Genomic DNA, 55,098 nt, shown 5'->3' with positions numbered 1-55,098 from the left:
TGCCGCAGGCCCGTCGCGCGGAGGCGCCGACGAAGGCGCGCGGCGTCCGTACCGAGAGGGTCGGTGATCCGCAGCACAACACTGTGGCAGCCCGCTTTCGGACACCGCAGTGGGTTTCTCCGCGCATCGCACATCAGACATCCAAGCATGCGCTTCTCCTCCCCAAGGTCTCTACGCACGCTTCGTCCTGTCATCGGCGCGCCGCAGCAATGTGCGCGTTGCGCCGAGGCCGGAAAGGCCGCGCCTACAGCACGCGCAGCGTAAACCGTGCAGTGCCGCTACTGTTCCGCAACGGGAATTCTTTTTTTCGTGGCGGCTGGAGCCGATCCCGCGCAGGCGCCGCGGCACCGGGCCGGGCGATTCAGGTGCCGGCTTCGCCGCAGGATCGTGGAAACGAGAAAAAGGCGCGGTCGGCGGGTCTCGCGGGCGGGATGCCCTCGTTTTCGCTTGACCGCGGCGCGTCGGAATGGCGCTGTCCGGGTCATGCCGCTGCTCATCGATATCAAGGCCTTCCTCGTCACCGCGCGCAAGGGCGGGTTTTCCGCGGCGGCGCGGGAAATCGGCACCGCGCCGTCGGTCATCACCAAGCGCGTCAGCCGGCTGGAACACGAGGTCGGCAAGCCGCTTTTCGAACGCTCGACGCGCAAGCTGCTGCTGACGCCCGAGGGCGAGCGGCTGCGTCCGCAACTGCAGATCCTCGTGGCCGAGTTGGAGGAGACGATCTCGGAATTCCGGTCTCCGGGGCGGGACATGACCGGCAACCTGCGGATCAAGTCGCCGACGACGATCGGGACGATGTTCGTCGGCCGGGCCGTTTCGGATTTCCTCGAGAAACACCGCGACGTCACGGTCGAGATCCTGCTCATGGACCGGCTGATCAACCCTCTCGAGGAGGGGCTGGACATCGCGCTGGGCGCCCTGCCGCAATCCTTCGCCAGCGTCGAGGAATTCGCGCTGTGCCCCTATCCCCGCCTGCTGGTCGCCTCGCCCGCGTATCTCGAGGCGAAGGGCCGCCCCGAGACGCCCGCCGACATCCTGGCGCATGACTGCCTGGCTTTCGTGCCGGTCGGCCTGTCCTGGACGTTCTCGAGCAAGAGCGGACCCGTCGCCGTGGACATCCGCGCCCGGTTCACCGTGAACGACAGCCGATTGCTGGTCGACGCCGCCGTCGGCGGGCACGGCCTGACCGTGGTGCCCGAGTTCCTGGCGCGCGAGGAACTGGCCTCGGGCGCGCTGGAACCGCTGCTGCCGGATTTCCCGATCGAGCCCTACTGGTTCAAGGCCATGGTCCCGCAGCACAAGCTGAACCGGCCCGAGGTGCTGGCGATGGTCGAACACCTCAAGACGGCGTTCGACCCACCGCCGTGGGAGCGCTGAGACCTCACTCCATCGAGTTGGGCAGCCAGAGCGAGATCTCGGGGAAGCTGAGAAGCAGCACCATGATCACCGCCTCGCAGGCCAGGAACCAGCCGATGCCGCGGAAGATCGTCTCGAGCGGGATGGCGTCCCCGACCACGTTCTTGACCACGTAGGCGTTGAAGCCGACCGGCGGCGTCAGCAACCCGATCTCGATATACTTCACGACGATGACGCCCAGCCAGATCGGGTCGAGCCCGAGGGCGGCGAAGATCGGCTGCACGATGGGCAGCGTCAGCAGCAGCACGCCGAGCGGGTCGAGGAACATGCCCAGCAGGATGTAGATCAGCGAGATCGCCACCAGCATCAGCACCGGGTCCACGGCCCAGTCGCCCATGATGCTGACCAGAAGATCCGGGAAGCCGATCAGCGCCAGGAACCGCGTGTACATCACCGCGCCGACGGCCACGAACAGAAGCTGCGCCGTGGTCTTGACCGCCTCCATCACGCTTTCGCGCACCACCAGGACGGTCAGGCGTCGCTGGATGGCGGCGATGGCGAAGGCCAGGGCCGCGCCCACCGCGCCCGCCTCGGTCGGGGTGACGATGCCGCCGTAGAGCCCGCCGATGATGCCGACGATCAGGATGAGCAGGGGCCATACCGGGATGAGCGACGCCCAGCGCTGGCGCCACAGCTCGCCCCGGTCGGTGTCCGGGGACAGGCGCGGCGCGACGCTGGGGTCGAAATAGCACCGGCCGATGATCATGATCGTGTAGATCCCCGCCGTCAGCAGCCCCGGGATGACGCCCGCGATCAGCAGCTTGGTGATCGAGACCTCGGCGAAGACGCCGTAGATCACGAACAGGATCGACGGCGGGATCAGCGCCCCCAGCGTGCCCGCCGAGGCGACGACGCCAGTGGCGAGGCTGGGCGCGTAGCCCGCGCGCAGCATTTCCGGGATGGCGATCCGGCCCATGGTCGCGGCGGTCGCGACCGACGAGCCGGACGCGGCGGCAAAGCCCGCCGCCGACAGGTTCGTGGCGACCGCGAGCCCGCCCGGCAGACCCGACAGCCACAACCGGGCGGCGCGGAACAGCGCGCTGCTGATGCCCGTCGCATGCGCGACGGCCCCCATCAGGATGAACATGGGGATCGCGGACAGGTCCCATTTCGACGCCACCTCGAACGGGGTCGCCATCATCATCGAGAACGCGACCCGTTCGTTGCGCACCAGGGCGAAGCCGAGGAACGCGACGACGCCCAGCGCGACGCCGATGGGGATGCGGATGCCGATCAGCAGGAGAATGAGGCCCAGACTGCCGAACCCGAGGACTGCCTCGCTCAAAGCTTCGTCTCCCCTTCCTCGAGAGCGGCGCGGATATGCGCCGAGGAATCCCCGCCGTCGTCATACCCCCTGTCGCGCCAGGCGGCGCGGAAGTCGCGGACCAGGATCACCAGGACCACGACCGTCATAAGCCCGAAGCCCGCGACGACGACCCAGCGCGCGGGCCAGACCTCGATGAAGCCGGCGCCGGATTCCTTGGCGTCGCGGATGCGCGTCTTGGATTGCGCGATGTCGATCGCCTTCCAGGTGAACGCGGCCATGTAGGCGAAGGTCACGACCGCGACGCAGGCGTCGAGCCCGGTGCGCGCGCGCCGCGACATCCAGCTGGTGAACAGTTCGACCACGATGTGCGCGCGTTCCTTCGCGATCAGCGCCAGCGGCAGGAAGGCGAGGATCACCATGTTGTAGTTCGACACGATTTCGACCGTTCCGGTGACCGGGTGGTTGAACACGTTGCGCCCGATCACGTCGACGGTGACCATGATCATCATCAGGACCGTCGCGATCCCGGCAATCCACGCGAACAGGCCGATCAGCCCGTCGTATACTGCCTTTGCGGCTTTCATGGCTGCTCCTCCCCGGATGTCGGCGGGCGGAGAAGCCCCCGCGCCGCCGGTGTTTTGTCCCTCGCGTCAAAGAGCGTCGGGGTCGACCTTGGAATACACCTCGTCCCACAGCAGGCTGCGGAAGGCGTCCCTGTCGCGGCCCCGCTCGTCCAGCAGACCCTGCCAGCGCTCGTATGCGGCGATGTAGTAGTCCAGGACCTCCTCGGCGCCGCTGGCTCCGGCGGCGGCGGCATCCTCGAGGTTGCCGGCGCGCTGGTTCTGGTCGTGCGTCGCCATCACCTGGGCGAAATCCTCTCCGCCCTCGACGAAGGTCACGCCCTGCTCCTTGGCGGCCTCGATGATGCCGGCGTCATAGCTGACCTGTCCGTCATACGCGGCCCCCGCCACGAGGTCGGGCGCGTGCTCGATGTGCAGGGCCCGCATCTCGGGGGTCATCGACTCCCACGTGTCGCGGTTGACGAACATCAGGATCGGCGGCCCGCCCATGCCCATCGGGCTGTCCACGACGCTTTCGACCACGTCCTGGTAGCCGTAGGAGCGCAGCCAGCTGACCGCACCCAGCACGCAATCGAGCGTGCCGCGTTCCAGCGCGGTCGTGGCCTCGGCCGGGGACATCGAGACCGGGGTCGCGCCCGCGATCTCGGTGATGGTCACACCGCCGCCGGATGCGCGCACCTTCTTGCCCGCAAGATCGTCAACCGAGTCCACCATGTCGCGGCACATGAAGTTATAGGGCGTGGTGGAGTATCCGCCGAAGCCAACGGCGTTGTTGTCGCGGTATTCCTGCTGGCAGCCGGGGCAGCCCAGCATGACCGTCTCGTTCATCGCGCCCGTCGCGGCCAGCGCGTCGTCGCCGGGCAGCGAATGCGAGAAGACGAAGTTCGTGTTGGGCAGCATCCGCGGCTGGTAGGGCGCGACCGCGATGCCCGCGTCCATCAGACCCGACGACACGGCCTCGGGCGTGCCGGGTCCCGAGGCAAGCTGCGCACCGGGCACGAGGTTCCAGTCGATCTCTCCGCCGGATTCCTCGCGCAGCAGGTCGAAATAGGGTTCAAGCCCCTGCGTGTTCACCGAATGGTTCACCCCGAACCACGAACCGTGGATGAATTCCTCGGCGGTGGCGGGCGCGGCCAGCGCAAGCGCCGCCAGCCCCGCGAAGCCCAGTCTTGTCGTTCTCATCATCGTTTCCTCCCAACGTTTCTGTCTGCTGCGGCTCTTGCGGCCGCTTGGCGCCCCTATCGGCGCGGGTTCCGGGTCTTGCTGATTTCCACCAGCCCCGCATCCGCGTCCACGCGGATCCAGTCACCGTCCTCGATCGCCTCGAAAGGGTCGCGGTCGAAATCCGTCATCGCGGGCACGCGCGTCACGACCGCGCCCAGCGCCACCTTCGTCGTCATCACCGTGAAGAGCATGGCGGCGGGCGCGGTGCTCATCAGGCGCGCGGCGTGAAAGTAGTGCGACCAGCCGGAGCTGCCCTTGGCGCCGGGAAAGACCAGGACCTTGCCGGCAAAGCTGTGGCCGACCTTGTCGTGCAGCGTTTCTGTGATCGTCCCGGTCCGCGCGTCGATCCCGCCCCAGCCCGAAACCGTGTCGCGCGTGACGAAGGCCTCGCCCTCGGTCACGCCGCCGACGACCTTGCGGCCGCGCAGGACGATCGTGTCGCGGGTCTCGCTCATTCGGGCGATCCCCGGAAGCGGCCGGTGATCGCGGCGTCTATGCAGTCCTCGAGCGACCCGAACCACGTCTGGTACCCCGTGATCGCGGGCAGGTAATGCGCCTGCTTGCAACTGTCGGTCGCGATGACCTGCGTGCCCTGCGGCGTCATGCGGTTGATCGCGGGACAGCTGTCGGACATGACCAGCGCCCCTGCCCGCTCGATCGTCCCGGTGACGCCGCTTTCGTCGCAAAGATGCCGGATCTGGCGCGGCGTGTGCACCCACAGCGCGACCGAGCCGTGCACCCGCCGGCCTTCCAGCAGCTCGGCGATGCGCCACATCTGGTCGGACGAATTGTGCGGGCATCCCAGCATGACGAAGTTGACGTCGTCGCGGGTGTTCGCGCCGTTCAGCCGGTCCCATGCCCGCCGCCGTTCCGCGGCGCCGTAGCGGTGGACATGGCGCGGCGCCGTGCCGCCCAGCGCCTCGTCGGCGCTCGCGGCTTCGGGCGTGACGCCGGGGATGTGATACATCTCGACCCCGCCCGACGATGCCGCGGCGGCGCCGAAATGCTTTAGCCATTCGGGCCGGGGCAGAGCGTCGATGCCGCACAGGACCGGGATCTCCTCCTGCACCATCGAACCGACCGCATAGCCCAGCAGGCCCCAGTCCCGCATGGTGCGGACCGGGATCTCGACGTCGACGCGGTGCGTCGCGACGCGGTTTTCCGGAACGTGCAGCCCGAAATACGGAATGCGCCCGGTGATCGAGGCCGCGCCGGTGGATTCGCGCCCCTCCACGTTGGTTCGCGCGCCGATCACCGCGTTGGCATAGACCACGGCCGAACTTTCCATCCACGCCACGTGCTGCCCCTTCAGGGGGACATGGCCGACCTGGTAGGGGGTGCAGGTCGAACACCATTGCACGCCGCGGCTGCCGAAGAAGTGCTCGGACTTGCGCTGAAGTGCCGCCTGCGCGTCGGAAAAGCCCTGCGCCGCGTGGTTGCGCGTGTCGATCCCGTGGATCAGCTGGCAGGTCGGCACCACGGCGCGGGGCGTCTCGACCGTGATGTCCGAGTCGAGGTTGAAGCGCGAGAAGATCGTGTCGAAATCGTCCGCCTCGGGCAGGTCGGCCTGCACGAACGGCGTCGTGGACGACCAGGTGCCCGCCACGTGCGACACCTCGATCAGCCGGTCGGCGCCAAGGGCCTCTCCGTAGCGCAGCAGAAGGTCCATCGCGCGGGCCTTCGCGGGCCCCGCATCGCCGTCCAGCATGGCCTTTTCGGCATCGCTCAGGCGCATTCCAAATCCTCCCCGATTTCTTTTACCCAGTCGCAAAGCGCGCGAGAACAAGGAAAATTGCGCAGCTATCTTTCGCGTTTCGTGAAAGATGGCCGCGCAATCGGCCAGACATTGACGCACGAACGGGAAACGAGCCCCGGACCGTTGAGGCCCGGGCGTCGCTGGAACGGAACGGTCAGACAGCCGCCTCGCCGGGAACGCGCGCGACGACGGGCCGGGCCCTCAGGGGGCGACGCCGTCGGTCCGGTCGAGATTGTCGCGCACCCGGTCCTGAAGGGCGGCGATGTCGATCTGGTGGACCGACCCCGACCCCGCCAGATCCAGCGCGTTCGCCGCCGCCATCCCCTGCGCCATGCACGGCCCCATGACGCGCACCGACGACAGCGCCGCCGGATCGCCGTCGATGCAGCGCCCGACCGCGACCAGATTGTCGGCCTCGGGTGAGATCATCGACGAGAAAGGCACGTAGTGCACGTGGTCCTCGTCGAACGTTTCCCACACGAACCCTTCGGGCGCGTTGTGCAGCTCGATCGGCCAGGCGGTGCGCGCGATGGCGTCGGGGTATTTCACCTGCCCCGTCACCTCTTCGGTCGTGATGTGATGGGTGGCCCTGATCCAGCGAGTCTGCCGGATCCCCGGAAGCCCGTAGGACCGCACGGTGATGTCGCCGAAGATCTCGGGGAATTCGTCGCGCAGAAGCTGCACGCCCCTGTCCACCTGGTCCTTGCCGATCAGCCCGGTGCGCGAGGCCTCGATCGGGTCGAGCGGTGTTTCCACGTGGGTCATGTTCATCACGGCGACGTCCTTGCCGGGGAAGTAGAACATCAGCCCGTTGCGCCGGATCAGGCCGTAGGATTCGGCCTTTTCGGCGATCCGCGCGGCCAGGTCCTCGCGCGCGGGGGGCTCGGCGTCCAGCCGGATGCCCTCGACCACCGCCTGCTGCGAGCCATAGATCTTCTCGGCCGGCTCGCGGCATTCGAAACCGGCGAGCCATGTCAGCGCGGCGTCGCCCGAACAATCCGCGAAACTCTGCGCACGGATCGTGACGTCGCCGTAGCGCGTGGCCATGTGCACCGATCCGATGCGGCGCCCGTCCGTCTGGACGGACCGCAGGATCGCGCCGGTCACGGGAACGATCCCCGCTTCCTCGATCCGGGTCTCGACCCACCGGCTGAGCGCGATCTCGTTGTAATGCACCACCGTCGTCATCGGCCCGTGCCGGTAGTAGAGCGCGTCGCGCTTCTCGAGCCAGTCGAGCATGTCGTCGACGATCCCGAAGGTGAACCGGTGGCCATGCGTGCCGTTTCGGTAAAGCCCGCAGAACGTGCCGATGATCGAGTTCACCGCCTGTCCGCCCAGCGAGGGCATCCCGTCCACGATGGCAACCTTCAGGCCCAGGCGCGCGGCCTCGAGGGCGGTCGTGGTGCCCGAGATCCCGGCGCCGACGACGCAGAGGTCGACGTCGATCTCTCGGTGCAGCGTTTCGCCGGAATAGCGCAGAATCTCGGTTTCGGGGTTGATGGGGCGTCCGTTCGACATCTCAGGAATCCTTCTTGCGGGCGTCCGGGATCAGCGAGGCGCCGTGGCGCAGATCGCTGACGGTGCGTTCGTAGATCGAAAGCCAGCCGGAATCGCTCGTCGGCTCCGGCGGCACGAAAGCGGCGCGGCGCCAGTCCAGTTCCTGGGCGGGCACCTCGAGCTCGATGCTGCGCGCGGTGACGTCGATGGCGATCATGTCACCGTCCCGGACCAGCGCGATGGGGCCGCCATCGGCCCATTCGGGCTGAACCTCGCCCACGACGAGACCCTTGTTCACCAGCCCCGAAAGTTGGCCGTCCGTCACCACCGCGACATCGGCCCCGAGGCCGGCGCCTTCGACCGCGAAGACCAGCCGCGAGGCGCCGCCCATGCCCGGGCCGCCCCGCACGCCCTGGCGACGCAGGACCAGAACCTCGCCGCGGCGGATCCTGCCGGCCTTCAGCGCGGCCTCGGCATCGGCGGAGGATTCGAACACGCGGGCCGGACCGCGGAACGCCAGCTTGCGGTCGGGCGTGCGCAAACCGACCTTGACGATCCCGGTCCGCGGGGCCAGCGACCCGGTCAGCAGCACGATCGCCGCCTCCGTGCCGTGCGGATCGTCGAGCGGCCGGATCACGTCGTCATCCGCGACGCGCACATCCGAAAGGTTTTCCGCCAGCGTCTGCCCGGTGCAGGTGAGCGCCTCGGTTTCGAGCAGCGGCTCAAGGCGTTTCATCGTGCCGCGCGCGCCGCCTGCCGCTTCGAACGCCTCGATCGAATGGGGACCGATGGGGCGCACGGCGGTCAGCACCGGCACGCGGCGGGACTCGGTGTCGAATACCTCGTAGACGTCGAGGTTCACGCCCGCCTCGACCGCGATGGCCTGCAGGTGTTTGATGCAGTTGATCGACCCGGCCTGCGCCAGGTTCACCCTTGCCGCGTTCCGGAATGCCGCGGCGGTCAGGATCTCGCGCGGGCGCAGGTCCTCCCAGACCATGTCCACGATCCGGCTGCCCGCCGCCTCGACCTGCGCCCACATTGCGGCGGAGTTCGCGGCGACCGGGGCGGCACCGGCAAGTGCCATGCCCAGCGCCTCGGCCACCGAATGCATCGAATTCGCCGTGCCCATGCCCGAGCAAACGCCGGGTGACTGGATCGCATGCTCGGTCATGTCGCGCAACCGCTCGAAGCTGGTGGCGCCCTGCGCGTGGTAGCCCGCATGCAGGAACACCTCCTCGATGTCGACGTGCTCTCCGTCCAGTTCGCCCGAGGACTGGTAGCCGCAGATCACCATCAGCGTCGGGATGTCCAGCCGCGCGGCCGCCATCAGCTGCCCCGGCACCGTCTTGTCGCAGGAGGTGAGCATCAGCATCCCGTCCAGCTGCGCGCCCTCGACCTGCACCTCGATGTCGTTGGCGATCAGGTCGCGCGTCGGCAGGATGTAGGTGGCGCGCCGCCCGGCCGAGATGATGAAGTCCGATGGCGCCGCGGTGCGGATCTCGAACGGCAGGCCGCCAGCCGCGCGGATCGCGTCCTTCGCCCGGGCCGCGATGCCGTCGAGATGGGAAAAGCAGATCGCCATCTCGGACGAGGTGTTCACCACCGCGATCTTGGGCTTTACCATGTCCGCATCGCTCAGCCCCAGCGCCCGCCACTGCGCGCGGCGCACCGCCCAGCGGGATGTGCCCGGTTCGAAATTCGATCGCAGCGATGCGGCGTCGCGTCGGGCACGCGCCATGCCGTTCCCCCTTTCCGGATCTTCATTTCCCAGCGAGGGGTTTTGTCGCCTGTCGCGCTTTAAGGAACAATACGGATATTTTCGCCTTCAGCTTTCGCGTTTCACGAAAGGAGATCAGCGCGGGCCAAGGCGCCTTTCGCGCATCGTGATGAACAGCATCGCCAGCACCCCGCTCAGCGACGCCGCCCCCTGGATCAGCAGCAGCCGTTCGGCCCCGGCTCCGGGTACCATGACCGCCCCCGCGAAGGCCGACAGCGCCGCGCCCCCGCCGATCATCAACACGCCGGCAAGGCCGCTGGCGGTCGCCGCCAGCCGGGGCCGGACCGACAGGGCGCCGGACGTGGCGTTGGGCAGGGTGATGCCGTAGCCGACCCCCACCACGACGGTCAGCCCGAAGAAGCTGGCCGCGCTGCCCCAGCCGACCAGGAACAGCGACAGCGACGCCCCGAGGGCCAGCGTCGACGTCAGCGAGCCCCACAGGGCCATGCGCCGCACGCCCACCCGCGCCGACAGCCGCGCGGACAGGAAACTGCCGCCGACATAGCCCAGCGAGGTGGAGCCGAAGAGGATGCCCAAAGCGACCGGGCTCAGGTCGAAGACCTGCGCGCCGAGGAACGGCGCGCCGCCGAGATAGGCGAAGAACGTGCCCGCGGCACAGGCCGCCGCAAGGCTGTAAGCCCAGAAGCGGGGCGCGCTCAGCAATTCGGGATAGGCGCGGAACTGCTCGGCGAAGCTGGCGAAGGCATGGCGCCGGGTCTCGCCCACGTCGCGCCAGACCAGCCACATGGCAACGCCGCCCAGCACGCACATCAGCCAGAAGGAGGCGCGCCAGCCCAGCGTCTCCTCCAGCAGGCCGCCCAGGGCGGGGCTGACCATCGGCACCATCGCCATGCCCATGGTCACGGCGCCGAGCCGCGCGGCTGCCTCGTCGTCCGACGCGAGGTCGCGCACGATGGCGCGGGCGAGGATGACGCCGGAATAGACCGCCGCCTGCACCATCCGCGCGACCAGGAAGACCGCAACGGTCTGCGCCAGCGCGCAGGCGACGCTGGCCACGGCATAGATCGCGAAGGCCGCCAGCAGCAGCGGCTTTCGCCCGTAGCGGTCCGCGAGCGGCCCGAGGACGATCTGCATCGCCGCCGTGCTGGCGAGGTAGAGCGCCACCGAAAGCTGGACCACCTCGTACTCGGTTCCCAGGTCCTCGGCGATGCGCGGCAGCGAGGGCAGGAACATGTTCATCGACATCGCCGCGATGCCGGTGATCGCGATCAGCGTGCCCAGCGTCGGCGGCGTGGCCGGGTCGAGAAAGCGCGGCGCGGGAACGGTCATCTGCGCGGCCTTGCAAGCGGCAGGCCGCGCGGCGATGCTGGGCATCGGCCCCATCCGCAAGGACCACCATGCCCGACATCACCCTGCCCGACCTTCCGCTGACCGGCGGGTGCCAGTGCGGCGCCGTGCGCTACGCAATAGGCTCGGCACCGCTGACCTTCTACGTCTGCCACTGCACCGATTGCCAGCGCCAGTCCGGAAGCGCCTTCGGCGAGTCGCTGCAGGTCCGGGTGGCGGATCTCGACGCGCAGGGCGACACGGCCGCGTTCGAGCGCGTGGCCGGATCGGGCCGCCGCATGCGCTGCACGTTCTGCCCGGCCTGCGGCACGCGCCTCTGGCACGCCCGCGCGGAAGGCTCGGACTTCGCGTCGCTGAAGGCCGGCACGCTGGACGACACCGGCTGGTTGCGTCCCGCGGCGCACATCTTCACCGCCAGCCGACAGCCTTGGGTGGCGCTGACGCCGGCGCCGCTGGCCTACGAGGGCCGGCCCGACATGGAGGCGATGCGGCGGGCCTTCGCCGCGATGCTGGGCTGACCCGCGCGGGGGCCTAGGGCAAGTCAACGACAACGTAGTTCCCGTCGACCTCGACCGGCACCGTTTCGGCCACGTAGGGCCCTTTGACCAGATCGCCGCCTTCGACCGTGCTGGGGGCGAAGGCCCGCGTGCGGGTGGCCTTGGGGTCGCTCCAGGACTGGCCGGTCGCCAGGTCGAATTCCCATCCGTGCCACGGGCATTTGAGCATCTCGTCGCGACGGCACAGGCGGTAATGCCCCGGCCCGTCGCTTTCGACCGTGCCGGTCAGCCGCCCGCCCGACAGGGGCGCACCGCCATGCGGGCAACGGTCGATCAGCGCGTAGAAGCGCCCGTCGACCTGCGCCACGCATAGCGGCTTGCCGCCGGCCTCGATGCGCCGCACCTCGCGGTCGGTGAAGTCGTCTACCCTTGCCAGAACGTGCCGTGTCATGCGTATCCGTACAGCTTGCGCGCATTGCCGCCGAAGACCGCCTCGCGGCGCTCGGGGGAAAGCGGGAATTTGAAGATGTGGTTGGGGTCGTCGTAATCCCAGTGCGGGTAGTCCGACGAGTAGAGGATACGGTCCCAGCCGATCCAGTCGATGATGTCCTCGATGTGGCGGCCGTTCTTCGGCTCTTCCATCGGCTGGGTCGCCCACCAGAAATGCTCGCGCATGTACTCGGACGGCTTGCGCGTGAGATGCGGCACCTCGGCGTGGAAGGTGTCGAAATGCTTGTCCATCCGCCAGCCCAGCGCCGGCGCCCAGGAAAACCCGCCTTCGATGATCGCGACCTTCAGCTTGGGGAAAGCTTCGAAGACGCCCTCGATCACGAGGCTCGTCACCAGCGCCTCGGTCCCCGGCACGAAGGTATAGTGTTCCTGGAAATAGAAGCTGGGCCAGCCCGTCCCGGTCGACGGCTTTCCCGAGGAATAGCCCGCCGGGTGCAGGCAGAGCGGCAGGCCCGCCGCCTCGATCGCGCGGTAGATCGGCCAGTATTTCCGCGCGCCCAGCGTTTCGTTGGGCCTTGTGGACATGACCACCTGGCAGAAGCGGGCATCGCCCGCGCGGCGCTCGATCTCGGCCACGGCGGCTTCGGGGTTGTCCTGCGGAATCACCAGCCCGGCGCGCAGGCGCGGTTCCGGCTCGACCCATTCGGCGAGCTGCCAGTCGTTGACGGCGCGGCTCATCGCGGCCGAAAGGTCGGGATTGCGTTCCTCCATCCCGCCCCGGCCGAGGGCCACGAGGTGCCCGGTCTCGATGTCCAGCCGGTCGAGATGCTGTTCGCGCAGCATCGCGAGGCTGGAGCCGGCCGGCCCGTCCTCGGGCTTGGCATCGACGCGCATCCCGTTCGCGGTCATGCGCGGATAGGACAGCTGCCCGACCAGCGCCTGACGGATGAACGGTCCGAAGGTTTCCAGGTGATCGACCCAGCGCTTTTCCAGATAGGGATATAGCGCCTGGGGCGTGCGCTGCGCCGGGTGGATGTCGCAATCGACGATGCGCAGGCGGGTCTTGCCTTCTTTCTCGCGGAGCATCTGGTTCATGGCGTCACCTCCAGGAAGTCGACCCGTGCCGCGAGCGCCGGATCGCGGCCGAGGCGCGGATAGGCACGCAAGGCGTTGCCCGCGCGAATCGCCGGCAGCGCGGCATCGGGAAATCCGGCGGGCATCGGATCGTCACCGTCGAATTGCCGGTGCGGGTAATCGGTGGAAAACAGCAGCATGTCGGTGGACCCCACGTGCTTGACGACCTGCGCCACCTCGTCGGGCCCGGGCATGTCGACCGGCTGCAGCGACAGGAAAACGCGGCCGGCCGTGATCTGCGATGGCGGGCGGTCCAGCCACGGAACCTCCTGCCGCGTGCCGCGCCAGGTCTTGTCCATGCGCCAGAGCGTCGTCGGCAGCCAACCGAAGCCGGACTCCAGGAACACGACCTTCAGGTCGGGAAACCTTGCGAACACGCCTTCGCCCAGGAACGACACGAGAATGTTCTCGAACGCCTGGCTCTGGATCACGTAATCCTCGTACTGGTAGGACGGCCAGCCCGAGACGCTGGGCGGGTTGCGATAGAGCGCCCCCGCATGGATCGCGACGGCCAGCCCGTGCCGCTGCGCGGCTTCGTAGATCGGCCAGTAGCGCCGCGCGCCGTGGGGCAGATCCTGCATCGCCAGCATCAGCACCTGCACGAAGCGGTCGTCGCCGGCCAGCCGCTCGATCTCGGCCACGGCGGCTTCGGGATCCTCGCCCGAGATGTAGATCGATCCGCGCAGCCGCGTGTCGGCGTCCAGCCAGTCGCGCGCCACCAAGTCGTTGACCGCCGACAGCAGGGCCGCGCGCATGTCGGGATTGTGCAGCCCCGCCACGCCGTGGAGCATCGAACAGACGGCGACGGACACGCCGAAGCGGTCCAGCGCGCCCGGAACGTCCAGCCCCTCGAAGGCGGTATTGCGCGCATGCGGCGCGTTGGCCGGGTAGGAACTGAGCCGGAACGGCATAGACGGCAGTTCGCGGTCGACGACCTGCATCCGCCAGTAATCGTCGAGATAGGGCAACAGGTCGGACACCCCCGCCTGCGGCAGATGGAAATCCGCGTCGATCGTCAGCATGTCGGTCATGGTCTCATCCGTCGCAACTCTTCGCATTTTACGGGCCAATCGGCGAATGAGAATACAACGAATCGCGAAAAGACCTTAGCCGTCCGGAAAAGATGCCTCGTCGGCGCCCTGCACGGGTGACAAGCACCGGCGTACGATCGAACCCGGCGAGACACGGCGCCGAGGCCGGTGCGCGACTGGCGCTATCCGCATCCGCGGTGACAAGGACCGGCTTGTCTGGTCTCCCGGTGCACGGCAGGCGATTCGTGCGCAGCGCCTGGACAGGATAGGCCGCGTCGATGCCCTTCCCCGGACGTCGCCCGTGCCGTGTCCGCATAGGCGTCGAGCAGGACCGTCGCGAGCATCACGTCGTTGATGTCGCGGTGTTCGGTCCAAGTCGCCGCGCGGCGATTTTCCGGCTCGGACCAGAACGCGACGATCCCCCTGCCGACGCCGGCGTTTTTGCGCAGCGCGTCAAGATGCGGGCCCGCCGCGCGCCGCAGGTGCCGTGACGTCTCGGCGGCCTGCGAGAGCGGGCGAAGCGCCTGCAGCCCGATCGCCAGCCCGATTTCGCGGAACCCGAGACGCCGCGAGGGCACTGCCTCCAGCGTTCCGGAACGGAGGAAATGATCCAGACCCGCATCGACGCCGGCCAAGATGTCCAGGATCAGGCGCTCGGCCACCTCTGTCCGGTCGGGCAGCAGCGCAAGGCGCATAGCGTCCATCAGAAGGCCGCCAAGCCCGAGCGGGTCCGCGGTTCCCCAGGCCCGGCCCTCGGCGAGTTGCCGCAGGATATTGGCCTCACCGGCCAGCCTGGTCGCGGCTCCCGTCCGCCCAAGCCAGCGGGTCGTGACGTAGCCGTCGAGCGCGTCGTGCGGGCTGGTCGCCGCGACTTGCGGCCGCGAGAGATCGACACTCATCTTCCAGGCAAGCCCCATCGGCGCCCCCATCGGCGAGGTCTGCAGGAAGCGCGGAAACGTGCCTTCCGCAAGCTCTTCGGCATACCGCAGGCATTCCGGCTCATCCAGAACGCGCGCCGCCCGCGACAGCGCGTCCATCCACTTGGTCAGGTAGTGCCAGTACTGCCCGTCCCGATCCCACTCCAGGCGCGCGTCATAGGGCGCGTCGGGTTCCCGTTCGGGCAGAGGTTTGCCGATGCGCAGGCCGCCGCTCGTCGGATGCCGCGCGCCTTCCTGCTCGTCGAGTCCGCCGAGCCAGCCCTGTCGCGAGTCGTCGCTCCGGTGCCGGCCAAGCACCCCGTGCACCTCGGCGACAAGGTCGGTCGCCATGTCGCGCCAGCGCTCGTCCCGGGTCGTGAGCCAGAGGTCCAGCGCATTGATGACCGCGAAGGCATCGGTCCACAGGTAGCGCCGCGTCTCGGCGCCGCCGCGCAGCCCGGTCCGCTCGGCGAAACCGGACATGAGTTCAGCCGCCTGTGACGTCTCTCTCTGCATCGCCGCCTCCTCTCCTGCGCTTTCCCGCCTTTGCTGGACATGAAGGATCAGCGGGTATGCGGCAGATCCCCGCCCACTGCGCATCCAGCAACCAGCGGTCTCATGGCTGTTGCTGGCTCGTGTCGGATACGGGGCGCGGCTTGTCACCGCGCCGCGTCAGTTCACGGCGGGTGGCGGCGCCGCGGCCCAAGGCAATGCGATGGCGATCAGGCCCAGCCAGAACAGCAGCAGAAGGACCGCCACCAGCAGCCCGGCACCCGCGGCGGGATAGTACCGGTAGTATCCGCCGTAGCGATATGGCCAGCGTTCGCGCGTGTGCCCCCAGCCGGGCGCCGACGCGACCGCGAAGACCAGGAGCAGAATGATTATCCAGAACCAGAGGACCTCCATCTCTGGTCTCCTTTTTAAAGCGAACCGTTGCGGCCCGGGGCGGCAGAAAGCTGATCCTGACCGACGCGCCTTCGCGCATATCGGGGGCCGCGGGTTCCCGTCAGGTTCCCAGACTCAACAGCCGAGTTGCGCGCGTGTTCCAGCCGGGCAAGCCATGCACGCCCCCCCGCGCGACAGCGTTCTGCCCGCGATACGTCATCCGGGTCCGGCGCTCTGGAAAAGAAGGCCCGGCGCAACGCCCGTGGCATTCCGATTGGAGCGGACCGATCGGCGCGATATAGAACCGAATGACTTCCGACCATCGCGAGAAGGCGTAGGCGGCACGAATGGATGCCAATCCGAATCACGAGACCATACGAAACGCCGTCCTGACCCACGGGGTCGTCAGCGCCAATCCGGAGGATCTTCTGCACGGCACCGGGCTGAGGGTGTTGCGAGCGGTATTGCGCGAGGCGGCATTGCGGCTTTGGAGCGACGACGCGTTCGGCCTTGCCGGGAATGTCGCCTTCCGCGCCTTGCTCGCGCTTTTTCCCTTCCTCATATTCACCAGTTCGCTGACGGCCTTCATCGGCGATCGATCCATGGCCGACGATCTCATCGCCTTCCTGATCGCGATCGTCCCGGCGGCGCTGGTCGAGCCGATCGTGTCCGAAGTCGAGCAGGTGATGACCGTCCAGAGAGGCGGCGTGCTCAGCATCGGTATCCTGCTGACCATCTGGTTCGCCGTCGGCGGCGTCGACGGTGTCCGCGTCGGGCTCAACCGGGCCTACGGCATACGCGAGACCCGCTCGACGGTCGCGCTGTACGCGACCCAGTTCGTCATGGTCATCTTCGCGAGCATGGTCCTCGTCCTCGTGTCCTACCTGCTGGTTCTGGCCCCGAGGGCGGGCTCGTGGCTGCACATTCTGCTGCCGAACTTCGACCCGTCCTCCATCACGATCGGGCTGATGCGGTACCCCGTGACGGCAATCATCCTCGTTGCTGCCCTGTTCGCCGCGCACGTGTTTCTGCCGGCCCGACGGACACGCTTCTCGAGCATCTGGCCAGGCGTGGTCTTCACCGTGGCAACCTGGACGCTGCTCACCTGGATCTTCTCGTTCTATCTGTCGAACTTCGCCAATTACACAAGCTATTACGCGGGCTTGGCCGGCATCATAGCTGCCCTCTACTTCATGTATCTCGCCGCCCTCGTCCTGATCTTCGGCGGCGAACTCAACCGGGCAATTCGCATCCGCCGCCTTGCGCGCGCCTTGCGCCATTGAATGCGGCCGTTTCGCGGCGACCAGCACCATCCGGCCTGCAAGGTTGACGGGCATGCGGCAAACTCACGGGTGCCGGTCTGCTCAGCAGGCTGCGGCGTTCACCCGTTGGCAGCCCAGGTCGCGATCCGGGGCAAGAGCGCGTCGAGGATCGACTGAAACGCCGCAATGATGGCAGGCGGCGAGTCATTGGCCGCGACGGCCTCGTTGCGGAACACCTCGGTCCTGATCACGCTTTGATCCCTGTCGCGCAACAGGGTCAGGCTCATGTCGACTTTGGCGATCACGGCCTCGCCGGTGATCTCCACGTGAAACGCGTCGATGCGCGACAGCAGTGCCAGATCGGGCACCGGCCCCGCCTCGTTCGGGCCGACGTACCCCATCCGGCCCGTTCCCGCGATCGAGCGGACCAGCAGCGATTGCACCAGCGCGGGCAGTTCATCGGACCAGCGGGCATCGGGAAGATACGTGACCGCGGCGGCGCCGGGTTTCACCATGATCCGGTCGCTCGTGACCGAAGCGGGCGCATTGGGCACAGCCACCAGCAGCGTTCGGTCCGACCGCTGGCCCGCGCTCGAACCGCTGGCCGGCGACAGGTCGTAGGTGTCCAGCGGCGTCGCCGCCGCATTGATCGACGAAAGCGCACTGCAACCGCCGAGGCTGGCCGCGGCGCCCAGTATCGCCGCGCGGCGGCTGAGGGTCATGATCTGCATCCTGTCATCTCCGGTATTCGGGCACGCGTTCATCCAGAAGGAAGCGTGCAGGGTCTCGTTCGATGCGGCGCACCAGGTTTTCGAGGGACTGGACCAGCCCGCGCGCTTCGGCGCCGAGGCGCGTCAGTTCGTTCAGGCCGTTGCCGGTGAAGTTGCGGATGCCCGGCGCGGCGTCGGACACCGTGGCCTGAACCTGCGCGACGACGTCGTTTGCGCGCCCGATCAGCGCGCGCAGATCGCTCGTGATCTGCGGCAGGTCGGCTGACACCTGGTCCGCCGCGCCGCCGATCTGATCCGTCGCCGCGCGAATGTCGGACAGCACCGGGCCCAGATCGGTCGAGATCACCTCGTCGGCGCTGTCGAACGCCTTCTCCGCCGAGCCCAGCGCGCGGTTCGCCGCCGCCAGAGAGCCGTCGATGCCGGCAAGCGTCGTGCTTGCCCGCTGAAGCAGATCCGCGGCGGCGTCGACCGCCGTACGCGTGTCATCCGCCAGGGGCGTCAGGCCATCGGTGAATTCGGTCAGATCGCGCGCGGCAGTGTCCACTGCGGCGGCCGCCGATGACACGGCGCCACGAATTTCCTCGACCATGGCGGGCACGTCCTGATCCATGACCGTCCCGATCCTGTCGATCGCGCCTTGCGCGCCGGCCAGAACCTCGCGCGCATCTGCCACCATCAGGGTGCCGTTACCCGAAACGAGGGTGTCGACGCTGTCCGAGGCCTCGGACAGCGCGTTGAACGAGGTGCTGGCATCCGACAGCGTCTGCTCCAGCTCCCGCAGCCGCGCGTTCAGCAGCGCCGCCGTCTGGTCGAAGCCGTCCAGCGTGCTGACCGACCGTTCGGAGACATCGGCGATCGCCTCGTTCAGCGCATCGACCGTCCGCGAGATCTGCGCGGCGATCTGCGGCACCTGATCGCGCATGAGGGTCTCGGCCTCGGCAAAGGCGAGGCCGGCGCTGTCGATGGCCGTGCCCGTGGTATCGATGGCCGCCTTGGCCGAGTCGAACGCACCCGCGGCCGAGGCCAGCGTCTGGTCCGCGTTGCCCAGCGTGGTCTCGGCCGCCTCACCCAGCGTTTCGAGGCGCGCGCCGAACCCCGCGATCCGCTCGGTCGCGTCGGCCACGGTCCGGGTGATGTCCGAAAAGTCGGTCAGCGCCTGATCCAGCCCGGCGGATGCGTCGCTGAGGTTGTTCAGGATGTTCTGCACGTGGGCCTGGTTCTCCGGCCCCGCGAATTGCTGGAACTGTCTCAGCAGGTTCGTCGCCTCGGTGATCAGGTCGGGCGCATCCTCGACCAGCTGCTGCACGTTCGAGCGGCGCGAGGGGATGATGGGCGGCGCGCCGTCATCCGACGTCAGCGGCGGCGCATCCGCGCTCGTGTTGGTCAGCGAGATGTAGGCAACGCCCGTCACACCCGACAAGCTGAGCTGCGCCACGGTATCCTCGCGCACCGGCGTCGTCGCGTCGACCTCGATGCCCACATAGACCTTCGACGGATCGGGATCATGTATCCGCATGTCCGTCACCCGCCCCACGTTGATCCCGTTGAAGACCACATCCCCGGCCGAATCCAGCCCCGACACGTCGTCGAAAAGAATCCCGTAATAGGCATATTGCCGGTCCAGCTGGACGCTGGACAGCCACACGGCAAAGCCCAGGCCTCCGATTATGCCGAGCAACGTGAAGATGCCGATCAGAATGAAATTCGCACGGGTTTCCATCACTGCACCTTCTCGGCCCGCTCGGTTTCCGAGGCTGCCCGGGCGCGGGGGCCGTGGAAATACTCGTGGACCCAAGGATGATCCACTTTCATCAGCTCGGCCATGGTGCCGATCGCCAGCACCTTCTTCTCGGCCAGCACGGCGATACGGTCGCAAATCGCGTGCAGCGAATCCAGATCGTGCGTCACCAGAAAGACGGTCAGACCGAGCGCCGCCTGCAACTGGCGGATCAGCGTGTCGAATTCCGCCGCGGCGATCGGGTCCAGCCCTGCCGTCGGCTCGTCCAGAAACACGATTTCGGGGTCGAGCGCGATGGCCCGCGCGAAACCGGCCCGCTTGCGCATGCCGCCCGACAGCTCGGACGGAAACTTCGTCTGCGCGTCCTCGTCCAGCCCGACCATGCGCACCTTGATCCCGGCCAGCGTCTCGCGCAGGTCGTCCGGCAGGGCCAGCTGTTCGCGCATCGGGGCCTCGACGTTCTGCCGAACCGTCAGGGACGAAAACAACGCGCCGTCCTGGAACATCACGCCCCACCGGCGGCGCAGCTGCTTGTACTGATCGGGCGACGTGCCTTCGACGCTCTGGCCGAAGACCTCGATACTGCCGCCATCGGGCTTCAGCAGGCCGACGATCTGCCGAAGCAGCACGGACTTCCCCGTACCCGAGCCGCCGACGATGCCGATGATCTCGCCCCTGCGCACATCGAGGTCCAGCCCCTCGTGAACGAGGTGGCGGCCGAAGCCCTTGGTCAGGCCGCGCACCCTAATGATTGGCTCCGCGTCGTCCATCATATTCCAATCAGCGCAAACACCACCGAGAACACCGCATCCGCCACGATCACCATGAAGATCGACAGCACCACCGACGTCGATGTCAGCCGCCCCAGGGATTCCGCGTCCCCGCCCACCTTCAGACCCTCGTAGCAGCCTATGATGCCGATGATCATGGCAAAGAACGGCGCCTTGATCATTCCCACCAGAAAGTGCCAGACGTCCGTGTCGCTGATCAGCCGCGCCTGGAACACGGCGGGCGACACGCCCAGCTCGATCCAGGACATGAGGGCGCCGCCCACCAGCCCCGACAGGTCCGCGATCAATCCCAGGACCGGCAGCATCAGGACCAGCGCCAGCACCCGCGGGACCACCAGGATGTCGATCGGGTCGAGGCCGAGCGTGCGCATGGCATCGACCTCCTCGCGCATCTTCATCGATCCGATGGCGGCCGTATAGGCCGAGCCGGACCGCCCCGCCACGATGATGGCGGTCAGCAGGATTCCCAGCTCGCGCAGCACCGAGATCGCGATGAGATCGACGACGAACACCTCGGCTCCGAACTGGCGAAGCTGCACCGAGCCCTGGAAGGCCAGCACGACGCCGATCAGGAGCGACATCAGCGCGACGATGGGGATGGCGTTCCAGCCCACTTCCTGCATGTGATGCACGAGCGACGTCAGACGCAGGCGGCGCGGATGGATCACCATGCTGGACAGCGCCGCCATGACCTGCCCCAGAAAGCCGGTCAGTTCCACGGCTTTCCCTGCGCCGGCTGCCGTCTTGCGGCCCAGCGCCTCGACCCGGTCCAACAGCGAAACGTGCCTCGCGGCCGCCGCATCCTCCGGCGGCATGTTGCGGCGGACCACCTCGATCAGCTGCTGCTGCATGTCGTCGGCGCCCAGGATCGGCACCTCTTCCTTGCCATCGGTCATCCGCCTTTGCACATCGGCGACATACCACGCGCCGGCGGTATCCATATGGCTGACCTGCGCGATGTCGATTTCCTCCGCGCCCTGTCCGTCGTGTTTCAGCGTCGCGATCGTGTCGACCAGCAGACGCCCGGACAGTACCAGACGTCCGTCTTCCAGACTGACGGCGGCATCTGCCCCCTCGCCCCCGGACCGGCCCTCGGGCGTATCCCCACGTTGCTGAACCATGTCTCGCCTGTACCCTGCCTGGATCTGCTTGCCCACGTCACCGGGCAGCCGCGATGCCCACAATCCGGTCGCGAGCCTTTGCCCACACGCCGAGACCGCGCCCACCGGCGATGGACGCAATCACCACCCCGGCCATGCGTGCCTTCCGTTGTGTGCTTCTGCCTCGCATTGCCCGGCCGCCAAAGTGATTGATACAAATCAAGGCCGCGATCTTTTCCGTCGTACACCCTCACCCAAAGGCATGAAAGGTAACGAAATGAATATCGCGAACCGCGAAGCGGCCCTGCGGGAGCGTCGTGAAGAACTTGTCCGCCATCTGGCGGCGGTCGAGCACACGCTCGACGAACCCCTGCCCAAGGACTGGGAGGATCGCTCGTCGGAGCGACAGGGGGACGAAGTGCTGGAGGCGCTCGGCCAGACGGAACTCGCCGAGATCAGGCAGTTCGACGCGGCTCTGGGCCGGATAAGGGCCGGGACATACGGTATGTGCCAGTCATGCGGCGAAACCATCGCCCCGGCGCGGCTTGACGTGCTCCCGGCGACGCCATTTTGCGCGAATTGCGCACCCTGAACGTCGGTGTCGCACAATGGGGATGAGCGCCTTACCGCGTCAACGAGAACGTCGGCGCGAAGCGAGACAGACAGAAATCCGGTGCCCCTACGTCACGAAGCACCTTGGGCACCGTCGGCGGAAACAAAAGATCCCGTTCCTGCGAAAGAGGTGAAAACCCATTTTCGGCCAGGGCAAACTCTCACTCGCCTGCTAAAAGGCCGTTGCTCGAACGCCGATCGCGTCAAACGCAGTGCCACCTATGGCATGCGCTTGAATGATGCTTGCTCGCGATAAAGGAGTCGCCGCGTGAACGGTTGTGCTCTCCTGCGCAGTGGGCTGGTGCCGGGGGAACGACATGGGTCAGATCGATTTTTGGTATTCCATCGGCAGCACGTAGAGCTACCTGACGATCATGCGACTCAAGGAAGTCGAGCGTCTGGGCTGACGTTCCGCTGGCGCCCATTCAACGTGCGGCATGTGATGGTCGAACAGAACAACGTTCCCTTCAAGGACAAGCCGGTCAAGGCGGCCTACATGTGGCGCTCACGACCACGAAAGAGATCTCTCGTTCCAAAATTCCGATCGCGATCGGGAGCGACGAGCTTCCTCACAGATTCATGCCCACGGTCACCGCCTCGCGGCGCTCAACGATGATCGGCTCGACGCGCTCGTCACGGTGTGCGCCGGACCGAGTATCTCCGCCCCGCAGTTTTCCAGCAGCGTAGCCTCAAAAGGGCAGGCCGACATAGTTCAGCGCCATCGCCTGCCGCGCGGCGTCGAGTTCGCGCAGGTTTTCGAGTTCCATCTCCTGCATCTTCTGGTCGAAATCGTCCTGCTCAGGGAAACGGTGCAGGATCGACGTCATCCACCAAGAGAACCGGATAGCCCGCCACACGCGCGTCAGGGCGCGGTCTGAATAGCCATCGAGGCCGCCACTATCACCTCGCTTGTAATGCGCGATCAGCCCCTCGCTGAGGTAGTGCACGTCCGACATGGCCAGGTTCAGTCCCTTGGCGCCGGTGGGTGGCACGATATGGGCCGCGTCGCCGGCAAGGAACATCTTGCCGAACCGCATTGGCGCGCAGACATAGCTGCGCAGGGGCGCGAGGGACTTCTCGATGGAGGGTCCGGTCTCCGTGCTATCGGCCACGTCTTCCGGTAGGCGGCGCTTCAGCTCCGCCCAGAAGGCGTCGTCGGACCACTTGTCGGGGCTGTCGTCCAGCGGCACCTGGATATAGTAGCGCGACAGTTGCGGGTTACGCATCGAGGCGAGCGCGAAGCCGCGCGGGTGGTTGGCGTAGATCAATTCGTCCGCCGCCGGTGCGGTGCGCGACAGGATGCCCAGCCAGCCGAAGGGATACACCCTTTCCAGTTCATGCTTCTTGGCGGCGGGGATTGCCTTGCGCGAGACGCCGTGGAACCCGTCACACCCGGCGATGAAGTCGCAATCGATCCGGCGGGTCTCGCCGTCCTTCACGTAAGTGACGTACGGGTCACCGTCGATGTCGTGCGGCGTGACCTCGAGGGCCTCGTGGACCACAGTCGCCCCGAGCGCGTCCTGACCGGCGTAGAGATCCTGCGTCACCTCGGTCTGGCCGTAGACCATGACGCTCTGGCCGCACAGCTGATCGAAATCCACGCGAAACTTGCCGTGTTCCGTCGACAGGTAGCAGCCGGCATGGGGATGACCCTCGCGTTTCATCCTGTCTGCGATGCCGGCGCGATGCATCATTTCCACCGTGCCATGTTCGAGAACGCCGGCGCGGATGCGCGACAGCACATAGTCACGGCTGCGCCGTTCCAGCACCACGGTCGAAATGCCCGCCCGGTTCAGCAGTTGCGACAGCATGAGCCCAGCCGGACCGCCGCCGATGATCACGACACTCGTACGCATCTCTTCCTCTCTCGTTCATCGGGTGATCCAGCCGGCCGAGGCCCGTTTGAGCATTCCTCGGCCCACATTTGCCAGGGTACGCGCACGCGCGAAGCAGGTTCAGAGCTGCAGCAAGCGCCGCGCATTCTCCTTCAGCACCAAGGGACGGACCTCGTCCTTGATGGCGATCTTCTCGAAATCCGACAGCCAGCGGTCCGGCGTGATCGCGGGCCAGTCCGAACCGAACAGCATCTTATGCTTCAGCAGGCTGTTGGTGTACTTGACCAGGATTTCCGGAAAGTACTTCGGCGACCAGCCCGAAAGATCGATATACACGTTCGGCTTGTGGGTCGCGACCGCCAGCGCCTCTTCCTGCCAGGGAAAGGCGGGGTGGGCAGCGATGATCGGCATGTCCGGGAAGTCGGCCGCCACGTCGTCGAGGTACATCGGGTTCGAGTACTTCAGCCGCATGTTCATGCCGCCGCGCATCCCCGCGCCGACGCCGGTCTGGCCGGTATGGAAGAGCGTGATGGCACCTTCCTCGGCGATGGCCTCGTAGAGCGGGTAGGCAGAGCGGTCGTTGGGATAGAAGCCCTGCATCGTGGGATGGAACTTGAAGCCCCGGACGCCGAATTCGCGCACCAGCCGCCGCGCCTCGCGCGCGCCCTTGCGGCCCTTGGCGGGATCGATAGAGGCGAAGGGGATCAGGATGTCGGAATTCTCGGCCGCGATCCGCGCCACGTCCTCGTTTTCATAGCGGCGAAATCCAGTCTCGCGCTCTGAATCGACGGGGAAGATCACCGCACCAATCTTGCGTTCGCGGTAATAGGCGGCCGTTTCCTGCACAGTGGGCAGCATGCCCTGCGCGCCAGCGGGGTTCTTGAAGTACTTCGCCAGCCCGGCCTGAAATTCGTCGTAGCCGTCCACGCGAGGACTGCAGCAGGGTTCCTCGGCATGGGTATGGATGTCGATGGCGACAAGATCGTCGATGTTCATGGCGTTCCTTCCAGTCCGATGAATTTGCGAAGGAGACGGGTCAACTGGTCCGCCTCGGAGGGCGTCAGCCGGTCCGTCTCCTGATTGACGTAGCCCAGGAACGCGCGCTCGTTCTCGGACACGAAGCGCCTGCCGTCTTCGGTCAGGTGCAGATGCACGATCCGGCGGTTGTCCGGGGGGATGGTGCGCGCGACCAGTCCACGCCCTTCCAGGACGCGGATCAGCTTGGTCATCTGCGCGCGTTTGACCATGAGCCGCTCGGCCAAAGCACCCTGGCGGACGCCGGGGTTCAGATGAATGACATAGAGGATCGAGAACTCGCCCGGCTTCATCTCGTGGCGCGAGAGCGCCCTGTAGAACATCCCGAAGACCTCGACCTGGCTCAGCCGCAGCAGGAACCCCAGCGACCGCCCGATATTGCCCAGGTCGATGGCCTCGACCTCGTCCGACGCGGTCAGCTCTGCGGTTTCGGCCTGGCTCATTGCGGCCGCCCCACCTTTGCGGCGCGCTTGTCGAGGAAGGCGCGCAGGCGCTCTTCGGCCTCGGGCGAGGTCGCCGTCATGGCCGAGACGAAACTTTCCACGAAAAGCCCGTCGCCGCGAGACATGTCGGAGATGCGAGGCAGGGCGTTCAGGATGGCATAGTTCGACATCTCCGCATTGCCAGCCGCCTTCTTCGCCAGCTCGACGGCCTTCGCGCGCGCCTCGCCCGCGGGCACGACATACTGGCACAGGTTCCACGCCTCGGCCTGCGCTGCACCGACGGATCGGCCGGTCAGCATCATGTCGGTCATCCGCGCCACACCCATCAGGCGCGCGACACGCACCGAACCGCCGCCGCCCACGAAGATGCCGCGGGTGCCTTCGGGCAGGGCGAAGAACGCGCCTTCGTCGGCCACGCGCACATGGGTCGCGGCGGCAAGCTCGAGCCCGCCGCCGACCACCGCGCCGTGCAGAGCCGAGAAGACCGGGATCGGCCCTTGCTCCATGCGGTCGAAGATCGCGTGCCAGCGACGCGAATGGTGGACTCCCTCGATCGCGCTGCGCCCCGCGTGTTCGGCCAGATCTAGCCCCGCGCTGAAATGGTCGCCGGCCCCGCAGATCACGATTGCCCGGCTGCTTCGCTGCGCGGCCTCGACGGCGTTTGCCAGCGCGTCGATCAGCGCGTCGCTTAGTGCGTTGCGCTTCTCGGGACGGTTCAGGGTCAGGATCGCGACATCTCCGTCGGACTCGACACGCAGCACTTCGCCGATTTCGCCCATTCCTAGCCTCTTCTCATCTTCATCCTTGATTTTGTACGAGCAGAATGTTTCCTTGTAAACAGTTTATGAGATCGAAGGGGGGAGCCGGTGATAGACGGTGGACAGCGCTTGCGCGAGGTGAAGGTCTGGAATCCCGACCTCGACTGGGAGGAGCGCGAGGATGGCAGTTGGCTGATCTGGCGGCGCGACCCGCTAGGGCACTACCCCGACCGGCTGACCGACAAGATCGACCACTGGGCCAAGCGCGCCCCCGACCGGACGTGGATGGCCGAGCGCGACGGCGACGGTTGGCGGCGCGTCAGCTACGGCGAGATGCGGGACATCGTGCGCCGCATCGGCGCCTGGCTTCTGCGCAAGAACCTGTCGGCCGAGCGTCCTCTGGCGATCCTGTCGGAAAAGTCCATCGAGCACGCGCTGATCGCGCTGGCCGGCCAGTATGTCGGCATACCCACGGCGGCCGTTTCGCCGGCCTATTCGCTGATCGCCTCGGATTTCGGCAAGCTGACCTCGATCGTGGAGCAGATTACGCCGGGCGCCGTCTTCGTCGACGATGCAAACGCGTTCGCCCCGGCCATCGAGGCGGCGCTCGGCGACGACGTGGCCGTGATCGCCCTGACCGGCACCCTGCCCGGCCGCGACATCCATACGTGGGGCGAGCTTTGCGCGACCGAGCCCGGCCCGGACGTGGACCGCGCCCACCAGGCGGTCGGTCCCGACACGGTTGCAAAGTTCCTCTTCACCTCCGGCACCACGGGCAGTCCAAAGGCGGTGATCCAGACCAACCGGATGCTCTGCTCCAACCAAGCCATGATCCTCGACTGCTACGCCTACATGGCCGACACGCCGCCGGTCCTTGTCGACTGGGCGCCGTGGAGCCACACCGCCAGCGGGAACAAGGCGTTCAACGTCGTCCTGTGGAACGGCGGAACCTACTATATCGACGGCGGCAAGCCGTCGCCCAAGGCCATCGGCGAAACGGTGCGCAACCTGCGCGAGATCTCACCCACCTGGTATTTCAACGTGCCGGCGGGATTCGAGGCGCTGGTCCAGCAGATGGAACGCGACACCCAGCTGCGCGAGACATTCTTCCGCGACCTCGAATTGATCATGTATGCCGGTGCCGGCATGGCCACCCATACCTGGCGCCGGCTCGAGGAACTGGCCGTCGAAACGGTGGGGCACCGCATCCTCATGACCACCGGCCTCGGCTCGACGGAAACCGCGCCCTTCGCGCTCTACTGCACCGAACCACAAGAGGGGCCGGGCAATGTCGGCATTCCCGCCAGGGGTGTTACGCTGAAGCTCGTCCCCCACGGCGACAAGTTCGAGGCGCGACTGAAGGGGCCGAACGTGACGCCGGGCTACTGGCGTGCGCCCGACCTGACCAAAAAAGCCTTCGACGAAGACGGCTTCTACAAGCTGGGCGACGCGCTGCGCTTCGCCGAACACGGCAACCCGGCGGCGGGCTTCTTCTTCGACGGGCGCATCGCCGAGAACTTCAAGCTGCGCACCGGCACCTGGGTCGCCGTCGGCCCGTTGCGCGTGCAACTGGTCGACCAGATGGCGGGTCTCGTGACGGACGCGGTCATCGTGGGCGAGAATCAGGAGACGCTGGGCGCCCTGCTGGTGCCCAACCTCGATGCGTTGCAGGACATCGCGCCCGACGCCCCCCGGGACGCCCTGCCCCGCCATCCGAAGGTCGTCGCCGCCCTGCGTCAGCGGCTGGCCGAGCACGCCGCCCAAGCGACGGGATCGGCCACCCGCGTCACCCGCGCGCTGGTGCTGACCGAACCGCTCAGCCTGGAACGGGGCGAGGTCACCGACAAGGGCTCGGTCAATCAGCGCGCCGTGCTCGCCCACCGCGCGGACCTGGCGAGCGCAGTCTACGAGGACCGCGAGGATGTAATCACACCGGCCGAGGGAGTTCAGGCATGAAGATCGAAGGTTCAGGCGCTCTGGTCACCGGTGGCGGATCGGGTCTCGGGGCCGCGACGGCACGAATGCTGGCCGCGGCCGGCGCCCGGGTCGTGGTCTTCGACCGTGACGGCGACGCCGCCCGCGCCGTGGCGGACGAGATCGGCGGCGTGGCCTCGGTCGGGGACGTCGCGAGCGAGGCGGACGCGCAGGCGGCCGTCGATGCGGCCGAGAACCTGCGCATCTGCGTGAACTGCGCCGGGATCGGCCCCGCGGCCCGCATGGTCGGGCGCGACGGGCCGCAACCGCTCGAGGCATTCGAGACCGCGATCCGCGTCAACCTGATCGGCACGTTCAACGTCATGCGCCTGGCCGCGCACCGGATGCAGGCGAACGAGCCGGACGCGGACAACCAGCGCGGCACGATCGTCAACACCGCCTCGGTCGCCGCCTTCGACGGGCAGATCGGTCAGGCGGCCTATGCTGCCTCGAAGGGCGGGATCGTCGCCATGACCCTACCCGTGGCCCGCGAACTGGCCAAAACCGGCATCAGGGTCAACACCCTGGCTCCCGGCATCTTTCGCACCCCCCTGCTGGCCGGATTGCCCGACGACGCACAGCAGAGCCTCGGCGCGCAGGTTCCGAACCCCGCGCGCCTCGGCGATCCCGACGAATATGCCCGCGCGGTGCGCTTCTGCATCGAGACCGGATATCTGAACGCCGAGACAATCCGCCTCGACGGCGGCATCCGGATGCAGCCGCGCTGACAGCCGGCAACCGCGTCCCCGCGATCTCAACGAACGCGCTGATGACGAACGATACCGCAATATTCACGAGGCGATGGACGGACCAATTCCGACCATTGCTCCTGTGAACGCGTTGTTTCGACCGGGTCGCGGCTCCGTGCCGCCCGGTCGAAGCAGGCTGGCTCACAGGTTCGGCAGCCACAACACCAGCGCCGGAACCGCCAGAAGCAGCGCGACGTGCAGGACGTCCGCGACCACGAAGGGTGCCGTGCCCCGAAAGATCGTAGGCAATGGTATGTCCCGCGCCACGCCGGCGAGGACGTAGACATTCATGCCTACCGGCGGCGTAATGAGCGCGATCTCCGTCATGCGCACCACGAGCACGCCGAAAAGCACCGCGTCGTATCCCAATCCGGTCACGAGCGGGAAGAACAGCGGAACGGTCAGCGTCATCATTGCGGACGCGTCGAGGATCATGCCGAGAAAGAAGTAGAGCAACAGGATGATGAGGAGCACCGCGAGCGGCGGCAATGCGACCTGCGATACCCAGCCGACGAGGTTGAGCGGGATCGTCGTGACCGTGACGAATGCGTTGAAGACCAAGGCACCGAACAGGATCCCGAAGATCATGCCGGTGGTGCGCAGCGTATCGAAGACGGCCAGCTTGAGAGACTCCAGGCTGAGCCGCCTGCGCGCGCCCGCGATGACGAGCGCGCCGAAGGCTCCCATCGCACCGGCCTCGGTCGGCGTGAACCAGCCCCACAGGATGCCGCCCATCACGAACACGAACAGCACGATGACGTCGACCGTTCGCCTGAGCCCGGACAACCGCTCGCTCCAACTGTAGCGTGGCCCCGCGGGTCCCGCCGCGGGATCGAGCCGACAGCGTAGGCCGATCACGACCATGTAGAAGAGCGCAAGCAGGATGCCCGGAATGATCCCCGCCGCGAACATGTCGCCGATCGAGGTCTCGGTCAGAATGCCGTAGATGATGAACATGCCCGAGGGCGGGATGAGGCTTCCGATCGTTCCGCCCGCCGCGACCGATCCCGACGCGAGCGACAGCGAATAGCCGTGCTTGCGCATCTCGGGCAACGCCACGAGACCCATCGTCGCCGTCGTGGCGAGCGACGAGGCGTTGACTGAAGCGAAGCCGGCCGAGGCGCCGACGGTGGCCATGGCAAGCCCGCCGCGACGGTGCCCCAGCATCCGGGCCGCGAAGTCGTACAGATCCTGCCCGATGCCGCTTGCGAACAGCACGTGCGCCATGAAGAGGAACAGCGGCACCGTGCCGATGGCGTAGTTCGTGGCAAGGTCGAAGGCGATGACACCGACCTTGATGACCGCCGCGTGAAAGCTGATGAGAAGGCCGAAGCCGACGGCTCCCACCAGACCCATCGCAAAGCCGATCGGCATCCCGAAGGCGAGCATCAGGAACATGATCGCGATGCCCACGATTCCTGCGAGGACGGGGGTCATTCCCGCGCCTCCTTGCCGGTGATGAGCTGCAGCGCGCGGAACACGCAGATCGCGATCAGAAGGCAGATCGCGGCGACCATGATCCAGCGGAAAGGTGCGACCGAGATGTCCAGCAGCGGTGTCTTCTCGCCCTGCCGCCCGCGGCGCAGCGCCTCCTCGATCCCGGCCCAAGCGACGAAGCCCCAGAAGCCGGTGCCCAGCAACAGCGTAATCCCTGCCGACATTTGCGCCAGCCGGGGGCGGAACATCTGGATCAGAAGTTCAACCTTTGTATGCGCGCCGTCCCAGGCCGCGTAGGCCAGGCCGAAGGACACGGTGGGGATCAGCAGCAGCTCCGCCAGCACGTAGGTGCCGGGAAAGGCGATCCCGATCGCGCGAAACACGACCGTCACCACCGTCAACACCATGAGCGCCAGCAAGGAGGCGACCCCCAGCCCGGCGGCTAGGCGCACGAGCATCCCGAGCAGTCGTTCCACCAGTATCATCCGCGTTTCCTTCGCCGAGAGGGGGCGCGCGGCTGGCCGCGCGCCCGGCCGATGGTTCAGTCGCCGTGGGCGGCGCGGATCTTGGCGAGCACCTCGGATCCCGGCTTGCCCATGGCATCGAGCCCCTCGGCGACATCCTCGATGGCGGGTGCGAAGGCGGTTGAATACTCCTCGACGACCGCCGGATCGACAGCATTGAAGACGACACCCTCGGCCTCGCCATAGGTCTTGCCTTCCTCCTCGGCCGCCTGGGCAAGCTCCAAGGTGCGCAGGCTGAGCCACTCGGCGTTGTCGTCGAAGACCTGCCTGATGTCCTCGGGCAGGCTGGACCAGACATCGCCATTGACGGCGCGGGACGGATAGGCCCCGCGGGAATGCGGCAGTTCGGAATAGAAGCCGACCACCTCCGCGAAGCTCAGCGATTTCAGCGCCTCGTAGGGGGCGATGACGCCGTGCAGAACGCCCTTCTCCAGCGACGGGTAGGTTTCGGTCATCGGCATGGTCACACCCTCGGCGCCGAAGGCCGCCAGCGGACCGATGAAGTCCACGGCCGACCGGATGCGCAGGCCCTCCAGATCGTCCAGGCTCGTTACCGGCTTGTCGCGAAGCATGAGGTGCATCGGAGTGCCGACATTGAACCCCACCACGTGCACGCCGCTCAGTTCCTCTTCGAAGACCGGGTACTCTTCCCAGAGGTCCATGTAGACGTCGAGAACCTTCTCGGGGTCGGTGTAGCCGTAGAACATCCCCGGCACGAGACGGTTCATGTCGTAGCCCGAGCGCGCGTAGATCGGTGCTATATAGCCGATATCGGCAACGCCCGCGGCGAGCTCGTCCACGCCTTCGCGCGACGTGATGAGCGCACCGCCCCAATAGGGGGTGATGTCCACCCGGCCATCGGTCTGCTCTTCGATCCGGGCGATCCACTCGGCGTCGGCGGCGCCGTAGGGATGCGATTCGGTATAGGGCGAGGCGTAGGTCAGGTTGAAGTCCGCGGCCCAGGCGGGCGCGGCGAGAAAGACGGCGATGAGCGTGGTTGTCCGAAGCATGGTTTTTCCTCCCTTGGTGAACTGATCAGGTCTGCGCCGGGCTTGTGCGCCCGGTCTGTTGCGCCCCTTCGAGGGCGGAAATCTGGTCTGGATCGAGGCCGATCTCCGACAGAACGGCCGCGGTGTGGGTGCCGGGCGAGACCGCCGGATGGGGCGAGTTGAACGCGCCGAGCCGCACGGGCGGCCCCAGCTGCGTCAGCGCGCCGCCCGGAGCGTCCAGGGCGATGACCATCCCGCGTTCGACGAAATGAGGTTCAGCCAGCGCTTCGGCGAGCGTGTTGACCGGAGCGAACTGCGTGCCGGCTGCCTCGAGACGGGCCAGCCAATGCGCGCGGGGTTCCGTGGCAAAGATCGCCTGCAACCCCTCTCGGATTTCCGCCCGCCTGTCGGGGTCAAGCTGCCAGTCGGCGTAGTGCGGCTTGCCCATCGTTTCGCAGAAGTTCTGCCAATAGCGCGGCTCCATATCCGTCGTGACCAGCCACTCGCCGTCTGCGCAGCGCCACAGTCCCATGTCGGCCCGGCGCGCCCCCCTCGGCGGCGCGTCCTCGGGGTTCTCGTAACGGGCGACGAGATTGGCGAGCAACGTCATTGAGCAATCGGTCATGGCCACGTCGACATGCCGCCCCTGCCCCGTCGCCCGCGCCTCCATCACCGCGGCCAGCGTGGCAAAGGCGGCATGGGCGCCCGTCGCCACGTCCGCGGCGGCGAAACCAGGCAGGCCGGGGGCTTCGGGATCCTCGCCCGTGCGGCTGAGAACGCCTGCCAGCGCCAGTGCCACCGGATCGTGGCCCGGCTTGTCCCGCAGCGGGCCGGTCTGGCCGCACAAGGTCAGCGATGTGGTGACGAGCTTGGGATTGGCCTCTGACAGGGCATCGTGGCCCAGCCCGAGACTTGCCAGCACGCTGGGTCGGTAATCCTCCACCACCACATCGACGGTCGCGGCAAGCTGCCGTAGCGCATCCTGGGCACGCATGTCCCCAAGGTCGAGGCAGATGGATTTCTTGCCCCGCGCCAGCATGTCCCGCGCCCGCTGCCGCGCGCGCCCGGCATCGTCCATCCGATCCCAGCCGAAGACCCTCGCCTGCTTGGCCAGTTCACGCGGATGTTCGACCCGGATCACCTCGGCGCCCTGATCCGCCAGCAGCCATGTACAGTAGGGACCCGGCAACAGCCGCGAGAAGTCGAGCACCCTCAGGCCGGAAAGTGCACTCATGCCCCACCTCCCTTGTGCACCGCGAACAGGGGACCGGGAACACCGTCCTCGAACATACCGCGCGCCTGCATCTGCGGGCTTTGCGGCACCTCGGACAGGCGGATGATTGGCGAAAGCCCGAGACCATGCTCCAGCGACCAGCTGGCCAGCCGGACGCGGTCGAATTTCGCGAAGAAGTCCGCTACGATGTCCTGCCAGCGGTCGATCACGGCCTGATCCGTGTCGGCCACGAGGATCGCGTCCCAGTCTATCTGCGCCAGTTCTCCAGCCGCGCCATGCTCGGTCATCACGCGCACCAGCGCGCGCATCATGCCGGGGTTGTCGATCATCGACCAGGTGACGAAACCGTCCGCACAAGGCCAGATCTGCCGCACGCCAGAACTCCCGCGCACCAGCATGTTCCCCCGACGCCGCCCGACACGGCCGGTATGTTCGTACATCACCGCCTCGCGGTAATTGGCAAGCGCCGCGGCCTGCAGGGCAGACACCGCGATACGCTGCCCCTTCCCGCTCAGGCGCCGTGCGCGAAGTCCCATCAGCGCGGCCGTCGCCACCTGGATGCCGGTCAGCGCGTAGGCCTGCTCGCCCGGCAGGCGAAGCGGCGGGCGAGCAGGCGTGCCGGTGACATGCATGAGGCCCGATTGCGCCATGAGCGTCAGGTCGGTGACAGGGCGTCGGGGTTGCCCCTCGGGCCAGCCGGTGGCGACGACGTGGATCAGCCGCTCGTGCCGCGCCGCCAAGGCGTCGACGCCGGCGCGTGGATCGGTGCGGCGGTCGTCCAGCAGGATGTCGGCGCCGTCGAGCAGCGCCTCCAGTGGAGCATCGCTGCTGCCCATTCCCTTGTGCCAGGCCTTGCGTCGCGCGGCGGTCATGCCCGTGGCATCCGCCAGCACCACCTGCGCCCCCAACCGGGCGAGCATGGAGCCGCCGAAATCCACGAGCCGGTCGGCGAGCACCACCACCCGGATCCCATCGAGCATCATCATGCCAGAACCCCCTCGGCGGTCAGCGAGTCGATCTCGTCTTGCAAAAAACCGATCTCGGTGAAGACGTCCGCATTGTCGGCGCCAAGGCACGGCGCGGGGCCTACGGTGCCGGGTGTTTCGCTGAAGGTGTAGGGCGGCGCGGGCATCTTCGCGCGGCCGATCACGGGATGATCGACCTCGACGAAGTGTCCGGCGGCGTTCAGGGCCGGGTGCTCGGCCAGTCCCTTTCCGTCCAGCACCGCCGCCGCAGGCACTCCCGCCGCGACAAGCGCGGTTTCCAGCGCCTCGGCCTCCCAGGCGCGGGTCAGGGACGACACGTCGTCGTCACCCAGGACGCCGCGCAGCGCCGCTTCCTGAGCGTCCGTCTCGCAGGCGATCGCGATCCAGCGATCCTCGCCCGCGCAGGGGAACACACCATGTATCGCGAACGACGGGTCGTCGTTTGCGGGCTTCTCATCAGGCATCTGCGCGAACAGGTCGGCGGCCACATGGACCATCGCCTCAATCTGACTCACGTCGACCCAGACGCCCTGCCCTGTCCTGTCCCGCTGCTCGAGCGCGGACAGGATCGCCACCGTCAGCATCATCGGCGCGACCACGTCGCCATAGGCGAAGGGCGGCATATGCGGCTCGGTGCCCGGCCAGCCGGTCATGTCGCAATGGCCCGACCAGGCCGCGGCCGAGTTACCGTAGCCGCGGAAGCCGGCCATCGGCCCTGACCGCCCGGCGACCGAGACGCTGGCGAGGACGATTCCCGGCCGCAGTTCCTGAAGCACCTCCCAGCCCAGTCCGATGCGGTCCATGTACCCGGGGCCGAAATTCTCGACCACCACGTCGGACCAGGCCACAAGCCGTTTCGCCACCTCGACCCCGCGCGGGTCCGAGAGGTTGATGGTGACGGACTTCTTCGACGTGTTGGTCTGCGCGAAGAACACCGAGGCGTCGCGGTTGTGCCGGTCCCCGCCCGCGAAAGGCGGCGAGCGGCGCCCGAGGTCGAGCCGTCTGGCCGACTCGACCTTCACCACCGTCGCACCGTTGTCGGCAAGATCCTTCGTCGCGCGCGGCCCCGCGCCCACCCAGGAGAAATCCGCCACCTTCAACCCGTCGAGCGCGCCCATCCTCAAGCCTCCTTCCCATCGAGCACGGCGCGCACCTGCGCTTCCACCGGCTCGCGGCCCCACTCGCGCGGGTCCACCATGTCCGACCGGATCTGCACCACGCGCACCCCCGCCGCCTCGAGGGCCGCGCGCGCGAAATGGGACCCGTAGCCGGAGAACCTGTCATGCTCCGGCACCAGCATCACCGCGACGTCGATCCGCCAGCGCAGCGCCTCCTTCACCAGCCATTCGTTGACCCAGGGCGGCTGGTGGAGCTGCTCGTTCATCGACGAGACACGCGCCGCGAGTGCGCGCAGCGGGTCGCCATGATCGGCGCGGATATAGCCGTCGGCCGCGAACGGAAGATACATCGACCAGCAGAAGACGGCGCCGTGGCTTTCCTCGAACGCCGTGTAGAAGGACGTGTCGAACCAAAGCCCCGCCCCGATCCACATCATCCGCGTGCGCTCGCCCTCGCAGACCGCGTGGTCGACGCCGATGCGCTCTTCAACCTCGTCGCGGAAGGCCCGGACGTGATCCAGCGCCCAGTCCGAGCCGCGGTGCCACTGGGGGATCATCACGTTGGGCATCTGCTCGGCGATCCGCATCGGAAGACGGGGCGCGTCGGCCATGCGCTGAGCGATGTCGTCCAGCATCCGCTCCTGTTCATCGATCCGCGCCATGTAACCGGCAAAGCCGTCGCGGTCGAATTTGCGCCCGGTAAGCCGCTCCAGCGCCTCGATCAGCTCTTCCATCTCGGCCACCATGAGGTCGAGCCGGTCGGACCCGTAGAACGTCTCCCAGTCCTCGCGCGCCTGCACCCACCAATCGGGCTTCGGTTCGGCAACGGCCGGGGCAGAGAGCAAGTGCAGCTCCGCCCCGGTCAAGTCGGCCCATCGCTGGAAGATGCGCGGATGCTCGTCCGAGCTTGCCCGCGCGCACAGGATCGCGGGAGGCGGCAGCCCACCCCAGGGCTGGCGGTCGAAATCGCCCTCCATCTGCGCGATCAGCGGCAGGCTCGAATAGCGCGGCAGGTGGCCGTGAAAGCCGAGCGCTTCCATCCGGTCGAAGTAATGCGGGGCGAGTTGCTTGGCCGAGATCACGGCCGACCACCACTGGTTCGTGACCATCGGCACACCCATGTGGTGAAACAGCTCGTGCGGCGTGTCGGCGTTCACGAAGGCATATGGCGCCCCGCCCGAGATCTGGCCGCGCAGGCCCCGCAGCCAGTCCTTCTGATACGCCGAGGCAGCGGCAGCACAGTTCATGACAAAGCCTCGGCAACGCGGGCCCGGGCGCCGTCGATCCACGCCGCATCGGGGCGAAACGGCAGGAATCCCAGATCGATGAACCGGCCGCCCCGGGATTCGACCTGCATACGCAGCCCGGGCAGTTCCCATCCCAGCGCATCGTCGTTCCGGTTCACCGTCGCGATCACCAGGTCGGCGTCACCCGTGCCCTCGCGCAAGGCGCGGGTGAACCGTGCCGGTGGCGCAGCCCGCAGGCAAAGCGGATCCCCAGCGATCCGGCGCAGCATGTCCAGCGGTTCGCCCGTTCGCGGTTGCGGTACGATGCGGCCGTAATCCTGCAGGTCCGCGACGATGGTGCCGAACTCGGCACACAGCCTATGCAGGACCGGGATGTCGCAGGCCGTGCCGACAAGCGCGATCCGGCGGTCCGCACCTTCACGCGCAGGCGGCTCCAGGCGCGCCACATGATCCTCAGGCGTCATCCAGCGCCCGGCATTGCGCGCGACAAAGGCCGTCTCACCGCCCGGCGGCAGCGCTGCCAGCGCCACGGCTCTGCGCTCCTCGGCGGCAAGGGCAGCGGCAAGCCGGTCGAGGTCAAGGCGTGCGCCCAGAACCGCCGACAGCATCGCGATCAACCGGTCAAGCTCCGTCCGGTTGAACCGCATGGCGGGCGCACTGCCGGTGTGGAGCAGATTCCACAGATGCAGCTGCGGCCCGCGCGCCGGCACGAGCCCCTGCCGGCGCAATTCGAGGGCATACTGGTAGGCGGCGAGCCCGGCCACGTCGTCACGCGCAAAGATCAGAGCCGCGTACCGGTCAAAGGCGCCATCGGCGAACCGGTGCAGGAAGCGCGTGGCGAAGCTGTCCATGAAGTCTTCAGTGGCGCGAGTGACCTGGTCCACCATCGGCCCGTCTTCGGGATCGGTCAGCGGCGGCGCCTTCACGTCGATCCCCTGTCCGCCCATTGCGGCGATCAGCGGCAGCGGGACACCCTCACCGAACAGGCCAACCAGCGGGACAGAGGTGTCACGCGCGCCGTCTGCGCGTTCGGAAAACGCTCGCGCCAAGACTGGATCAACCTGCACCGCGCCCCTCCTCTTGGTGATGTCTGTTCACATTGGAAACCTTTTTCGCACCTGTCAACAGCCGCGTTTGACACCGGCACGCCCTCGGCGTAGCCAACGTCAGCCGCAAGGAGATCGCCATGGAAGACCGCGCCCGGACGGACGAGGAAGAGCCGGTTACGCTCGGGCACCTGTCACAGGACATCTCTTTCGTGACGCGAGCCTTGCGAGCGGTCATTCTCAGCCACAACGCCCCGTTCTTCGAAGCCCACCACGTCGCGGGCGGCGAGGTGGCCGTGCTGAGCCTGATCGGCCTCAACCCCGGCCTTACCCAGAAAAAACTCGCGAAAACCGTCATCCTGAAGAAGTCGGCGCTGACCAAGCTGGTGAATGAGCTCGAGAAATCTGGCCTGATCGAACGAAGGAAAGAGGGAGCGGACATGCGACTGACGGCGCTCTACCTCACACCCGCCGGGACCGAGAGGCTGGCCAGGATGCGCCCGGACATGGACGCCCTTCAACGGCGTCTCCTGGCGTCGCTCTCGCCGGGAGAGCGCGTGATGTTGTTCGAACTGCTCTGGCGCCTGATCGGAGACCTCGACGGCTCTAGCCACCAACGAGGTCAGCCGGACGCTTGACAGACCTCCGGAAATCAGTTCCCTTTGGAAACTGTTTTTCGAAGCCGGGGGCACACCATGCCGAAACCTCTTCAAGGCGTGCGGGTCGCGGATTTCAGCCATGTCATCGCAGGGCCGCTGGCGACGCAGTTTCTCAACCTGCTGGGCGCCGAAGTGATCAAGGTCGAACCTCCGGCCGGCGATCCCATGCGGTTCTACACGCGCGATCCCGGCCGTCGTGGGATGGCAGAGCCATTCGTCGGCGCGAATGCCGGCAAGAAATCGGTCGTTCTCGATCTCAAGACGGATGAGGGTCGCGCGGCCGCCCGCGCGTTGATCGCCAGCGCCGACATCTTCGTCGAGAATTACCGCCCCGGCGTGGCCGACCGACTTGGACTCGGGGCTTCGGACCTCACCCAGGCGCATCCGAGCCTGATCTACTGCTCGGTCTCGGGGTTCGGCCAGTCCGGGCCGATGCGGAATTATCCTGCGATCGATCAAGTGATCCAGAGTGTGTCGGGCCTGATGCTGCTCTCCGGCCACGAGGGCGAGCCGGCCGAGCGTGTGGGCTTTCCGATCGTGGATACCTACTCTGCCCTGCTGGCCGCCTTCGCGATCCTTGCCGCCTATACGCAACGCGAACGCGACCCTGCCCGGCGCGGGCAGGTGGTCGACGTCTCGATGCTGGATGCGGCCATGGTGATGATGGCCTCTGTCGCGGTCCCGATGATGCTTTCGGGACAAGCACCGGTGCGGGCCGGCAACCGCGGGTTCTCGGGCGCACCGACCGCCGACACGTTTCCCACCGCGGCGGGAGAGATCACCATCGGCGCGGTGCAGCAGGTGCAGGTGGAGCGACTCTTCCGCGTCCTGGGCTGCGCCGAACTGCTGGACGACCCGCGATTCGCCGCGCCCGATGCAAGACTGAAGAACGACGCGGCGCTGCGCTCTCTGCTGATCGACCGCTTCATCACGCAAGACGCCGACGCTTGGGAGACGGCGCTGGCCGCCGCGGGCGTTCCGGCGGGCAAGGTTCGCGACATCGGCTCAGCGTTGTCTCTCGACCAGCTCGAGGGGCGGGGGCTGTTTCTCGACCTGCCCGGCGGCGAACGCATCCTCAATGCGGGCTTTTGCTTCGAACGTGACGGTCCCGGAACCGAAAACGGAGCGCCTGCGCTCGGGGCCGACACCGATGAAATCCTTGGCAGCCTCGCGGCACGACGCATGGCAGACTGACCGGGCCGAGAAGGTCTGCCGCGCGTCCAACCCGATCGCGAACCCGCACAGAGCGGCCCGACCGACTTCGATCGGTACTGGTGCTCAGCGCAGGTTCGCGATGATCTGGTCCAGCGCCGAAACCAGGGCTTTGCGGGCCGTCTCGTCGAGCCCCTCCAGAGCGCGCGCTTCGCTTTGCGCTGCCAGGCGGCGCAGGTCTTCGGTCACTTCGTGACCTCGCTTCGTCAGGGTTACGGCCTTCGACCGCCGATCGCCTTCCGCCGCCTGCCGCGACAGCAGGCCATCCGCCTCCAACCGGTCCAGGATCGGGACGAGGCTGGATCGCTTCAGGCCGACCGCCTCTGCCAGCCGGCTTTGCGGCTGCCCGGGATTTCCCTCGATCAGCGCGAGGAGCCCCAGATAGCGCGGCGCGGCGCCGTAGCCCGTCACCTGCGCCTCGAAGCTACGGTAGGACAGGATCTGCGCGAGCCGCAATCGGTATCCCACGTCCTGCTCCAGCCCGGCGGGCAGGAGGGGACCTGTCGCGCCGGCCCCGGCGTCCTCTTCAGTCGATACGGCGGGCTCGGCGGCGGGACGGGTCATGAAGACTCCTCTTGACAGGGTGGCGGCAGTCGCAGAATGTTCGATGGCGAACAGTTTTTCAGTGAACATCTTATCAGCACAGTTTGTCCGAGGCAGCAGCGGCCGACAAGCCGCCTGACCGGAACCCCGGAGGAGAGATGTCCGACGCGCCCGCCATCTGGATTTCCGCAGAGCCGGCCGGAGGCCTGCTCGAGCTTTCGGTAGGCGAGATGCTGGATCGACAGGCCGCCACCTATCCCGAGCGGCGCGCCGTGATCGTCGAGCATACCGAGCTCGGGGAGGCCACCACCTGGACCTATGCGGCGCTCAAGGACGAGGCGGACCGCCTTGCACGGGGTCTGATCGGCTGGGGCGTCGGTCGCGGCGACCATGTCGCGGTGATGGCGCCGAACTGCGCTGAATGTATCTTGCTGGAATACGCGTTGGCCAAGCTGGGTGCCGTTCTGGTGACGGTGAATCCCGGCCTGCGTGAGGATGAGATTGGCTATATCCTTGGCCAGAGCCAAGTCTCGCACCTGCTGTTTGCAGCCGATCATCGGGGCTATGACCTTGCCGCCGCGCTGAACCGCCTGATGCCCGACCTCGCAACCGCAACCGACGGCCGGCGCGAGGGCATCGGGCTTGCGGACCTGCAGCGCGTGGCGCTCATCGGGCCCGGCCAGGCACCTTTCGCGCTGCCCTACGACCGGCTTGTCGACCTTGGTGCCGGGGTCGATGCGGACACGCTGGCCGAGCGGCAGAGCCAAGTCTCGTGCCAGGACGTGGCGCAGATACAATATACATCGGGCACGACCGGACGGCCCAAGGGTGCGATGCTTCGGCACAGGTCGATTCTCAACAATGCCAGGCAGATGGGATTGCGGGCCGGGCTTCGGGGCGACGACGTGCTGCTTTCCGCGATGCCGCTGTTCCACACCGCCGGCTGCGTCTGCAACGTTCTGGGAATGCTGAACGTCGGTGGCTGCTTCGTGACGATGGACGCCTTCGATCCGGCCCGGATGCTCGACCTGTGGGAGCGCCATGAAGCCACCGTCATCAACGCCGTGCCCACGATGTACGCCCGGATGCTGGATCACCCCGACTTCGCGCGCCGGCGCACGGACAGCCTGCGGCTCGCGAATACGGGCGGCACGTCGATCCCGCCCAGCCTGATGCGGCGGTTGAAGGAAGAGACCGGGGCGGAGCCGATGATCGTGATGGGCATGACCGAATGCAGTCCGGTCATCACCCAGACCGCGCCCGAGGACGACTTCGACACGCGCATCTCGACCGCCGGCACACCTTTGCCGGGAACTGAAATTCGGATTGCCGATCCCGAGACCGGCGCAAGCGTGCCTTTCGGGGCCGAGGGAGAATTGTGCGTTCGCGGCTATCTGCTGACAGCCGGCTACTTCGACATGCCCGAAAGGACGGCCGAGACGATCGACGCGGAGGGCTGGCTGCACTCGGGCGATCTGGCTGTTCTGGACGAAGCGGGGCACATCCGGATCGTCGGCCGCCTCAAGGACATGCTGATCCGGGGCGGCGAAAACGTCTATCCGGTCGAGATCGAGGATTGCCTGCTCGCGCATCCCGATGTCAGCCAGGCGCAGGTCGTCGGCGCGCCCGATCCAGACCTCGGCGAGGACATCTATGCCTTCGTCCTTCTGCGCGACGGTGCGACGGCGACACCCGATACTCTGCGCGATCATGTCCGCGCGCGGCTCGCCCGGCACAAGCTTCCGAAATGGGTCGAAGTGGTGGACAGCTTCCCGATGACATCGAACGGCAAGATCCGGAAGGTGGACCTGCGCGAGATCGCGGCCGCCAGGGTGAAGGAAGGCGCGGCATGACCCTGCCCCTGCTATACGAAAAACACGGCGAAATCGCCGTCATCACCTTCAACCGCCCCGAGGCCCGCAACGCGATCAGCCCGGAGGTCGCCTGCCGGCTGGCCGACGCCTTCGCGGATTTCGCGACCGACGACGACCTGCGCGTCGCCATCCTGACCGGGACGGGGGACCGGGCCTTCTGCTCCGGCGGAGACCTGGCGCTGACGCTGCCGCTGATGACAGGCGCCCGCACGCCCGAGACGACGTGGGACCGCCGCCTGCTGGCCGAGCCCGAGGTCATGGCCCGCTCGGCGCTGCGGGACTTCGAGCTGAACAAGCCGCTGATCGCGGCGATCAACGGCGCCTGCATGGCCGGCGGGATGGAGACGATGCTCGCCACCGACATTCGCCTCGCCGCCGAACATGCGACCTTCGCCCTGCCCGAAGCCAAGCGCGCCGTCATTCCTTTCGCCGGAAGCCTCGTCCGCCTGCCCCGCCAGATCCACCATTGCATGGCGATGGAGATGCTGCTGACGGGCGACGCCCTGGATGCCGAGGCCGCGCGCGAGGCCGGGCTTGTCAATCGCGTCGTTCCGGCAGCCGAATTGATGGACCACGCCTGGGATCTCGCCCGCCGCATCGCCGCCAACGGGCCGGTCGCGGTGCAGCAGATCAAGCGCACTGTTCTCGCCTCGTCCGGACGGACGCTGACGGAAGGGTATGCGCTAGAGGATGCCGCCAAGGCGACCGTCATGGCGACGGACGACGCGCGCGAGGGACCGCGCGCCTTCATGGAGAAGCGCACCGCGCGCTTCGTCGGCCGTTGAGCGGCGCGCTGGAAGGACAGGTCGCAGTCGTCACCGGGGCCGGCCGGGGCATCGGCCGCGCCGCCGCGCGGGCCTTGGCGGCGTCGGGTGCGGCGGTGGTGGTAAACGACCTTGATGCCGACGTGGCCGAAGCCGTGACCGCCGAGATCCGCGACACGGGCGGCCGGGCCGAAACCGTCGTTGCGCCGATCGGTCCCACCGAGGGCGCGGACGCCTGCGTGAACCGCGCCGTCGAGCGCTTCGGCAGGCTGGACATCATGGTCGCCAACGCGGGCGTGCTCCGCGACAGCGTGCTGTGGAAGACCGAGGACGACGCATTCGACCTGGTCGTGCAGACTCACCTGCGGGGGGCCTTCACCTGCGGCCGCGCCGCGGCGCGGCACTTTCGCGGCGCAGGACAGGGCGGCCGGATCCTGCTGGTGGGCAGTCCCGCCGGGCAGCGCGGCAATTTCGGCCAGACCGCCTATGCCGCCGCAAAGGCAGGCGTCGCCGCGATGGCGCGCACATGGTCGATGGAACTGGCGCGGGCGGAGGTGACGGTGAACGCCGTCATTCCCACGGCCCTGACCCGGATGGTCGCGACCATTCCCGGACTCGAGGACGCCGTCGCCGCCGTCGAGCGGGGCGAGGACGTGCCCGCGAAGTTGCGCGAGGCGGGGCTGGGCACACCGGAGGACGTCGCACCGCTGTTCGTCTTCCTCGCCTCCCCGGCCGCCGCCGGGATCACCGGCCAGTGCATCGGGATCGGCGGCGACCGCCTGTCGCTCTGGAGCCATCCGGACGAGGCGGCGACCGTCCACTCCTCCGGCGGCTGGAGCGCCGACTCAATCGCCGCGCGCTGGGAGGATTTCGCCGGCGATCATCTGCAGACAGTCGGAGTGAAGCTGACGCTTTGACCCCGAACCACCAAAGCCGGCAGAGGACCGGCGACCATAGGGAGGACCACGATGACCAAAACGACCATCCGTCTTGCGGCCGCAAGCGTGCTGGCGCTGAGCGCCGCAGGCGCCAGCGCCGACGTCAACCTGCGGCTTTCGTCCTGGGTGCCGGCACAGCATGCCCTGCAGACGACCGGCTTCGAACCATGGCTGGCCTCGATTGAGGAGGCATCGGGCGGGTCGATCACCTCGACGATCTTCCCGGCGCAGCAGCTGGGCTCCGCGCTCGATCACTACGACATGGCCCGCGACGGCATCGCCGACATCACCTACGTGAATCCTGGCTACCAGCCCGGCCGCTTCCCGATCATCGCACTGGGCGAGCAGCCGTTCCACGTGGCCGACGCCGCCGAGGGCTCTGCCGCGTTCGACCGCTGGTACCGCGAATACGCCGCGCAGGAGATGCCCGACATCCACTTCTGCATGGCCTTCCTGCATGATCCAGGCACGTTGCACACGGTCGAGCAGGTCCTGCTTCCCTCGGACCTGGAAGGCATGACGATCCGCCCCGGCAATGCCACCATGGGGCGCATGCTGAACCTCCTCGGCGCCGCGTCGGTGCAGGTTCCAGCGCCCGAGGCGCGCGAGGTGATCGCGCGCGGCGCGGCCGAGGGGCTGACCTTCCCTTGGGATTCCGTCTGGCTGTTCGGGATCGACAGCGAGACGAAGTACCACCTCGACATGGACCTCTACGCCACGACCTTCGTGCTGGCGATGAACCAGTCGACCTACGACAGCATGACTTCCGAAGAGCAGGCGGTCATGAACGATCACTGCACGTCCGAATGGGCCGGGAGGCTTGCTTCGGGCTGGGCCGAGCAGGAAGCGTCGGGCCGCGAGAAGGCCTTGGCCGACGAAAGCCACACGGTGCACCAGCCGACGGAAGACGAACTCGCCGCCTGGCGCGAGGCGACGGCCCCGCTGCTCGAGGAATGGAAGGCCGAGGTGAGCGAGGCTGGCCATGACGCCGAGGCGATCTATGACCGCTTCACCGACGCGATGTCGGCCGCGGATGCGCTCGTTCAGCAATAACCTTGAAGGCCGGGGGCGCCGTTCCCGGCCCGTTTTTCTCGCTGAGGATAGACGATGAAACGCCTGATGGATGGCGCCGCCGCGACCGTCGAGACGGTCGCGGCGTTCTGCCTCGCCCTCGTGACGCTGACGGTCTTCGTGTCGGCGATCGGCCGATACCTGTTCGCGTCGCCGATTCCCGACTCGTTCGACGTCTCGCGCCTGTTGCTGGGCCTCGCCATCGCGTGGGGCTTCGCGGTGCTGGGCTTCCGCGGCGGGCATATCTGCGTCGACCTGCTGGCCGAGGCGCTGCCCTCCGGCCCCCGCCGCTGGGTGGAGGTGTTGGCGCAGGCCGTGCTTTTGATCTTCACGGTCCTGTTGGCCTGGAAGGTCCTGAGCCGCGTCGAAAGCGCCTATGCCTCGGGCGAGGCGACCTTCGACCTGAGGCTGCCGGTCTGGCCGCTCGTCGCAGGCATCTGGGCGGGCTTCGCAGCGGCGGTCGTGACCACGGCCGCCGGCCTGGTCGTGCTGCTCAAGGGCGGTCGGCTCGAGGGCCTGGATCCGCAGGAGGACACCCATGAATGAGGCAGACCTGGTCGCCCTGGGCGGCTTCCTCGCGCTCTTCGCGATGATGGCGGCGCGCGTTCCGGTGGGCATCGCGATGGGTCTCGTCGGCGTCGGCGGCTTCGCGGCCATCGCGGGCTGGGGTCCCGCGCTGAACCAGCTCGCCATCTCGCCGCTGCGGACCGTCACCGACTACAACACGTCGCTGATCCCGATGTTCATCCTCATGGGCGTCTTCGCCACGCGCACCGGCATCTCCTCCGAGTTGTTCCGCGCCGGCCAGTCCTGGCTCGGGCACTTCAGGGGAGGCCTCGCGCTCGCCACCATCTCGTCCTGCGCCGGCTTCGCTGCGATCTCGGGCTCCTCGGTCGCCACCGCCGCCACGATGAGCAAGGTCGCCCTGCCCGAGATGAAGCGCGCCGGTTACAGCGACCGACTTGCCACCGGCACGATCGCCGGCGGCGGCACGCTCGGCATCCTGATCCCGCCTTCGGTCGTGCTCGCCGTCTACGCGTACCTCACCGATCAGGACGTCGGAAAGCTCTTCATCGCGGGCGTCGTTCCAGGCCTGCTGGCGATCGTCCTCTACATGCTCACCGTCCGCTTCGGCTTCGGCCGCGAACTGCCTCGGGGCGTGCGCGCCAGCTGGGCCGACCGCTGGCGCTCTCTCGCCGGGATATGGGCCGTGGCTCTGCTGTTCATCGCGATCATCGGCGGGATATATCTTGGCGTCGTCACCCCGACCGAGGCGGCCGCGGCGGGCGCCGTGCTGACGGCGCTGATCGGCATCCTGCGGGGACGCCTGGGTTGGCGCGCGATGCGCGAGTGCCTGGTGGAGTCCCTCCGCACGTCGGTCTCGATCTACGTCATCCTGATCGGGGCGATGCTGTTCGGGTACTTCCTGGCGATAACGCAGACGCCGCAGAAGATCACCGCGTGGCTGACCGCACTGGACCTCGGCCCCTATCCGACCCTCGCGCTGATCCTCGTCTTCTTCCTGCTGATGGGCTGCATCCTCGACGCGATGGCGATGATCATCCTGCTGGTGCCGATCGTCTTCCCGGTGGTCCAGCAGCTCGGGTTCGATCCGATCTGGTTCGGCATCATCATCGTGATGACGGTCGAACTGGGGCTTATCACGCCGCCCATCGGGATGAATGCCTTCGTGATCAACGCCATCGCGCGCGACGTGTCGCTGCTCACGATCTTTCGCGGCGTTATGCCTTTCGTGGTGGTGGACCTTCTGCGCCTCGTCCTGCTCGTCGCGCTGCCGGGCATCGTGCTCTGGCTTCCCCGAACCATGGGGTAGCGGTCGGACGGAGGGAGAAGGCAACTCATCCGCGGCCGTCGAGGCGCGGTCTGGAGCCTACGGTTCGCGCAGGACCTCGGCTATCTCCGCCTCCAGCACCGCCAACCGCGAGGGGAGCGCCAGCAAGACCGGGGCCGCGTCGTCCCCGATCCGGGGCCAGAGCCACGCGGCGATGCCGAGCCAGCCGGCCCGCAGCCATGCATCTGCCGCGGCAAGGCGGGACTGCGCGTCAGGACAGGCGGACAGCCGATCCGCCAGCCGCTCCAGCCGGTCCAACACGTCGCCCGCCGCCCGCGCCCGCGCACCGACCTGCGGCTGTGCCGCACGCGCGGTGACAAGGAAGGCGTCGAAACCGTCGCGGTCGCGGACCAGACGCCGTTCGAGGAAGTCTATCCCCTGCATGCCGGTCGTGCCCTCGTAGATCGCCATGACCCGTGCGTCGCGCAGCGCGCGTTCCAGCGGCCACTCCTTCGTATAGCCCGCCCCGCCAAGCACCTGGATCCCGGCATTGGCCACGTCGAAGCCGGTCTCGGCCCCGAATGTCTTGACCAGCGGCAGCATCCACGAGGCAAGCGCGGCGGCATCCCCCTCGCCCGCACGGGCGAGGTCGAGCCTGGCGGCAAGTTCCAGCACGGCGGCGCGCAACAGTTCGGTGCGTCCGCGCATCGCGGAAAGCTGCCGCCGCACGTCCGGATGGGCCGCAAGGGGCACCGGCGGCGCAGAGGGGTCGCCGCCCTGAAGCCGCTCGTCGGCATAGCGCGCGGCCACGTCGCAGGCGCGGCTGGCGATGCCCAGCCCCTGGCACCCGACCTGAAGCCGCATCAGCTCGATCATGGTGAAAAGCTGGGACAGACCGCGCCCCTCCTCTCCGATCAGGTCGCCCTCGGCCTCATCGAAATCCAGCACGCAGGTGGGCGATCCGTGCAGCCCCATCTTCTCTTCGATGCGCTGGACCGATACTCCGTTGCGGCGACCGTCCCCAACCGCGTTGGGAACGAGGAACAGGCTGAGGCCGCGCGTTCCGGGCGCGTCCGACGTGCGCGCCAGAAGGCAGTGGCCGATACGCGTGGTCAGGTCGTGGTCGCCGAACGAAATCCAGATCTTCTGGCCGCTGATCCGCCAGCGCCCATCTTCCAACCGCGCGCGCGTACGGATCCGGCCGACGTCCGAGCCCGCCCCGGCTTCCGAAATGCAGATGGTCGCCGCACGCTCGCCGGCGACCAGCGCCGGCACCCAGTCCTGCGCGATTTCGGGCGATGCCCGCTCGGCCAGCAGAACGGCGGCCGAGCGGGTGGCGCCGGTCCCCATGTTGAAGGCCGGGCAGGCGCGGTCGAAAAGCTGCGTCGCCGCCGCCTGCAGGATCAGCGGCAGGCCCGCCCCGTCGAAGCGCGGATCGGTGTCCAGACCGATCCATCCGCCCTCGGCAAAGGCGCGCCACGCGGCGTGGTAGGCCGCCGGCACCTTCACGCGCCCCGCCTCGATCCGGCAACCCTCGCGGTCGGCCGCGTCGTCCAGCGGCGCCAGAACCTCGTCCGCCAACCGCCGCGCCCCGTCGAGGACGGCCGCCGCGATTTCGTCGTCGAGGTCCGGCCGCAACTCGCGCAGCCGGTGCCACCCGGGCGTCGCTGCAAGCATCGCGAGCGTGCGGTCGAGCTGGTCCTGTGCGCTCATGTCGTGGCGAGCCGCGCGGCCCTGGCCGGGATGCCGGTCTTGGCGTTCAGGTGGTCGTTGCCCGGGCAAGATGGATGTTCGGGCAGCGCGCCTGTCCGCCACCGGAGGTACGGGTCCGCGCACGCAGCGCGCGGCTCCGAGACGTGGACCGGGTGCATCGTCGTGTCCGGCATCGTGTTCCTCCCACCAAGTCGGCAAATTGTTTACACAGAAACTTTCTTTGCGTATAGAATTTTCCTGCAGGATCGGAAAGGGCGGGCATGACTGGCTTCACGACCCATAAGATGATCGGCGGCGTTCCGGAAACAGAGCGCACGGCCCAAGGCACCGCATCGGGAGGCGGCGAATGACGTTGGCGCCCGATCCGCCGGCACCCGAAACCGCCGCCGAGGTGCGGCTGGGCGGGCTGGCGCGCTCGCTGGGCTTCCTGCTCAGGATCGCGCAGGTGCGGAACTTCGAAAGGTTCCATGCGCGGTTCGAAGGCATGGACCTGCGGCCGGGCGAATTCTCGGTCCTGTGGGTGATCCGGCTCAACCCCGGCATCCGGCAGGGATTGCTGGCGCAGACGCTGTCGATCAAGCCGGCGCAGATGACCAAGGTGATCCGGCGGCTCGAGGATCAGGGCAAGCTGGTGCGTACCATCCCTGAAGGCGACCGCCGCTCGGTCCGGCTGGACCTGACCGGGGCGGGGCGCGCCTTCGTCGAGGCGCGGCGCGACGATTTTCTCGGCGCCGACGACTACCACGGAGACGATCTTACCCCCGAAGAGTCGCGCGAACTGGCGCGGCTTCTTCTGAAATACAGCGGCACGCACTTCAGGGCCACGGAATGAACGCCGACGATCCTGTCGCCGTCCACGTCCGTCCCCGTTCAGAGGCCCTTTGCCGGCGTCACCGCGCGGGCGTCTCGATTGCCGTGATCCGGGAGGGGGCGAGACCGCTGGTACCAAGGGAGAGCGCGCGCCGTCTTGCGGCGCTTTGAAATTCATTCGAGGGAGGAAAAGAATGAACAAGAGACTGACTTTCACGGGGCTTGCAACAGCGGGCCTGGTCGCGATGGCCACCATGGCCCCCGCGCAGAACCTGCGGATCGCATCGGCAGCGCCTTCGGCGCATCCGGCGACCTACATGTACGAAAAGTTCGCCCAGTACCTCGAAGAGGAATCCGAGGGCGGGATCGACAGCACGATGCTCGGCTTCGAGGTCGTGAAGCTGCCGCAGATGAAGGACGCGCTGCAAAGCGGACTCGTCGATGTGGGCAACTTCCTGCCCCTCTACTTCCCCGCGGACATGCCGCAGACCGGCGTCGCGGGTGACCTTGCGCTGATCGGCCGAAGCCCGCACGCCATGGGGCTGGCGATGACCGAATTCCTGGTCACCTGCGAACCGTGCCAGCAAGAGCTCAACGAATTCGGCATCGTCTCGTTGGGCGCCGGGTCGTCCGACGTCTACGCGCTGATCACCAACGAGCCGGTCGAGACGGCCGAGGATCTGCAGGGCCTGCGCCTGCGTTCCGGCGGGGCACCCTATTCCCGCTGGGCCGAGCACTTCGGCGCGACGCCGGTGAACATCGCCGTGGGCGACCAGTTCGAGGCGATGTCGCAGGGCACCATCGACGGCACGATGGCCTCGATCGTCGACCTGCTTTCGTTCCGCCTGATCGACATCGCCGACAGCGTCACAATGGTCCCGATCGGCACCTACCACGTCACCTCGAACTTCACGATCCCCGTTCCGACCTGGGAGGAGCTGACGCCCGAGCAGCGTGAACAGGTAGGCCGCGCCGCCGCGCGCGCCAACCTCGACCTGACCGACCGCTGGGCCTTCCAGCTTCCCGAGGCGGCGCGCGAAGCGCTCGCGGCATCGGACATCCAGGTGATCGAGCCGGACGCGGCCTTGCTCGAGGCATCCGAGGCCTTCGCACAGCAGGACGCCGACGCACAGGTCGAGGCATCCGGCGCCGAAGCGGCGCAATTCCGCGATCTCGTCGAGAAGTGGACGGCGATCGTCGAGGAGGTCGGCGAAGACCCCGAGGCGCTGGCCGAGCGCGCCCAGACCGAGATCTGGGACAACGTAGACTGGTCCACCTACGGCCTCTGAACCAAGCGCCCCGGCCGGACGGCCGGGGCCCCTGCCCTTTTCCTGATCGATGGTGACTCCATGACCGCGCTTTTCGCGCTGGCCACGAGGATCAGCCGCGCCCTCGCCTTCGTCGGCACCGCGGCGGTCGTCGTGATGATGCTGCACATCTGCGCCGACGTGATCGTGCGCAACCTGTTCAACGTGTCGATGAACGTCACCGTCGACATGGTCTCACGCTACTACATGACCGCCATCGCCTTCCTGCCGCTCGGCTATCTGGAGTTGCGGGGCCAGATGGTGTCGGTCGAACTGCTCGACGCGGCGCTGCCGCCCCCACTGCTACGGGTCTCTGACGCGCTGGTGGCGCTGGTCGTCTCGGGGCTTTACGTCGTGCTCGCCTGGTCGACCTGGCCCACGGCGTTCTCGAACTTCCGTTCGGGAACCTTCGTCGAGCTGGTGAGCCTGCGACTTCCGGTCTGGCACAGCTACTTTATCCTGCCGGTGGGCTTCACCCTCGCCGCGCTGGCAACGCTGATCAAGGCCGTCGATCTGGCCTTCGTCGGGGAGCGCCGCGCATGAGCGTCGAGACGGGCTTTGCCGGCATCGCGGTCCTCGCGCTGCTGCTGATACTGCGGCTACCGGTCGCGATGGCGCTGATCGCGGTGTCCTTCGGTGGCATCGCCTGGCTTTTGGGCACGGGTCCCGCGATCGGCATCCTGTCGAACACGCCCTACAGCTTCGTGGCAAGCTGGACGCTCTCGGCGGTGCCGATGTTCCTGCTGATGGGTTTCGTCGCCTTCCACAGTGGCCTGACGGCCGGATTGTTCGAGGCTGCGAAGCTCGTGCTGCGGCGGCTGCCCGGCGGGCTTGCCATCTCGGCGATCTTCGCCTGCTCGGGCTTCGCCGCCGTGTCGGGGTCCTCGCTCGCCTGCGCTGCCGCCATGGGGCGCATCGCGATCCCCGAGATGGTCTCGGCCGGCTACCGTCCGTCGATCGCGGCGGGCTCCATCGCCGCGGGCGGTACCATCGGCGCGCTGATCCCGCCGTCGATCCTGATGATCGTCTACGGCGTCTTCGCCGAAACGTCGATCACGCAGGTGTTCATCGGCGGCATCGGCATCGGCATCGTGACGGCGCTGGCCTATTGCCTTTGCATTCTACTGCTCGCACGCTTCCGGCCCGATATCTTCCCGCCGACGGCGGCGGCCGCGGATCAATCCGGAGGACGCAAGGCGGTGCTGGCGGTGCTTCCGATCATCGCGCTGGTCGTGCTCGTTTTCGGAGGCCTGTTCTCTGGCTTCTTCACCGCGACCGAGGCGGGCGCCGTCGGCGCGCTCGGGACCATCGTGCTGGCCGCCGCGACGGGCCGCCTGTCGGCCGACGCCATCCGGCAGTCGCTTCTGGAAACGGTCACGACCAGCGGCTCGCTCTTCATCATCGGCGTCGGTGCGGCGATGTTCACCCGCTTCCTCGGGATAAGCGGCCTGTCGGGCTTCATCTCGTCCTCGGTCTCGGGGTCGGGGCTGTCCTACGCCGAGCTGATGCTGATCATCGTGGTGATCTACCTGCTGCTCGGCACCTTCATGGAACCCTTCGGCGCGATGCTGATCACGCTGCCGATCTTCCTGCCCATCCTGCGGCAGGAGGGGATCAGCCTTGTCTGGTTCGGCGTGCTGGTGGTCAAGCTGCTCGAGATCGGGATGATCACCCCGCCCGTGGGCATGAACGTCTTCGTGATCAAGAACGTCGCGGCGCGCTACGTAACGGTCATGCAGGTTTTCGCGGGCGTTATTCCCTTTATCGTCGCCGACCTGCTGATCGTCGCGCTCGTCATTGCGGTGCCAGGGATCGTGATGTTCCTTCCGGATTTGCTCGGCTGACCGCATCGTCCTGTCGCGGCCAGCGACGACGTGTTGTGGCACGAGCCGACCGCCGGTGCGGCGGCAACGGCACAGCACGGGGAAGGCGGTTCGTACCCCGTCCCTGTCCGCAAGGGCTCTTGAGAAGCAAGGGAAGGTACTGGACCGACACGACAGACGCGACGGCCCGGAACCTTGCGGAAAGGGGCTTGCTACACGGTGCCCCAGATATCCTCGGCAAGTGCCACGACGCGCTCCAGCTTGCGCCACTGGTCGTCCTCGGTCAGCGCGTTTCCGTGCTCGGTCGAGGAGAAGCCGCATTGCGGCGCGATCCCCAGCTGGTCGAGATCGACATAGGCCGAGGCCTCGTCGAACTTTTGTTTAAGCCAGCCCATGTCCTCGAGCTCGGGCGTCTTGGTGGTGATGAAACCGGCCATGATGCGCTTGTCGCCCTTGGGCAGCAGGCGCAGCGGCTCGAGGCCCCCTGCCCGCTCGGTGTCGTATTCCATGAAGTAGACATCCACGTCGGCGTTGAAGATCGCCTGCGCCGCGGCCTCGTACCCGCCCGAGGCGACGTGGCTCGAGCGGAAGTTGCCGCGGCACATGTGCATGCCGATGGTCATGTCGCCGGGGCGGTCCTTGATCGCCTCGTTCAGCATCCAGCCATAGCGTTCGATCAGCCAGTCCGGATCCTGCCCCATCTGGCGGCGCTGCTCGCGCTGCGTCTCGTCGCAGAGATAGGCAAAGAAGATGTCATCGAGCTGAAGATACCGGCAGCCCGCTGCGTAGAAGGCCGCGACGGCATCCTTGTAGGCGTCCGCGATACCGGCGAAGAACGTCTCGTGATCCTTGTAGGGCTCGTGGCGGATCATCTCGGGCGTTACACGGAAATGGATCGCGGACGGGCCGGGGATCGATATCTTCGGGCAGACCTTCGTCCGCTCGGCGACGAAACGGTAATGCTCCAGCATCGGGTGGTCGGCGGGAAAGGCCAGCTTTCCGTCGCAGACGGGGAAGAGGTTGATGTCGGCCCCCTTGAACCCGAGGCCCGCGCCGGACTTTTCCTCGAATTCGATCCCGTCGAGCATGCCCATGAAGTCGTAGTGCCAGAAGGCGCGCCGCGCCTCGCCATCCGTGACGACGGGCAGGCCGATTTCCTCCTGACGCTGGATCAGCCGCGGAATCTCGGCGTCCTCGATCTCGCGCAGCGCCTCGCCCGAGACGCCGGCTGCTCGGGCTTGAGCGATCGGGGCGGGACGCAGAAGGCTACCCACGTGATCGGCGCGGAAGGGCGGACGGTTCGGGTTTTCGGCTGTCATGTACTGCTCCTGAGATTGACGTACTTGTTGGCATTACAGCGCACGCGAGTAAAGCCGTCGTAATCCCTTGGCGCAGTGTCCGCCCCCGATCGCGGCGTCGCTATATTGCGGTTGCCTGCCTCGTTTGCCGGTTCAGACATGCCTGACGATGAAGGGTGAAGGGCGCCCCGGAAACATGCCGGGGGCATGGTTCAGCCCTGAACGGGCGGAGCCCCGGGCATCTTCGGCATGGCACTCCGGCAAACGACCGGGTTCGTGGAGAGCCTGTTGCGCCTGGTCGGCCTCGACTGGGCGGTGCCGGATTTCAGCACCTCGAGCCGGCGCCGGAAGACCTTGGCCGTGACCATTCCATATCGAGGCTCGCAGGGGCCGCTGAACCGGTTGATCGACAGCTCCGGCATCAAGGCGGAAGGCGAAGGCGAGTGGCACGCCCGCAAGCATGGCGGCGCGAAACGCCGCTTATGGCGCAAGATCCACACCGGCAGCAATGTTGATGACACCCCTATGCTGCCCGAACTCCTTGACCAGATCCCCGCCGACGTAGAGATCGGGTCGGTCACCGCAGATGGCGCCTACGACACGCGCAGGTGCCACGACGCCGTCGCAAACCGAGGCGCCGATGCCGCCACGCAGGAACGCCAGGCCTTGGAAACCCTCGACGGCTGGTGCGATCGCCCGGAACGAGGCGTTGCGCGCATCGGAATACCTCGGCCGCGCGATCTGCCGAAAGTGGAGCGGTTACCACCGCCGAAGCCGCGCCGAGACGAGACGAAGATGCACTGCGTGAAGCTGCTGGGGCAGAGCCTCATGGCACGCGACTTCGATCGTCAGGTCGCAGAACTCCACGTCTGTGCCGCCGTCCTGAACGGCTGCACCGTGCTAGGCATACCTGTCACAGAGCCCATGGGATAAGTGTGTCAGGGGAAAGGGGAGGTCCGCGCTTCACCCAATTTGCGCAACAAAGCCAAACCGACAGAAAAGCGGGCGCGCCCAGGCGCCGGAACTGTTCAGGCCAGCGCCGCCGGAAGTAGAAGATCCCGTTTCTGCGAACGAGATGAATCCCCCATTTTCTCGACGGTTCCCGCGGTCTGCACCGGGCACGATGTCAACGAGTGTGTGAACCACCGCGATGTCGACACGGGATTCTATCCGCTTGATCAACGGCCATCCCATTGGGATAGTATGGAGTTTTTCGAGGTCATTGGCTGGGGTGGCAGGATTTGAACCTGCGACTTCTGAACATCCTTTCTTATCAATGCTTTACAGATAAGCTCTGAGAACCGTCCAGAGGACTTCTCCTGCCGTGGTGAGAACAGCAGAAATTTTCCGCTCAGCAGCAGACGTTCCTTAGGAAAAGTCAAAACGCTTCCGACGCCAGAAAATCCGGAACGCCGGGCGCGAAGGCGCTGATACTAATACAATTTCATCGTTCCACCCCTTGTCCTGGCGGGAACGACAATATCTGAAGACGGATGGCGCAGATCATACATAATCCATCAAAAATGTATCTTCTCTAAGTGATCTCTGTGTTCCGGTTGCCGTTCCGAATAGGCGGATTTTCGTTCCAGACGACGTGTTCCGCCGCAGATGGGCGTTGTTGCACAAATCTCGCCTGAGGCGTGACTGCCCCTTACCCCACTGACGTCATGCCGCGCGGACGATATCGGCGGTGCCGAGGGCGGTGAAGCGGTTCATAAGGGCGATGCGGATGTGGGTTTCGGCAGTCTGTCGGTCGGGGTCCCTGGCCATGATGCGATCGCCGAAGGATTTCAGGCATCGCATCTTCGCCTCGATCCGGCTGCGGGCGTGGTATCCCGTCCAGCGTTTCCTGATCGCGGTGCCCTGCCGGTCGGTGATGGCTTTGTGGCACCGGCGCGTGTCGTAGGCGCCGTCGGCGGTGACCGTTCCGATCTGCTCGTCTTCC

General features: G+C 67.2%; 52 protein-coding genes and 1 pseudogene (1 of these 53 only partly in view). 19 read left to right on the top strand and 34 right to left on the bottom strand.

Annotation, left to right across the window (positions count from 1 at the left end; translation table 11 throughout):
* Positions 1-149, bottom strand: partial view of a hypothetical protein gene (locus BLW27_RS14270; RefSeq protein ID WP_143042276.1) — the start only. It extends 169 nt beyond the left edge of the window; only the first 149 of its 318 coding nucleotides appear in the window; its start codon is at positions 147-149; the stop codon falls past the left edge of the window.
* 334 nt (positions 150-483) lie between these two features.
* On the opposite strand from BLW27_RS14270, the gene BLW27_RS14265 reads away from it, so the two are divergent.
* Positions 484-1,377 carry a LysR family transcriptional regulator gene (locus BLW27_RS14265; RefSeq protein WP_089884115.1) on the top strand — a complete coding sequence of 298 codons (894 nt, stop codon included), beginning with the start codon at positions 484-486 and terminating at the stop codon, positions 1,375-1,377.
* Positions 1,378-1,381: 4 nt separating this feature from the next.
* On the opposite strand, the gene BLW27_RS14260 is transcribed toward BLW27_RS14265, so the two are convergent.
* The 8 genes from BLW27_RS14260 to BLW27_RS14225 all read right to left on the bottom strand — a co-directional run bounded on the left by BLW27_RS14260 (position 1,382) and on the right by BLW27_RS14225 (position 10,853).
* Positions 1,382-2,701, bottom strand: coding sequence for a TRAP transporter large permease (locus BLW27_RS14260; RefSeq protein ID WP_089884114.1), 1,320 nt, complete (start codon positions 2,699-2,701; stop codon positions 1,382-1,384).
* Positions 2,698-3,267 (bottom strand): TRAP transporter small permease, encoded by a 570-nt coding sequence (locus BLW27_RS14255; RefSeq protein ID WP_089884111.1) that lies wholly within the window; start codon positions 3,265-3,267, stop codon positions 2,698-2,700. Before BLW27_RS14255 ends, BLW27_RS14260 begins: the two co-directional genes overlap by 4 nt.
* A 66-nt stretch (positions 3,268-3,333) precedes the next feature.
* Positions 3,334-4,446, bottom strand: a complete 1,113-nt coding sequence (locus BLW27_RS14250) for a C4-dicarboxylate TRAP transporter substrate-binding protein (protein WP_177177914.1) — start codon at positions 4,444-4,446, stop codon at positions 3,334-3,336.
* A 56-nt stretch (positions 4,447-4,502) separates the two neighbouring features.
* Positions 4,503-4,943 carry an aconitase X swivel domain-containing protein gene (locus tag BLW27_RS14245; RefSeq protein WP_089884107.1) on the bottom strand — a complete coding sequence of 147 codons (441 nt, stop codon included), beginning with the start codon at positions 4,941-4,943 and terminating at the stop codon, positions 4,503-4,505.
* Positions 4,940-6,223 (bottom strand): aconitase X, encoded by a 1,284-nt coding sequence (locus BLW27_RS14240; RefSeq protein WP_089884104.1) that lies wholly within the window; start codon positions 6,221-6,223, stop codon positions 4,940-4,942. Before BLW27_RS14240 ends, BLW27_RS14245 begins: the two co-directional genes overlap by 4 nt.
* Positions 6,224-6,445: 222 nt before the next feature.
* The gene (locus BLW27_RS14235; protein ID WP_089884103.1) at positions 6,446-7,762 is read right to left on the bottom strand and encodes an FAD-dependent oxidoreductase; all 1,317 of its coding nucleotides are present in this window, start codon (positions 7,760-7,762) and stop codon (positions 6,446-6,448) included.
* Position 7,763: 1 nt separating this feature from the next.
* On the bottom strand, positions 7,764-9,479 hold the full coding sequence (locus tag BLW27_RS14230) for a dihydroxy-acid dehydratase (RefSeq protein ID WP_089884101.1): 1,716 nt from the start codon (positions 9,477-9,479) through the stop codon (positions 7,764-7,766).
* Between the two features lie 114 nt (positions 9,480-9,593).
* Positions 9,594-10,853 carry a multidrug effflux MFS transporter gene (locus BLW27_RS14225; RefSeq protein WP_245710887.1) on the bottom strand — a complete coding sequence of 420 codons (1,260 nt, stop codon included), beginning with the start codon at positions 10,851-10,853 and terminating at the stop codon, positions 9,594-9,596.
* 23 nt (positions 10,854-10,876) lie between these two features.
* Between BLW27_RS14225 and BLW27_RS14220 the strand changes: the two genes are divergently transcribed.
* A complete protein-coding gene (locus tag BLW27_RS14220) occupies positions 10,877-11,344 on the top strand; it encodes a GFA family protein (protein ID WP_089884099.1) in 468 nt (155 codons plus the stop codon).
* 13 nt (positions 11,345-11,357) lie between these two features.
* On the opposite strand, the gene BLW27_RS14215 is transcribed toward BLW27_RS14220, so the two are convergent.
* The 5 genes from BLW27_RS14215 to BLW27_RS14195 form a co-directional block, all read right to left on the bottom strand.
* Complete coding sequence (locus BLW27_RS14215; protein ID WP_089884096.1) at positions 11,358-11,774, bottom strand: Rieske (2Fe-2S) protein; 417 nt, start codon at positions 11,772-11,774, stop codon at positions 11,358-11,360.
* Positions 11,771-12,868 carry an amidohydrolase family protein gene (locus BLW27_RS14210; RefSeq protein ID WP_089884093.1) on the bottom strand — a complete coding sequence of 366 codons (1,098 nt, stop codon included), beginning with the start codon at positions 12,866-12,868 and terminating at the stop codon, positions 11,771-11,773. The genes BLW27_RS14215 and BLW27_RS14210 overlap by 4 nt, the downstream gene beginning before the upstream one ends.
* The gene (locus BLW27_RS14205) at positions 12,865-13,938 is read right to left on the bottom strand and encodes an amidohydrolase family protein (RefSeq protein ID WP_089884091.1); all 1,074 of its coding nucleotides are present in this window, start codon (positions 13,936-13,938) and stop codon (positions 12,865-12,867) included. The genes BLW27_RS14210 and BLW27_RS14205 overlap by 4 nt, the downstream gene beginning before the upstream one ends.
* Positions 13,939-14,120: 182 nt before the next feature.
* Positions 14,121-15,518, bottom strand: a complete 1,398-nt coding sequence (locus BLW27_RS14200) for a hypothetical protein (RefSeq protein ID WP_143042275.1) — start codon at positions 15,516-15,518, stop codon at positions 14,121-14,123.
* A gap of 9 nt (positions 15,519-15,527) precedes the next feature.
* Entirely contained in the window at positions 15,528-15,761 is a 234-nt protein-coding gene (locus BLW27_RS14195; protein ID WP_089884087.1) for a hypothetical protein, read from the bottom strand.
* A 326-nt stretch (positions 15,762-16,087) separates the two neighbouring features.
* Between BLW27_RS14195 and BLW27_RS14190 the strand changes: the two genes are divergently transcribed.
* On the top strand, positions 16,088-17,023 hold the full coding sequence (locus tag BLW27_RS14190) for a YihY/virulence factor BrkB family protein (protein WP_089884085.1): 936 nt from the start codon (positions 16,088-16,090) through the stop codon (positions 17,021-17,023).
* A gap of 98 nt (positions 17,024-17,121) precedes the next feature.
* Here the strand turns inward: BLW27_RS14190 and BLW27_RS14185 are convergent, their stop codons facing one another.
* The 4 genes from BLW27_RS14185 to BLW27_RS14170 are packed head-to-tail and all read right to left on the bottom strand — an operon-like array spanning position 17,122 to position 21,383.
* Entirely contained in the window at positions 17,122-17,733 is a 612-nt protein-coding gene (locus tag BLW27_RS14185; protein ID WP_089884083.1) for an ABC-type transport auxiliary lipoprotein family protein, read from the bottom strand.
* Between the two features lie 4 nt (positions 17,734-17,737).
* Positions 17,738-19,453: an MlaD family protein gene (locus BLW27_RS14180; RefSeq protein WP_089884081.1), complete on the bottom strand. Its 1,716-nt coding sequence runs from the start codon at positions 19,451-19,453 to the stop codon at positions 17,738-17,740.
* Positions 19,453-20,244, bottom strand: coding sequence for an ABC transporter ATP-binding protein (locus BLW27_RS14175; protein ID WP_425429298.1), 792 nt, complete (start codon positions 20,242-20,244; stop codon positions 19,453-19,455). Before BLW27_RS14175 ends, BLW27_RS14180 begins: the two co-directional genes overlap by 1 nt.
* Positions 20,241-21,383, bottom strand: a complete 1,143-nt coding sequence (locus BLW27_RS14170) for an ABC transporter permease (protein ID WP_089884080.1) — start codon at positions 21,381-21,383, stop codon at positions 20,241-20,243. The genes BLW27_RS14175 and BLW27_RS14170 overlap by 4 nt, the downstream gene beginning before the upstream one ends.
* On the opposite strand from BLW27_RS14170, the gene BLW27_RS22015 reads away from it, so the two are divergent.
* Positions 21,382-21,954 carry a TraR/DksA family transcriptional regulator gene (locus BLW27_RS22015; RefSeq protein ID WP_342708073.1) on the top strand — a complete coding sequence of 191 codons (573 nt, stop codon included), beginning with the start codon at positions 21,382-21,384 and terminating at the stop codon, positions 21,952-21,954. The two genes, BLW27_RS14170 and BLW27_RS22015, sit on opposite strands and share 2 nt — an antisense overlap.
* A gap of 709 nt (positions 21,955-22,663) precedes the next feature.
* Here the strand turns inward: BLW27_RS22015 and pobA are convergent.
* The 4 genes from pobA to BLW27_RS14140 all read right to left on the bottom strand — a co-directional run bounded on the left by pobA (position 22,664) and on the right by BLW27_RS14140 (position 26,066).
* Positions 22,664-23,830, bottom strand: coding sequence for a 4-hydroxybenzoate 3-monooxygenase (gene pobA, locus BLW27_RS14155; RefSeq protein ID WP_089884076.1), 1,167 nt, complete (start codon positions 23,828-23,830; stop codon positions 22,664-22,666).
* A gap of 99 nt (positions 23,831-23,929) precedes the next feature.
* Positions 23,930-24,805 carry an amidohydrolase family protein gene (locus tag BLW27_RS14150; protein WP_089884074.1) on the bottom strand — a complete coding sequence of 292 codons (876 nt, stop codon included), beginning with the start codon at positions 24,803-24,805 and terminating at the stop codon, positions 23,930-23,932.
* Entirely contained in the window at positions 24,802-25,287 is a 486-nt protein-coding gene (locus BLW27_RS14145) for a MarR family winged helix-turn-helix transcriptional regulator (RefSeq protein ID WP_089884072.1), read from the bottom strand. Before BLW27_RS14145 ends, BLW27_RS14150 begins: the two co-directional genes overlap by 4 nt.
* The gene (locus BLW27_RS14140; RefSeq protein ID WP_089884070.1) at positions 25,284-26,066 is read right to left on the bottom strand and encodes a crotonase/enoyl-CoA hydratase family protein; all 783 of its coding nucleotides are present in this window, start codon (positions 26,064-26,066) and stop codon (positions 25,284-25,286) included. The genes BLW27_RS14145 and BLW27_RS14140 overlap by 4 nt, the downstream gene beginning before the upstream one ends.
* A gap of 87 nt (positions 26,067-26,153) precedes the next feature.
* Here BLW27_RS14140 and BLW27_RS14135 point away from each other — a divergent pair, with 87 nt between their 5' ends.
* Together BLW27_RS14135 and BLW27_RS14130 are read left to right on the top strand one after the other, a co-directional pair.
* Positions 26,154-28,001: a feruloyl-CoA synthase gene (locus BLW27_RS14135; RefSeq protein WP_245710886.1), complete on the top strand. Its 1,848-nt coding sequence runs from the start codon at positions 26,154-26,156 to the stop codon at positions 27,999-28,001.
* The gene (locus BLW27_RS14130) at positions 27,998-28,747 is read left to right on the top strand and encodes an SDR family NAD(P)-dependent oxidoreductase (protein WP_089884066.1); all 750 of its coding nucleotides are present in this window, start codon (positions 27,998-28,000) and stop codon (positions 28,745-28,747) included. The genes BLW27_RS14135 and BLW27_RS14130 overlap by 4 nt, the downstream gene beginning before the upstream one ends.
* 162 nt (positions 28,748-28,909) lie before the next feature.
* Here BLW27_RS14130 and BLW27_RS14125 read toward each other — a convergent pair whose 3' ends face one another.
* The 8 genes from BLW27_RS14125 to BLW27_RS14090 are packed head-to-tail and all read right to left on the bottom strand — an operon-like array spanning position 28,910 to position 37,229.
* A complete protein-coding gene (locus BLW27_RS14125; protein WP_089884065.1) occupies positions 28,910-30,205 on the bottom strand; it encodes a TRAP transporter large permease in 1,296 nt (431 codons plus the stop codon).
* Positions 30,202-30,690: a TRAP transporter small permease gene (locus BLW27_RS14120; protein ID WP_089884063.1), complete on the bottom strand. Its 489-nt coding sequence runs from the start codon at positions 30,688-30,690 to the stop codon at positions 30,202-30,204. Before BLW27_RS14120 ends, BLW27_RS14125 begins: the two co-directional genes overlap by 4 nt.
* Positions 30,691-30,746: 56 nt before the next feature.
* Positions 30,747-31,739 (bottom strand): TRAP transporter substrate-binding protein, encoded by a 993-nt coding sequence (locus BLW27_RS14115; RefSeq protein ID WP_089884061.1) that lies wholly within the window; start codon positions 31,737-31,739, stop codon positions 30,747-30,749.
* 25 nt (positions 31,740-31,764) lie between these two features.
* Positions 31,765-32,952 (bottom strand): CaiB/BaiF CoA transferase family protein, encoded by a 1,188-nt coding sequence (locus tag BLW27_RS14110; RefSeq protein ID WP_089884059.1) that lies wholly within the window; start codon positions 32,950-32,952, stop codon positions 31,765-31,767.
* Positions 32,949-33,938: a CoA transferase gene (locus BLW27_RS14105; RefSeq protein ID WP_089884057.1), complete on the bottom strand. Its 990-nt coding sequence runs from the start codon at positions 33,936-33,938 to the stop codon at positions 32,949-32,951. Before BLW27_RS14105 ends, BLW27_RS14110 begins: the two co-directional genes overlap by 4 nt.
* Complete coding sequence (locus BLW27_RS14100; RefSeq protein ID WP_089884055.1) at positions 33,935-35,056, bottom strand: CaiB/BaiF CoA transferase family protein; 1,122 nt, start codon at positions 35,054-35,056, stop codon at positions 33,935-33,937. The genes BLW27_RS14105 and BLW27_RS14100 overlap by 4 nt, the downstream gene beginning before the upstream one ends.
* A 2-nt stretch (positions 35,057-35,058) precedes the next feature.
* The gene (locus tag BLW27_RS14095) at positions 35,059-36,303 is read right to left on the bottom strand and encodes a 2-hydroxyacyl-CoA dehydratase family protein (RefSeq protein ID WP_089884053.1); all 1,245 of its coding nucleotides are present in this window, start codon (positions 36,301-36,303) and stop codon (positions 35,059-35,061) included.
* A complete protein-coding gene (locus BLW27_RS14090; RefSeq protein WP_143042274.1) occupies positions 36,300-37,229 on the bottom strand; it encodes a hypothetical protein in 930 nt (309 codons plus the stop codon). Before BLW27_RS14090 ends, BLW27_RS14095 begins: the two co-directional genes overlap by 4 nt.
* A gap of 260 nt (positions 37,230-37,489) precedes the next feature.
* Between BLW27_RS14090 and BLW27_RS14085 the strand changes: the two genes are divergently transcribed.
* Both BLW27_RS14085 and BLW27_RS14080 read left to right on the top strand, forming a co-directional pair.
* Positions 37,490-37,987, top strand: a complete 498-nt coding sequence (locus BLW27_RS14085; protein WP_089884050.1) for a MarR family winged helix-turn-helix transcriptional regulator — start codon at positions 37,490-37,492, stop codon at positions 37,985-37,987.
* A gap of 57 nt (positions 37,988-38,044) precedes the next feature.
* On the top strand, positions 38,045-39,202 hold the full coding sequence (locus BLW27_RS14080; RefSeq protein ID WP_089884048.1) for a CaiB/BaiF CoA transferase family protein: 1,158 nt from the start codon (positions 38,045-38,047) through the stop codon (positions 39,200-39,202).
* Positions 39,203-39,286: 84 nt separating this feature from the next.
* On the opposite strand, the gene BLW27_RS14075 is transcribed toward BLW27_RS14080, so the two are convergent.
* Positions 39,287-39,784: a MarR family winged helix-turn-helix transcriptional regulator gene (locus tag BLW27_RS14075; protein ID WP_177177913.1), complete on the bottom strand. Its 498-nt coding sequence runs from the start codon at positions 39,782-39,784 to the stop codon at positions 39,287-39,289.
* A gap of 137 nt (positions 39,785-39,921) precedes the next feature.
* On the opposite strand from BLW27_RS14075, the gene BLW27_RS14070 reads away from it, so the two are divergent.
* The 6 genes from BLW27_RS14070 to BLW27_RS14045 are packed head-to-tail and all read left to right on the top strand — an operon-like array spanning position 39,922 to position 46,244.
* Complete coding sequence (locus tag BLW27_RS14070) at positions 39,922-41,616, top strand: AMP-binding protein (protein WP_089884045.1); 1,695 nt, start codon at positions 39,922-39,924, stop codon at positions 41,614-41,616.
* Positions 41,613-42,422, top strand: coding sequence for an enoyl-CoA hydratase/isomerase family protein (locus BLW27_RS14065; RefSeq protein WP_089884043.1), 810 nt, complete (start codon positions 41,613-41,615; stop codon positions 42,420-42,422). Before BLW27_RS14070 ends, BLW27_RS14065 begins: the two co-directional genes overlap by 4 nt.
* Complete coding sequence (locus BLW27_RS14060) at positions 42,419-43,318, top strand: SDR family NAD(P)-dependent oxidoreductase (protein WP_089884041.1); 900 nt, start codon at positions 42,419-42,421, stop codon at positions 43,316-43,318. Before BLW27_RS14065 ends, BLW27_RS14060 begins: the two co-directional genes overlap by 4 nt.
* 51 nt (positions 43,319-43,369) lie before the next feature.
* Positions 43,370-44,392, top strand: a complete 1,023-nt coding sequence (locus BLW27_RS14055; protein WP_089884039.1) for a TRAP transporter substrate-binding protein — start codon at positions 43,370-43,372, stop codon at positions 44,390-44,392.
* A gap of 54 nt (positions 44,393-44,446) precedes the next feature.
* Positions 44,447-44,956 (top strand): TRAP transporter small permease, encoded by a 510-nt coding sequence (locus tag BLW27_RS14050; RefSeq protein ID WP_089884037.1) that lies wholly within the window; start codon positions 44,447-44,449, stop codon positions 44,954-44,956.
* Complete coding sequence (locus BLW27_RS14045) at positions 44,949-46,244, top strand: TRAP transporter large permease (protein ID WP_089884036.1); 1,296 nt, start codon at positions 44,949-44,951, stop codon at positions 46,242-46,244. The genes BLW27_RS14050 and BLW27_RS14045 overlap by 8 nt, the downstream gene beginning before the upstream one ends.
* Positions 46,245-46,301: 57 nt before the next feature.
* Here BLW27_RS14045 and BLW27_RS14040 read toward each other — a convergent pair whose 3' ends face one another.
* Positions 46,302-47,915 carry an acyl-CoA dehydrogenase family protein gene (locus BLW27_RS14040; protein WP_089884034.1) on the bottom strand — a complete coding sequence of 538 codons (1,614 nt, stop codon included), beginning with the start codon at positions 47,913-47,915 and terminating at the stop codon, positions 46,302-46,304.
* A 346-nt stretch (positions 47,916-48,261) separates the two neighbouring features.
* Between BLW27_RS14040 and BLW27_RS14035 the strand changes: the two genes are divergently transcribed.
* From BLW27_RS14035 to BLW27_RS14020, 4 genes are all read left to right on the top strand, one after another.
* Entirely contained in the window at positions 48,262-48,747 is a 486-nt protein-coding gene (locus BLW27_RS14035; RefSeq protein WP_089884032.1) for a MarR family winged helix-turn-helix transcriptional regulator, read from the top strand.
* Between the two features lie 172 nt (positions 48,748-48,919).
* Positions 48,920-50,014, top strand: a complete 1,095-nt coding sequence (locus BLW27_RS14030; protein WP_089884030.1) for a C4-dicarboxylate TRAP transporter substrate-binding protein — start codon at positions 48,920-48,922, stop codon at positions 50,012-50,014.
* A 60-nt stretch (positions 50,015-50,074) separates the two neighbouring features.
* Positions 50,075-50,575 (top strand): TRAP transporter small permease, encoded by a 501-nt coding sequence (locus BLW27_RS14025; RefSeq protein ID WP_089884028.1) that lies wholly within the window; start codon positions 50,075-50,077, stop codon positions 50,573-50,575.
* Positions 50,572-51,876: a TRAP transporter large permease gene (locus BLW27_RS14020; RefSeq protein ID WP_089884026.1), complete on the top strand. Its 1,305-nt coding sequence runs from the start codon at positions 50,572-50,574 to the stop codon at positions 51,874-51,876. The genes BLW27_RS14025 and BLW27_RS14020 overlap by 4 nt, the downstream gene beginning before the upstream one ends.
* A gap of 191 nt (positions 51,877-52,067) precedes the next feature.
* Here the strand turns inward: BLW27_RS14020 and BLW27_RS14015 are convergent, their stop codons facing one another.
* Positions 52,068-53,174 carry a 5-methyltetrahydropteroyltriglutamate--homocysteine S-methyltransferase gene (locus BLW27_RS14015; RefSeq protein WP_089884024.1) on the bottom strand — a complete coding sequence of 369 codons (1,107 nt, stop codon included), beginning with the start codon at positions 53,172-53,174 and terminating at the stop codon, positions 52,068-52,070.
* A gap of 228 nt (positions 53,175-53,402) precedes the next feature.
* On the opposite strand from BLW27_RS14015, the gene BLW27_RS14010 reads away from it, so the two are divergent.
* Positions 53,403-54,086, top strand: a complete 684-nt coding sequence (locus tag BLW27_RS14010) for a transposase (RefSeq protein ID WP_342708072.1) — start codon at positions 53,403-53,405, stop codon at positions 54,084-54,086.
* Positions 54,087-54,818: 732 nt separating this feature from the next.
* Here the strand turns inward: BLW27_RS14010 and BLW27_RS14005 are convergent.
* Positions 54,819-55,098, bottom strand: a pseudogene (locus BLW27_RS14005) (IS5/IS1182 family transposase); the annotation flags it as partial.

The organism is Citreimonas salinaria (assembly GCF_900107235.1).
In the GTDB taxonomy this organism is placed as follows: domain Bacteria; phylum Pseudomonadota; class Alphaproteobacteria; order Rhodobacterales; family Rhodobacteraceae; genus Citreimonas; species Citreimonas salinaria.
The sequence above is the reverse complement of the archived record's forward strand: the minus strand, read 5'-3'. Positions and strand labels throughout refer to the sequence as shown.

What these genes read in the sequence shown, in the direction of transcription:
- BLW27_RS14075 (WP_177177913.1), bottom strand. Translation starts at nt 39,784, where the DNA reads ATGACCCGTCCCGCCGCCGAGCCCGCCGTATCGACTGAAGAGGACGCC.
- BLW27_RS14105 (WP_089884057.1), bottom strand. Translation starts at nt 33,938, where the DNA reads ATGATGATGCTCGATGGGATCCGGGTGGTGGTGCTCGCCGACCGGCTC.
- BLW27_RS14020 (WP_089884026.1), top strand. Translation starts at nt 50,572, where the DNA reads ATGAGCGTCGAGACGGGCTTTGCCGGCATCGCGGTCCTCGCGCTGCTG.
- BLW27_RS14045 (WP_089884036.1), top strand. Translation starts at nt 44,949, where the DNA reads ATGAATGAGGCAGACCTGGTCGCCCTGGGCGGCTTCCTCGCGCTCTTC.
- BLW27_RS14180 (WP_089884081.1), bottom strand. Translation starts at nt 19,453, where the DNA reads ATGGAAACCCGTGCGAATTTCATTCTGATCGGCATCTTCACGTTGCTC.
- BLW27_RS14140 (WP_089884070.1), bottom strand. Translation starts at nt 26,066, where the DNA reads ATGGGCGAAATCGGCGAAGTGCTGCGTGTCGAGTCCGACGGAGATGTC.
- BLW27_RS14225 (WP_245710887.1), bottom strand. Translation starts at nt 10,853, where the DNA reads ATGCCCAGCATCGCCGCGCGGCCTGCCGCTTGCAAGGCCGCGCAGATG.
- BLW27_RS14115 (WP_089884061.1), bottom strand. Translation starts at nt 31,739, where the DNA reads ATGCTTCGGACAACCACGCTCATCGCCGTCTTTCTCGCCGCGCCCGCC.
- BLW27_RS14255 (WP_089884111.1), bottom strand. Translation starts at nt 3,267, where the DNA reads ATGAAAGCCGCAAAGGCAGTATACGACGGGCTGATCGGCCTGTTCGCG.
- BLW27_RS14015 (WP_089884024.1), bottom strand. Translation starts at nt 53,174, where the DNA reads ATGACAGCCGAAAACCCGAACCGTCCGCCCTTCCGCGCCGATCACGTG.
- BLW27_RS14205 (WP_089884091.1), bottom strand. Translation starts at nt 13,938, where the DNA reads ATGACCGACATGCTGACGATCGACGCGGATTTCCATCTGCCGCAGGCG.
- BLW27_RS14110 (WP_089884059.1), bottom strand. Translation starts at nt 32,952, where the DNA reads ATGAGTGCACTTTCCGGCCTGAGGGTGCTCGACTTCTCGCGGCTGTTG.
- BLW27_RS14220 (WP_089884099.1), top strand. Translation starts at nt 10,877, where the DNA reads ATGCCCGACATCACCCTGCCCGACCTTCCGCTGACCGGCGGGTGCCAG.
- BLW27_RS14195 (WP_089884087.1), bottom strand. Translation starts at nt 15,761, where the DNA reads ATGGAGGTCCTCTGGTTCTGGATAATCATTCTGCTCCTGGTCTTCGCG.
- BLW27_RS14055 (WP_089884039.1), top strand. Translation starts at nt 43,370, where the DNA reads ATGACCAAAACGACCATCCGTCTTGCGGCCGCAAGCGTGCTGGCGCTG.
- BLW27_RS14235 (WP_089884103.1), bottom strand. Translation starts at nt 7,762, where the DNA reads ATGTCGAACGGACGCCCCATCAACCCCGAAACCGAGATTCTGCGCTAT.
- BLW27_RS14175 (WP_425429298.1), bottom strand. Translation starts at nt 20,244, where the DNA reads ATGATGGACGACGCGGAGCCAATCATTAGGGTGCGCGGCCTGACCAAG.
- BLW27_RS14120 (WP_089884063.1), bottom strand. Translation starts at nt 30,690, where the DNA reads ATGATACTGGTGGAACGACTGCTCGGGATGCTCGTGCGCCTAGCCGCC.
- BLW27_RS14050 (WP_089884037.1), top strand. Translation starts at nt 44,447, where the DNA reads ATGAAACGCCTGATGGATGGCGCCGCCGCGACCGTCGAGACGGTCGCG.
- BLW27_RS14185 (WP_089884083.1), bottom strand. Translation starts at nt 17,733, where the DNA reads ATGCAGATCATGACCCTCAGCCGCCGCGCGGCGATACTGGGCGCCGCG.
- BLW27_RS14150 (WP_089884074.1), bottom strand. Translation starts at nt 24,805, where the DNA reads ATGAACATCGACGATCTTGTCGCCATCGACATCCATACCCATGCCGAG.
- BLW27_RS14265 (WP_089884115.1), top strand. Translation starts at nt 484, where the DNA reads ATGCCGCTGCTCATCGATATCAAGGCCTTCCTCGTCACCGCGCGCAAG.
- BLW27_RS22015 (WP_342708073.1), top strand. Translation starts at nt 21,382, where the DNA reads ATGTCTCGCCTGTACCCTGCCTGGATCTGCTTGCCCACGTCACCGGGC.
- BLW27_RS14095 (WP_089884053.1), bottom strand. Translation starts at nt 36,303, where the DNA reads ATGAACTGTGCTGCCGCTGCCTCGGCGTATCAGAAGGACTGGCTGCGG.
- BLW27_RS14070 (WP_089884045.1), top strand. Translation starts at nt 39,922, where the DNA reads ATGTCCGACGCGCCCGCCATCTGGATTTCCGCAGAGCCGGCCGGAGGC.
- BLW27_RS14170 (WP_089884080.1), bottom strand. Translation starts at nt 21,383, where the DNA reads ATGGTTCAGCAACGTGGGGATACGCCCGAGGGCCGGTCCGGGGGCGAG.
- BLW27_RS14035 (WP_089884032.1), top strand. Translation starts at nt 48,262, where the DNA reads ATGACGTTGGCGCCCGATCCGCCGGCACCCGAAACCGCCGCCGAGGTG.
- BLW27_RS14100 (WP_089884055.1), bottom strand. Translation starts at nt 35,056, where the DNA reads ATGGGCGCGCTCGACGGGTTGAAGGTGGCGGATTTCTCCTGGGTGGGC.
- BLW27_RS14190 (WP_089884085.1), top strand. Translation starts at nt 16,088, where the DNA reads ATGGATGCCAATCCGAATCACGAGACCATACGAAACGCCGTCCTGACC.
- BLW27_RS14245 (WP_089884107.1), bottom strand. Translation starts at nt 4,943, where the DNA reads ATGAGCGAGACCCGCGACACGATCGTCCTGCGCGGCCGCAAGGTCGTC.
- BLW27_RS14125 (WP_089884065.1), bottom strand. Translation starts at nt 30,205, where the DNA reads ATGACCCCCGTCCTCGCAGGAATCGTGGGCATCGCGATCATGTTCCTG.
- BLW27_RS14240 (WP_089884104.1), bottom strand. Translation starts at nt 6,223, where the DNA reads ATGCGCCTGAGCGATGCCGAAAAGGCCATGCTGGACGGCGATGCGGGG.
- BLW27_RS14010 (WP_342708072.1), top strand. Translation starts at nt 53,403, where the DNA reads ATGGCACTCCGGCAAACGACCGGGTTCGTGGAGAGCCTGTTGCGCCTG.
- BLW27_RS14215 (WP_089884096.1), bottom strand. Translation starts at nt 11,774, where the DNA reads ATGACACGGCACGTTCTGGCAAGGGTAGACGACTTCACCGACCGCGAG.
- BLW27_RS14080 (WP_089884048.1), top strand. Translation starts at nt 38,045, where the DNA reads ATGCCGAAACCTCTTCAAGGCGTGCGGGTCGCGGATTTCAGCCATGTC.
- BLW27_RS14250 (WP_177177914.1), bottom strand. Translation starts at nt 4,446, where the DNA reads ATGAGAACGACAAGACTGGGCTTCGCGGGGCTGGCGGCGCTTGCGCTG.
- BLW27_RS14130 (WP_089884066.1), top strand. Translation starts at nt 27,998, where the DNA reads ATGAAGATCGAAGGTTCAGGCGCTCTGGTCACCGGTGGCGGATCGGGT.
- BLW27_RS14085 (WP_089884050.1), top strand. Translation starts at nt 37,490, where the DNA reads ATGGAAGACCGCGCCCGGACGGACGAGGAAGAGCCGGTTACGCTCGGG.
- BLW27_RS14230 (WP_089884101.1), bottom strand. Translation starts at nt 9,479, where the DNA reads ATGGCGCGTGCCCGACGCGACGCCGCATCGCTGCGATCGAATTTCGAA.
- BLW27_RS14065 (WP_089884043.1), top strand. Translation starts at nt 41,613, where the DNA reads ATGACCCTGCCCCTGCTATACGAAAAACACGGCGAAATCGCCGTCATC.
- BLW27_RS14145 (WP_089884072.1), bottom strand. Translation starts at nt 25,287, where the DNA reads ATGAGCCAGGCCGAAACCGCAGAGCTGACCGCGTCGGACGAGGTCGAG.
- pobA (WP_089884076.1), bottom strand. Translation starts at nt 23,830, where the DNA reads ATGCGTACGAGTGTCGTGATCATCGGCGGCGGTCCGGCTGGGCTCATG.
- BLW27_RS14030 (WP_089884030.1), top strand. Translation starts at nt 48,920, where the DNA reads ATGAACAAGAGACTGACTTTCACGGGGCTTGCAACAGCGGGCCTGGTC.
- BLW27_RS14210 (WP_089884093.1), bottom strand. Translation starts at nt 12,868, where the DNA reads ATGAACCAGATGCTCCGCGAGAAAGAAGGCAAGACCCGCCTGCGCATC.
- BLW27_RS14025 (WP_089884028.1), top strand. Translation starts at nt 50,075, where the DNA reads ATGACCGCGCTTTTCGCGCTGGCCACGAGGATCAGCCGCGCCCTCGCC.
- BLW27_RS14040 (WP_089884034.1), bottom strand. Translation starts at nt 47,915, where the DNA reads ATGAGCGCACAGGACCAGCTCGACCGCACGCTCGCGATGCTTGCAGCG.